We start from the raw sequence: 57,671 nt of genomic DNA on the forward strand, positions 1-57,671 counted from the left end.
GTGGCTTCGGCGTGTGGGCGAGGCGCGCGAACGAGCTGCGCGAGCGCCCGCGCCGCCCGAGGCCGCGGGCTCGCTAGAGGCGCGCGAACGCGCGACGGGCCGCCTCGGCGGTGGCGTCGACGTCGGCGCGCGTGTGGGCGGCCGACATGAACAAGGACTCGAACTGGCTCGGGGCCAGATACACCCCGTCGCGGCGCAGGTCGGCGTAGAAGCGCGCGAAACGCGCCGTGTCAGAGCGCGTCGCCGACGCGAAGTCGACGACGGGACCCTCGGTGAAGAAGAGCGAGAACATGCCGCCGACCGCGTTCACGCTCACCGGCACGCCCGCCGCGCGCGCGCCGTCCTCGAGGCTGCGCGCGAGGGCTTGCGTGAGCTCGAAGACGCGCTCGTAGACGCCCGGCTCGCGCAGGAGGCCGAGCGTGGCGAGGCCCGCCGCCGTGGCGAGCGGGTTGCCCGAGAGCGTCCCCGCCTGGTAGACCGGCCCGAGCGGCGCGAGCTGCTCCATGATCGCGCGCCTTCCGCCGAAGGCCGCCAGGGGAAGCCCGCCGCCGATGATCTTGCCGAGGCACGTGAGGTCGCCCTCGACGCCGAAGCGCTCCTGCGCCCCGCCGCGCCCCACGCGGAAGCCCGTCATGACCTCGTCGACCACGAGCAGGCTCCCGTAGGCGTCGCAAAGCCTCCGCAGGCCCGGAAGGAACTCCTCATGAGGAAGCACCACGCCCATGTTGCCTGCGACGGGCTCGACGATCACGCAGGCGATCTGCTCGCCGTAGCGCTCGAAGAGCGCGCGCGTGCCCTCGAGGTCGTTGTAGCGCGCGACGAGCGTGCCTGCCGCGACGCCCTCCGCTATGCCAGCCGAGGTGGGCACGCCGAGCGTCAGCGCGCCGCTGCCCGCCTTGACGAGGAGCGCGTCGACGTGCCCGTGGTAGCAGCCCTCGAACTTCAGCACCATGTCGCGCCCCGTCACGCCGCGCGCGAGGCGCAGCGCGCTCATGGTCGCCTCGGTGCCCGAGCTCACGAAGCGGATCATCTCGAGCGCGGGCATCGCGTCTCTGATCTCGCGTGCGAGCTGCGTCTCGGCCTCGGTCGGCGCGCCGAAGCTCGTGCCGCGGCGTGCGGCCTCGCACACCGCGCGCACGACGCGCGGATGCGCGTGGCCCATGATGAGCGGGCCCCACGATCCCACGTAGTCGATGTAGCGGCCTCCGTCGACGTCCCACAGATACGCACCTTCGCCGCGCTCGATGAACAGCGGGTCAGCGCCCACGGCGCGCGCCGCGCGCACGGGCGAGTCGACGCCACCCGGGATGACCTCGCACGCCTGCGCGAAGGCCCACGCGCTTCCGCTGGCTGGCAAGCCCGGGGCCGCGGCGCGCCCGCCGTCCGGCCGGCGCATCAGAGCGCCTCCTCGCGCAGCCAGCGCGCGGCGTCGAGCGCGTGGTAGGTGATGATCATGTCGGCGCCCGCGCGCTTCATGCCCACGAGCAGCTCGGTGACCACGCGCCGCTCGTCGAGCCAGCCCGCGAGCGCGGCCGCCTTCACCATCGCGTACTCCCCGCTCACGTTGTAGGCGACGACGGGCAACTGCGAGGCGAGGCGCGCACGCCACATGATGTCGCCGAACGCCAGCGCCGGCTTGACGATGATCATGTCGGCGCCCTCGTCCACGTCGGCGCGGATCTCGCGCAGGGCCTCGTCGCCGTTGGCGGGGTCCATCTGGTAGGTCTTGCGGTCACCGTGCTGCGGCGCCGAGCCCGCCGCGTCGCGGAAGGGGCCGTAGAACCCCGAGGCGTACTTGGCGGCGTAGGACATGATGGCCACGTGCTCGAAGCCGGCGCCGTCGAGGGCCGTGCGCAGGGCGGCCACACGCCCGTCCATCATGTCGGACGGCGCGACGACGTCAGCGCCCGCGCGCGCCTGCGACACGGCGGTCCGCGCGAGGAGCTCGACGGTGGGGTCGTTCTCGACGATGCCGTCGCGCACCACGCCGCAGTGGCCGTGGTCGGTGTACTCGCACAGGCACACGTCGGCGATGACGACGAGGTGGGGGTGGCGCTCCTTGATGAGGCGGATGGCCCGCTGCACGATGCCCGCCTCGTCGTAGGCGCCGCTTCCGAGCGCGTCCTTGCGCTCGGGGATGCCGAACAGGATGACCGCGGGGATGCCGAGGTCGGTCACCTCGGCGAGGACGGGCTCGAGCCTGTCGAGCGAGTAGCGGCACACGCCGGGCATCGAGGCGACGGGCTCGCAGACGCCCTCGCCCTCGCGCACGAAGAGCGGGTAGATGAGGTCGGTCACCCGCACGTGGTTCTCGCGGACCATCGCGCGCAGGGCGGCCGAGGAGCGCAGGCGGCGGTGGCGCACGGCGAGCTTCATGAGACGCCTCCCAGCTCGCGCTCGGCGAGGCGCGCGAGCGCGGACACGGTGGGCTCGCCCGCCTCGGCGGCGCACGCCATGTCGAGCTCGCGCACCGTCTGCGTGGTGACAGGGCCGATGGAGAGGAGCTTCACTCCCTCGAGCAGGCCGAGCTCGCCCTCGAGCGCGTCGCGCAGGTTGCGCGCCGTCGAGGAGCTCGTGAGCATGATCGCGTCGACGCGGCCCGCGCGCAGGGCGCTGACGAGCGCCTCGCGGCTGCTCTCGTCGGGCACGTTGCGGTAGACCGGCGCCTCGGCGACGATGACGCCGCGAGGCGCAAGGCCGTCCTGGATGACGGAGCGCGCGTGCTCGGCGCGCACCACCAGGACGCGCTCGCCGGGGCGCGTCATGTGCTCGAGCAGCGAGAGCAGGCCCTCGGCGCTCCCCTCTTCGGGGACGATGACGCCCTCGGCGCCGCGGGCGGCGAGCGCCTCGGCCGTGGCGGGCCCGACGGCCACGGCGCGCGCGGTGAGCGCGCTCAGGTCGCGCGCGCCCGCATGGGCGGCGAGCGCCTCGGCGAAGTACCGCACGCCGTTCACGCTGCAGAACACCACGTGATCGAAGGAGGAAAGCTCGTCGAGCGCGCATCTGACGAGCTCGGTGACGCCCGTCGGCTCGAGGCGGATCAGCGGGCGCTCCTCGACCGTCGCGCCGAGCTGCTCGAGCTGCCGCGAGAGCTTCGACGCCTGGCAGCGCGCCCGCGTGACCACCACGTGCTTGCCCGCGAGCGGGCGGGTGGCGCGCCAGGCGAGCTCGGCGTGCAGGCGCGCGACCTCGCCGACCACGATGGTGGCAGGGCTTGCGAGCCCGCTTGCCGCGACGTCGGCGCCAAGCGCGCCGAGCGTCGAGGTGACCACGCGCTGCCCCGGCCACGTGCCGCGCTCGACCACCGCCGCGGGCGTGGCGGCGCCCATGCCGCAGCGCATGAGGTTTTCGCAGATCAAGTTGATGTTGCGCATGCCCATGAGGAAGATGAGCGTCCCGCCGACCCGCGCCAGGCCCTCCCAGTCAACCGCCGAGGCGAGCTTGTCGGGCGCCTCGTGCCCCGTCACCACCGTGAACGTCGACGACATGCCGCGGTGCGTCACGGGGATGCCGGCGTAGGCCGGCGAGGCGACGGCCGCCGTCACGCCCGGCACCACCGCATACGGGACACTTGCCGCACGCAGCGCGAGCGCCTCCTCGCCGCCGCGCCCGAACACGAACGGATCGCCGCCCTTGAGGCGCACGACGAGCTTGCCGGCGCGCGCGTGCTCGAGCAGAAGCGCGTTGATCTCGTCCTGGGAGAGCGTGTGGCGCTCGGGCGTCTTGCCCACGTACACGCGCTCGCAGCCCGCCGGCGCCATCGCCACGAGCTCGCGCGCCACGAGGCGGTCGTACACGAGCACCTCCGCGCGCTCCACCCACTGCCTGCCCGCAAGCGTCATGAGGCCCGGATCCCCCGGACCTGCGCCGACGAGCACCACCTTGCCGCATTCCGGCATGCAGCCCACCTCCTCACATCGCGCGCACGTCGCGCATGATCTCGTCTGCCCCGCGCCGAAGCGCCGCGCGCGCCGCCTGCGCGCCCACGTCCTCGGGGTCGGGCCCCGAGACGCTCACGCGCACGCAGCGCTCTCCGCCAAGGCCGAACACGGCCGCGTCGAGCGTGATCGCGCCGCGCGCGCAGGTCGCGTGCGCGCCGAGCGGCGTCTGGCACCCTCCCTCGAGCGCCCCGAGGAACGCGCGCTCGGCCCGCGCGGCGCGCTCGCTCGCCTCGTGGTTCACGCAGCGCAGGACCTCGAGCACCTCGGGGCGGTCCTCGGCGCACTCGACGGCGATCACGCCCTGCCCTGGCGCGGGGAGCATGGCGTCGAAGGGAAACGCCTCGGTGACGCGGTCCTGCCACCCGAGGCGCTCAACGCCTGCGGCTGCGAGCACGATGCCCGCGGCATGCCCCTCCTGCAGCTTGCGCCAGCGCGTGTTGAGGTTCCCGCGCAGCTCGACGCAGGCGAGGTCGGGACGCAGGCGCTTGATCTGCGCCGTCCGCCGCAGGCTCGACGTGCCGACGCGCGCGCCCTCGGGAAGGCGCGCGAGCGGCGTGCCGTCACGGCTGAGGAACACGTCGTGCGCGTCGGCGCGGCTGCCGTAGGCGCCGATGCGCAGGCCGGCGGGAAGCACGGTCGGCAGGTCCTTCAAGCTGTGCACGGCGACGTCGATCTCGCGCGCGAGGAGCGCCTGCTCGATCTCGACCGTGAAGAACCCCTTGTCCGCCACCGAGGGCAGAGGCGTCGCCAAATCGAGGTCGCCCTTGGTGTCGAGCGTGACAACCTCCACCTCAAGCTGCGGAAACGAGCGCTCGACCTGGGCCTTCACCCATTCGGCCTGCCAGAGCGCGAGCTGGCTTCTCCGCGTGCCCACCTTGAGCGTCCTCATCGCACGACCTCGCTCCCCTTACGCGCAGCCTCGCCCTCCTGGCGCGCGGCCGCGCCTTCCCCGCACGCGCCCGCCGTGCCGCCCGGCAGCACCTCGGGCGGGAAGCCGAACAGCTCCTGCAGCACGCCGGCGCACTCGCGCGCCCGCGGCGTGCCCGCGCAAGCGTTGAGCGCCTCGACGGGGCTGCGCACGATCTGGTCGACGATCGTCGTCGCCAGGACGTCCACGGCGTGCCGCTGCGAGGAGGAGAGCCCCTTGAGCTTGTCGGCAGCCGCCTCGAGGCGCTCGGCCTTGACGCCGTCGGCGTAGCGGCGCAGCGCCGCGATCACGGGCACGAGCTCGAGCGCGCTGATCCAGCGCGTGAAGTCGGCGAGCTCCTCGTCGATGAGCGCCCGCGCGCCCGCCGCCGCCTGCATGCGCTCGAACAGGCCCCGCTCGGCCGCGTCGCGCAGCTCGTTGATGTTGTGGAGCGACACGCCGGGCAGGTTGGCGACCGCCGGCTCGACGTCGCGGGGGATGGCCATGTCCACGAGGAGCAGGGGCCGCGCCGGGCGCGCGGCCATGACGCGGCGCACCATGTCCTCGGTCACGAGGCACGTCTTCGCCGAGGTGGCGGAGAACACCACGTCAGCCTTGGCCAGGCACGATTCCACCTCGTCGAGCGGATGGGCGGTGAAGCCGTGCGCGCAGGCGAGCTCGCGGGCGCGCACGAGCGACCGGTTCGCCACCATGACGACGGGAAACTCGTGCGCTGCCAGGTACTTCGCCGTGAGCTCGCTCATCTCGCCCGCGCCGAGGACGAGCGCGCGCTTGTCATGCACGTCACCGAACTCCCGCACGGCCAAGTCGACCGCGATGCGCCCCACCGAGACCGAGAAGCTCCCGAGCAGCGTCCGGGAGCGCGCCTTCTTGCCCAGGTGCAGCGCGCGCTGGAACCACGCGTTGCACAGCTTGTCCGCCGCCTTCGCCTCGCACGACGCCTGGTAGGCGCGCGACACCTGCCCGAGTATCTCCGCCTCGCCCACGATGAGCGAGTCGAGGCCGGACACCACCTCGAACAGGTGGCGGTAGGCCGCCTCGTCGGCGTACGAGTAGAGCGCGCCGAGCAGACGCGCGCGCGCCTCTTCGCTGCCGTCGGCGCAGCGCTCGACCAGGTAGCGCCTGATGCCCTCGGCGGCGTCGAGGCCGTCAGGGCAGGTGGCGTAGATCTCGAAGCGGTTGCAGGTGCTCAAGACGACGACGCCGCCCGCGCCGCAGGCGCGCTTGACGTCGAGCGCGGTTCGCTGCACCGCGGAATGGTGCACGCTGAGCCTCTCGAGCAGGTCGATGGGCGCGCTCTTGATGTTCGCCCCGACAACCACACCGCGCGTTGACTCCATGCCGACGCCCCTTCCTCCTCGTCATCTGACTCCCGCCTGGCCTTGCCGCCCGCGCCGCAGGCGGTGCTACGGGGGATGCTCGCGCCCACCGCGCGCCCGCGCCCTTGCGCGCCCGCGCCGCAGGCGCTACAGGAACTCCAGGTAGGGCTGCTCCATGCTCACCAGGGCGTTCACCATGAGCTCGACCAGCCCGGTGTAGTGCACGTTGTACTTCGCCGTGACCTTGTACGCCTTCAGGATGTCGCGGATCGTGCCCTTGCAGTTCGAGCAGGGCGCGCACACGCACTTGAGCACGCTCGGGTCGGAGAACTCGTCCCCGAAGGCGTTGATGATCTGCTCGAGCTTCTTGCGCGCGCTCACCTTGTCGCGGAAGTCGCCGAAGTTGTAGGAGTTCATGATGGCGAACCCGCTGCCGCCGCCGCAGCAGTAGTTGTCGACGCCGTGCGGCGTCATCTCGCGGAACTGCGGCGCGATCGCGCGCAGGATCTCGCGCTGGGGCTGCACGATGCCCATCTGGCGCACCATGTTGCACGGGTCGTGCAGCGTTATGGGGAAGTCGTTCTTCGACGGGTCGAACGCGAGCCTGCCCTCGCGCACGAGCTGCGCCATGAGCGGCAGGAAGCTCTCCACGGGGACCTTGTCCTCGCTCGCCGCCATGCGGTCGGCCGCCACGCCGATGGCCTTGTGCGCGTGCCCGCACTCGCCCACCACGATGCGCTTCACGCCGAGCTTCTTCGCCACCTCGAACTGCGCGAGCGCCACCTTCTTCGCCTGCACGTCGTCGTACCAGATGCCGTAGTTCACGCCGTCGTACCCCATGAGCTCGGAGCTGAGCGTCCAGCTCACGCCCGCCTCGTCGAGCAGGATGGCGAAGGCCGCCGGGTTGTCCGGCCACGCGATGAACTCGCCGGCGTTGTGGAGGAGCAGCACGTCGGCGCCCTCCTTGTCGATGGGGAACTTCACGGCGCGGCCCGTGCGCTCCTCGATGTCCTCCTCGATGAACTCGATGGTGTCGAGCAGCGCCGGGCGCGTGAGGCCCGTCGTCGAGCCCACCTCGAGCTGCAGGACCGTGCCCTTCTTGTGCACGGGCGTCGGCGCGATGCCGAGCTCCTGCGAGAAGAGCTTGCGGATCTCCTTCGCGGCCAGGCCGTTGTCGAGCCCGAGCGGGCATGCCTGCGCGCAGCGGCGGCACAGGTTGCAGCGGTACGCCATCTCGCCGAGGCGCGCGATGGACTCCCAGCTCACGTCCACGTCGGCGCCCACGAAACCGCCGAGCAGCTTGCCCGAGGGGGTGAAGTGCCTCTTGTACATGCGTCGCAGCACGTCCACGCGGTAGCTCGGGCGGTAGATCTCGTCGCCGTTGCTCGCCTGGAAGATGTGGCACGCCTCCGAGCAGGTGTTGCACTTCGCGCAGAACTCGGTGACGAGCTGCAGGGGCTGCAGGGCCCCCTTGTTGGCGTCCTGGAAGAGCTTCTCCAGGCCGACGAGGAACTTCTCGACGAACTCGTCTTCCTCCTCCTGCGTCTCGGGGCGCTTGAGCGTGTCGAGCGCGATGAATCCGTCGAGCGACGCGCAATGCTCCTCCGCCCACCCGGGCTTGAGCTCCTTGAACTTCGGCTCAAGCCCGTTTGCGTCATAGGGGGAAGGAAGGGTCATGAGATCGTCGACGGGAGAGAGGACGTCGACGTCTCGGGAGATGTCGCTTGCTTTGAGGTGCTTGGTGTTCACGGACATGGGCTACTCCTCCGATGCGCTGGGGTCGGTCTGCGTGGGGCGGGTGTGCGGGGCCGACCACGCGGTCTGCGCGGGCGCGGCGGCCGCGGCGCGCATGTTGCGCTCGACCTTGCTCCCGGGAAGGTTGGGGTCGTTGTCCCAGAGGACCCGGTGGAACGAGAAGAACTTCCCCGCGTAGTGCCCCATCTTGCTCACGGGGATGTAGACCATCATGACGCCGAGGAGCACGAAGTGGACCATCACCAGGGCGGGAAGCTCGACGACGCTCAACGTGAGCACCTGCGCGGCGACGTCGTAGACGTTCGCGCCGGTCGTCCACGAGGCGATGCCCGTGACGAGCACGGCGAGGATCAGCACGAGGTTGAAGTAGTCCGCCGGCGCCATGTACACGCGGGATGCCTCGTCCGTCAGGCGGCGCACGAGCAAAAGCACGGTGCCGACGGCGGCGAACGCGAACCCGAGCTCGCCGACGACGTTGATGACGGCGATCACGAAGTCAGCGCGCACGAACGCGCCGAGGATGAGCAGCACCGACCAGCCGAACAGGACGTAGACGCCCGCGTGGAACAGAAACGAGGCCCACCACAGGGAGCGCTGGCGCTCGAAGAGCGTCTTGATGAAGAACATCTCTTTCATGATCTCGACGACCTCGGTGGAAAGGCTCGTGGTGCGCTCCTTCGCCCACCACTCGCTCTCCTCGAAGTACGAGCCGCCGTAGCGCACCTTGTCCGCCCCTTCCTTGGGGACGGGGTACAAGTCGAAGCGGCCGTGGGTGGAGAGCCTTGAGTACTTCCAGAACTTGAGCGCGCTGAGCACGAGGAAGCCTGCGAGCGCTGCGAGGAGAAGAACCGAAACGAGCGTAGCACCATCCATGTGAACCCCCTTCTCGAACTTTGGCGCAGTCGGACCGACCAGCTCGTACCAAAGTTTTGCAATCCCAACGCTAAAGCACGTTAAAGGGGTTGTAAAATGGGAATATGCAATCGAGCAATAGCTTATTTCAATCGCTCGATAAGTTATTCCCAGCTATACACTTCGCCCGCTATGAACTATTTTAATGGCGGCACGTAAACGAGATGTAAGCGAAACGTAAGCGCAAGACGACTGAGATTCGAGCCCGGCGCGCGACACCGATGAGATCGTTTGGGCCGTTCGCGCGTTCGACCCGTCTTCCTCCCCCGCCAAGTAGCGAAGGGAAAGGGGTTATCGTGAGTTCTCTGGAGCAGTTCATCGTGTTCAAAGAGGTCGCCGAGACAGGAAACATCACGCAGGCCGCGCGGCACCTGCACATCAGCCAGCCGAGCGTCAGCATCCAGCTCCAGAACCTGGAGAAGGAGTACGGCGCGTGCTTCTTCGAGCGAACCAACCGCGGCGTCACGCTCACCGAGTTCGGACGGGTCTTCTACAAGAGCATCGTCCACGTCATCCAGACGATGAACGAGACGAAGGAGACCATCCTGTCTCTGACGGAGAACCAGAGCAGCTGCATCCACGTCGGCGCCACGCTCACGATCGGCGAGTACCTGCTGTCGCACATCATGTCGATCAACACGCCGCAGGGCAAGCCGCCCCTGCGCTTCAACGTGCTGGTGGCGAACACGCTCATGATCTCGCGTTCCATCCTTGACAAGAAGTTCAACATCGGGCTGGTGGAGGGGCCGGTCCCCTATGACGAGAACCTCGTCATCGAGCAGTTCTGGAGCGACGAGCTCGTCATCGCGGTGCCGATCGACCATCCGTGGAGCAAGCGGATCGAGGTGTCGTTCGAGGAGCTCAAGAGCGAGAACCTCATCCTGCGGGAAGTGGGCTCGGGCACGCGCAAGGTGATGGAGATGGCCATGGCGAAAAACGGCCTCGACGCCGACGAGCTCACCGTCGTCGCCGAGCTCAGCAGCATCCAGGCCATCAAGGACACCGTCATGGCGGGACTCGGCGTCACCGTCATCTCGGCGCTCGCCGTGCAGGAGGAGTGCCGCCACAAGCGCCTCTCGATGCTGAAGCTGCGCGACTGCCCGCTCGAGCGGCCGCTGAACATCCTCACGAACTGCAAGAGCATCCTCACGAGCGACGAGGAGTGGTTCCTCTCGCGCCTCCGCTCGAAGGACACGCTGCGCGCCCTCATCCCCGCCCCGTTCCTGCCGTGAGATGAGGGGGGGGTGGCGCGAAGTTTATCATGCGCTTGAATTAGGGTAAACGCTCACATATCATTGTTTTATGTGAGCGTTTACCCTAATATGCCCTCTATGAAGACAGCGGTGATGACATACCGGCAGGCACTTGCGAAGGCGGGATCCGACTACCGCTTAGAGAGAATGCTCGACGCTGGAGAGCTCCACAAGATCGAGCGTGGCGCGTACTCGACGATCGCTCACCCTGATCCGCTCGTCATAGCGCACGTGCTTTACCCTGATGCGGTCATCACGATGGACAGCGCCCTCTACGCGTACGGACTCACCGACGTCATTCCCGACAAAGTTCACCTCGCGACAAGCAGGAGGTCCACGCGCATCAGCAGGTCAGACTACCAGCAGTACTTCACCGAAGATGCCCTTCTGGACCCAGGCGCCATCGAGGTCGAGCGCGACGAGGGCCCCGTGCGCGTATACAACCGCGAGCGAATGCTCGTGGAGGTCATGCGACGGCAGGCAAAGCTCCCCCTCGACTACTACAAGGAAATCATCAACTCTTACCGCCGCGTTGCCCATGATCTCGACATGCGTCTAGTGGAAGACTATATTGATTTGTTCAAGAAGCGGGACTTCATGTTTGACATACTCCAAAGGGAGGTGCTCTAGATGAATGACCTTGCGAAGATGAGGGACTCCTACATCGGGGATGGGCTCAAGCACGCACAAGCAGAAGCGAGAACGGCACAGGACGCCATGCTCGACCTGATAGCCAAGTCAACGCTGTCCAAAAGCATCACCATCAAAGGCGGCGTGCTCATGCAGCATGTTTCGAAAGATGCCCGTCGCGCAACCACCGACTTTGATCTTGATTTCGTGCGCTATCCCATAACCGACAGCTCGATAAGAAAGTTCGTGAGAATCCTCTCAGATGGCGCATCCGACTTCTCGATAAGGGTATCCGGCGAAATCGAGGAGCTCAAGCACCAGGATTATAGCGGCAAGCGCGTCCATGTCGTCATATCGGATGCCTGCGGCAACGCCATCAAAGCCAAAATAGATATCGGAGTCCACCACCTCGTCTCACCCGAGCTCGAGGAGATCTGCTTCGATCTCGGCAAGCTCGAAGAATCTGTGACGCTGCTCGCTGACAGCGGAGAGCAGGTTGTTGCCGAGAAGCTTCGATCCCTGCTCCGCATTGGTGCTGCGTCTACGCGCTACAAGGACATCTTCGACATCTACTACCTGCTGTGCATCAAAGGCGTTCGCGCAAGCGAACTCGATCAGGCAATACGGGCGCTGATCTTCGACGATGAGAAAATGCGCGAGAACGACTACCCGAGCATCGCGAGAAGGCTCACCCGCATCCTCAATGACCGTCGGTTCAGGAACCAGCTTTCGAAGGCGAAGAACGACTGGCTTGAGATTTCACCCAGCAAGGTAACCGACGCGATCATCGAATACTTCTCATAGCCAATCAACTTGGCTGCACAACGAAAGCAGGTCAGAAGGCGAACCTTCTGACCTGCTGATTTAGCTGGTCGGGTTGACAGGATTTGAACCTGCGACCCCTTGACCCCCAGTCAAGTGCGCTACCAAACTGCGCCACAACCCGTTGATTGCCCGAGCTTCAAAAACCGCTCTCGCTCAAGCAGCTTGTCTATAATAGCGCTACTCGCCCACGCGTTCAAGGAAAATTTTTCCAAAGAGGAAAAATTCACGCGATCGCAGCGAGCGCATGCTTAGGCGGCGTAGAGGTCACCGGGGTGCAGGACCTTGAAGCCCGCCTCGTCGAGCGCGCCCATGACGGACTCGGGAGCCTTGAGCGCCAGCGTCGCCACGCCGTTCGCGCCGATGAAGCAGTAGCTGTACTCGATGTTCACGCCCAGCTTGTCGAGCGCGGCGAACACGCCGGCCAGACCGCCTGGAACGTGCGGCACCTCGACGGCAACCACCTTCGCGAGGCTCGCCGTGAAGCGCGCCTGGGAGAGCGCCTCGATGGCGCCCTTGGGGTTGTCGCAGATGATGCGCACGATGCCGTAGTCGGTGGTGTCGGCGAGCACGAGCGAGTGCATCTGGATGCCGGCGTCGCCCAGCGTGCGGCACAGCGCCGTCAGGCGGCCCTCTTCGTTACCGAGAAAGACGGTGAGCTGATCGATCATTATTTCTCCTCCTCGCTGCGCAGGTCGACGATGCGCACGGCCTTGCCCTCCGAGCGCGTGATGGTGTAGGGCTCGACGACCTTGACCTTGATCTTGGTGGCGAGCTCGTCCTTGAGCGCCTGCTCGAGGCGGCGCTGCAGGTCCTCGATCTTGCGGATCTCGTCCATCGGGAAGTCGGGGTTGATCTCGATCTTGAGCGTGGCCACGTCGAGGCTGTTCTCGCGCGTGAGCTCGATCTGGTACCAGTCGGCGATCTCCTCGAAGCCCGTGCACACGTTCTCGATCTGTCTCGGGAACACGTTCACGCCGCGGATGATCATCATGTCGTCCGTGCGGCCGTGCAGGCGGTCGATGCGGCGATGGGTGCGTCCGCAGGCGCACTCGCCCGGGATGATGCGCGTGATGTCCTTGGTGCGGTAGCGGATGACCGGCGTGGCCTCCTTGGTGAGCGTCGTGATGACGAGCTCGCCCCACTCGCCGTCGGGCACCGGCTCGTGCGTCTCGGGGTCGAGGATCTCGATCCAGAAGTGGTCCTCGGCCACGTGCAGGCCCGTCTGCTCCATGCACTCGATGGCCACGCCCGGGCCCATGACCTCGGTCAGGCCGTACACGTCGAGCGCCTTGTAGTCGAGCTTCTCCTCGAGGTTCGCGCGGAACTGGTTCGACCACGCCTCGGCGCCGTGGATGCCGGCCTTCAGGTGGAAGTCCTTCTTGGGGTCGAGGCCCATCTCGATGGCGGTGTCGGCGATGTACATGGCGTAGCTCGGCGTGCAGCAGATGATGGAGGAGCCCATGGACTGCAAGACCTTGATCTGGCGCTTCGTGTTGCCAGCCGACATGGGGATGGTCATGGCGCCGGCGTTCAGGCCGCCGTAGTGCGCGCCGAGGCCGCCCGTGAACAGGCCGTAGCCGTAGCACACGTGAACGATGTCGTTCTCGTCGCCGCCCGCGTAGCCGATGCCGCGCGCGAAGCAGTCACCCCAGACCTTGAGGTCGTTCTCGGTGTAGCCGCTCACCGTCGCCACGCCGGTGGTGCCCGAGGACATGTGGATCTCCTTCACCTCGCTCTTCGGCAGCGCGAAGAGGTCGTAGGGATAGGCGTCGCGCATGTCCTGCTTGGTGGTGAAGGGCGCGCGGCGCAGGTCCTCGAAGGTCTCGAGCGCGTAGGGGTCGAAGCCGACGGCGTCGAAGTTCTCCTTGTAGAATGGGATCTTCTCGTAGCAGTAGACCACGGCTTTCTTGAGCCGCTCAAGCTGGAGCGCCTCAAGCTCCGCTCGGTCCATGTGGGTGATTTCGTCTTGGTAGGCCACTGTAGTCGTTCTCCTTGTCCATGATCTATCTTGGATGTATGCCCCGCCTCCTTGGCAAGGGATTGAGCCTATTATAGGCGCACGAAAGCGCGATGAGGCGCATAAGATGGCGCAGATGCGCAAATGGGCGCCGTAAGCGCGCCTGCGCTACGAGCCCCGTGGCGCGAGCGCTCTGTCGCGCGCTTGCGCCACGGGCGCTGCGCCTCAAGTGCTACACCACGAGTTGTACCGCGTGCGCTCTGCCACGCGGCCGAGCCACGAGCCCTCCATCACGCGTTATACCACGAGCTTGGGGAAGGTCATCTCGAAGCGGGCGCCCCCGTGCGGCGCGTTCGACGCGCGCAGGGTGCCTCCCTGGGCGCTCACGAGGGCGAGTGCGAGCGAGAGGCCCACGCCAAAGCCCTCGGAGGTGCATGCGACTTCGGATGCGGCGCCATGCGCGGGTGCAGGCGCGGTTTCCGGCGCGGTTCCACAGACGGCTTTGGACGTGGTCCCACGCGCGGTTTCTTGCACGGCCCCGCAGACGGCTTCGGACGTGGTCCCGCACGCCCCGCCGTGCGCAGCCCCGTGCGTCCCGCGGTAGAAGCGCTCGAACACGTGCGGCAGGTCCTCGGGCGCGATGCCGGCGCCCGTGTCCTCCACCACGATGCGCGTGGCGAGGGCGTCTTCGGCGGCACGCACGAGCACCCGCCCGCCCGCGGGCGTATGCTCCATGCAGTTCTTCACGATGTTCTCAAGCGCCTCGGCGCTCCAGCGCGCATCGCCCTTGAAGCTCGCCTCATAAGGGCAGTCGACCTCGAGGCGCACGCCGCGCAGGTCGAGCGCCGCCGCGAGCGGGGACGTCGCGCGCGCCACCACGTCACCCACGCGCACGGGCGCATGCTCGACCGTGAGCGCCCCCGCGTCGACCTTCGCCATCTTGAGCAGCGAGGTCACGAGCCACGCCACGCGGTCGGAGAGCGTCTCCACCTCGCGCACGAGGCGCTTGCGCTCGCGGGCGTCGTCTGCGTGCTCGAAGGCGGGAAGCGTGAGCGCCATGGCCGTGAGCGGCGTTCTGATCTGGTGCGATATGTCGGCCATAGCGTCGGCGAGCGCACGCTTCTCGCGTGTGAGCTGCTCGGTCGTGCGCGCGAGACGCGCCACCACCTTGCCGAGCTCGCAGCGCAGCGCCTCCACGTCGCCTTCGCGGCAGCTCGTGAAGTCCACGCTGCGGCCGAAGAGGAGGACGTCGTCGATCTCGGCGGTCAGACGCGCGATCTCGGCATGGCGGCGCGCCGTGAAGGCGGCGAAGAGGAGCGCGCACGCAGCGCCGGCGGCGACGCACCACAGCGCGGCGCTTGCGCTCTCGACGCAGGAGGCTGCGGCGGCGAGGACGGCCGTGGCGGCCAGCATGCACGCCAGCTCGCAGACGACGCGACGGTTGCGCAGGACGGTCACGATCATGTCACTCCCCCACCTTGTAGCCCAGCCCGCGCACCGTCACCACGAGGCGCGGACGCGCCGGATCGTCCTCGATCTTCTCGCGCAGGCGCTTCACGTACACGTTGAGCGAGTTGTCGCTCACGTACTCCCCCGCGCTGTCCCAGATGGCGTCGCGCAGCCCCTCGCGCGTGACGAGGCGCCCCTTGTTCTGCGCGAAGTGCAGCAGCAGCCGGTACTCGAGCGCCGAGGGGAACACCTCGACGCCTGCCTTTGTCACCTGGGCCGATGCGGTGTCGATGTACACGTCGCCGAGGCGCAGCACGCTGTCGGCCCCGCGGGCGCGCCGCAGCGCCGCGCGGATGCGAGAGAGCAGCTCGCGGGCGCGGAAGGGCTTCGCCACGTAGTCGACCGCGCCCATGTCGAGCCCCGCGACCGTGGAGTACTCGTCGTCCGAGGCGGTGAGGAAGATCACGGGCATCTCGGGCGCGCGCTCGCGCGCGGCGGCGCAGACGGCGAACCCGTTGCCCTGCGGTAACGACACGTCGAGCAAGGCCAGGTCAAACGCCTCCTCGCTCAGCAGCGCCACCGCCAGGTCCTGCGTTGAGGCCGTATGCGCCTCGTAGCCCTCGGCCTGAAGCAGGCTTGTCAGCGCCCTCACGATGGCATGGTCGTCCTCGACCAGCAGAATCCGCGCTCCCATGGGCAGGTCCTCCCGAAACTTCGCGCCGCGCCGGCGCCCGCCATACAGAATCATCCTACCATCAGGGCCATCCCCCCGCGATTACCGTTTCGTAAGATAACTTCAAGGAAGACGAGAATTGCTCTCGGCAGCCGTCGCATAAAGCCTATCCCAGATGCCATCATCGGACGCGAAGGACGCCGCTCACTTCCAGTCCATGAGAAAACGAGGCCTCGTGCGCGCAATCGAGCTGGACTTCGCAAACCCCTCGTCCGAGCACAGGCTGTGGGTACCCGACCAAGTGCTAGGAGCCTATTCGGAGACGATAGCGAGGCTGGACCGGACCGCTCCGTGGCAAGAAGAGTGGCAAGCGCTGAGCAAAAGCGTCATCACCGTAAGAATACAGCCCTGAAGACGCGCCGAAGCCGGCTCCCGAGAACGCTCGGGTACACCGGCTCCGACTTCCAAATCCCCTCTCGGGGACGGCTTTCGCAAATAATGTAGCGCCTTTGGCGCCCGACAACACCGACCGCAGCGCGAAATCCCTTGAAACCGCATCCTTGCGCTCTAGTTGATGAATATTGATTTTTGGCTTAAAATGCTGATTTGAAATTTCGAAAAATAGCTCATTACCGCTATTTGAAATCGCGTATTTTGGCACAACGCGTAAGGGAGACAGCCTATGCTAAAGAGAAAAGCCGCTGACAGGCTCAAAGCATGGCTTGCGAACGACGAGAAGAAAGCCCTGCTCGTTTCCGGGGCAAGGCAGGTCGGCAAGACCTACCTCATCGACGCTTTCGTCGCCGAGCATTTCGATAACGTCGCGAAGTTCGATCTCGTCGAAGATGCCTCGGTCCAAGCATCATTCTCCCAAGCCACGAGCGCCGACGATCTCTTCCTTCGCATATCCCTGGCGGCGCGCGTGCCCCTCGTCCCAGGAAAGACGGTCGTGTTCATCGACGAGGTGCAAAAGGCGCCGGAAATCATGACCTTCGTGAAGTACCTCGTTAAGAACACGGAGCTGCGCTACGTGCTCTCGGGGTCGCTGCTGGGGATCACGCTCGAGAACATCAGGTCCCAACCGGTCGGCTACGTACGCGAAGTCGAGATGTTCCCTCTCGACTTCGAGGAGTTCTGCTGGGCGAACGGCGTGAACGGACAAGCTTTCGAAATGCTGTCCGAGTCAATCTCGAAGCAGGAGGAGGTCCCCGGATTTCTCCATGACCAGCTGCTCTCCCTGTACCACCGCTACCTCATCGTCGGCGGGATGCCCGCGGCAGTCTCCGCGTTCGTCGGAGGACGGGGAATCGACGCGGTGCGCAGCGAGCAGGCGGACATCCACGCCTTCTACAGGCGCGACATCACGCAGTATGCCCCCAAGGAGCAGCGCCTTGTCATCCAGGACATCTACGATCTCATCCCGAGCGAGATCTCAGCGAGATCCAGGCGCTTCAAGCTTGGCTCGATTCCCGACGTGAAGAAGTTCAAGCAGGTCGACCAGGAGTTCCTGTGGCTCACGAAGGCCGGTGTCGCCATACCCGTGTTCGACGTCTCGGCCCCGACCCAGCCGCTCCTCGCAAGCGAGCAGCGCAACCGCTTCAAGCTCTTCTACCTCGACGTCGGGATGCTGACGAACACCTACTTCAAAACCGAGACGCTCGGACTGCTCGACGGCGACACACGGGCGAACCTCGGCGGCGTCTACGAGAACGCGGTTGCTCAGCAACTCCAATGCCACGGCTTCAGACCGCGCTACTTCACGTCCAAGAAAATAAGGGAACTCGATTTCGTGCTCGAGAGGGCTGATGGCTCGATAGTTGCCATCGAGGTGAAGTCGGGGAGCAGCTACATGACCCATGCTGCGCTCGACAACGCCCTCGCCGTCCGTGATTATCACATCGACGAAGCGATCGTGCTGGCGGAAACCAACGTGAAGGTGTGCGACAGCATCACCTACCTGCCAGTTTATTCCGCATGCCTTCTTGCACCCTGATCGGTGCGATTCTTGGCGGAATCGCTGCTCTGGTTGATCCTTTTCTGCCTCTGTCCGAATATCCAAGGCAACCGGACGCCCTCATCTTGATGATTTCTGCAACGACGCGGTCGCACAATACCCAGTGGTTGAGCAATTTCCATTGGCCATTCGAGGCCGTTCGATCCCCACGCGTGCCTGACGCAGCTTAGACGCAGCGGATTCTCATCAGAATTTACGGCAGTTGCCTACAAAGTTCTTCTGCTCTGTTGTCCAATTCGACTTAATATGAAAAAATATACAGTAATAACGGACAAGTGGAGGAGATGGAAACGAAAGAGATACTTGACATCGCCGAGGCGGGCGGCGGAATGGTGACGACCGCCCAGGTCGTCGCCGCGGGGATTCCCCGCGCCAGGATCACCGACATGGTGAGATCCGGCGTGCTTGAGCGCGTGCAGCGCGGCGTCTACTGCCTGGCTGGTTCCTGGGAGGACGAGTTCCTTGCGACGCAGCTCCGCTTCCCCAAGGGGGTCTTCTCGGACGGCACCGCGCTCTACCTGCACGACTCGACCGACAGGACACCCTTCCGGCTGACGATGACGTTCCCCCGTTCCTACCGGGCAACGTCGGCACGGGAGGCGGGAATAGAGGTGAGGACCTGCGCCGACGCCGTCCTCGGCCTGGGGCTCTCCACCCTGGGGACCCCCTACGGCAACGAGGTGCGCGCCTACGACCTCGAGCGCACCCTCTGTGACCTGGTGCGCGGCCGCTCCGTCGTGGACGCCCAGGTGTTCAATCCCGCCATAAAGCAGTATGTGCGCAGCAAGGACAGAGATATTCAGAAACTGCTCGAATACGCTCGCGCCCTAGGCGTCGAGGGCAAGATCCGCGGATACCTGGAGGTGCTGCTATGAGGACGAACAACGCGATAAAGCTCCTCGACATGCTCTGCGCCTCCGGAGTCGAGAGCCCCAAATGGTGGTGGGATGTGTTGGTGGGCGACGGCGACCCGCTCTACCGCGAGCTTGAGCCGTTGAGCTAGTCCAACCCGATCAAGATGATAGAAGGCCGCCTGTCGCTCATGACGTGCGGCCTTCGTCAAGTCCAGCCCCCGCCAGGCGCCTCATGGTCTCGGCAACGCCGCGCCCGAGCGGGCGGGAGAAGAACCCGGAAAGGACGCTCGCGTCGCCGTCCGGCCCGCACTCCGCGAGCATCGCCAGCTCCCTCACGATCTCCACGTGGTGGGCGAACGCCAGTGCAGCGTAGGTGTTGCAGACGAGCTCGGCAAGGTAGGACCTCCCTTCGGTGGGATCGAGCGCGCCCCGCGCCTCGAGCCTGTTGGCGACGGACACGGGGTCTGTCGGCTTTCCCTCCGCGATGAGCAGCAGCATGGTCTCGAAGAGCGCTTGGTGTGCCTTTCGGAAGAAGCTGTCGGGCTCAAGCCGCGAGGCTGCCTTTATGGCACCCTCTTCGCTGAGGAGACAGATGGCTAGCACCGCTTGCTCTGCCTCGATGTCTCTCGGTGCGCTTGTCTGCGTAGTCATCTTGTCTCCTCTTCTGGTCGTATGCTGGGCCGACGCGGCTTCGGCCGGCTTCCGCTATGTCAAGGTTCATCGCGTCTTGTCCGCTCGCGCAGCTGCAGCTACAGTGTGCGGTTTGTCGCGCGCGTTCGGGCAAGGCCGCTGTCTGGTGATTCCTTGCGCCGGGGCTTGTGGGCACGCCGAGGCGGCGCGATGACTTATCATGGTGGGGAGAATCTGGCTCTGCCGAGGAGGGGAGGTGCCTGTGGACAGCAGCACTTGCTGGCGAGAGTCGCGCCAGGGGGGATCGGAGGACTTTCCGGAGGACCGCGACCTCGTCTTGCGGATCAAGATCCACTGGTCGCTGACGCTGGGCCTCGTCCTGTTCAACGTGGCCTTCGCGTGGCTTGCCGCGCGCGCCGCCTGGCGGGTCGCCGAGCTGGGCGCGGAGGGGGAGCGGGTGCTGAGCGCCGTCTTCCCGCTGCTGATGCTCGCGGTCGTCGACGGCCTGGCCGTCCCCGTCTGCCGAAAACATCGGGTCACGTTCAAAAGCGGTGCGCTCGCGATGGAGCTCGGGACCCTGTCGGACTCCCTGCGGTACTCCGACATCCAGTCGGTGTCGGAGAAGGGGGTCTGGCTGGCGGCGTACCAGTGGAGGCCCACGGCGCCCGGCGCCGTCCGGATACGCACGAGGGCGTTCGACGGCGCGGTGGCGCTCGAGGACAAGGAGCTCTTCTACGAGGAGCTTTTGAGGAGGAACCCGGATATAGACATCATCCGCGCCTCTTAGCGGGCGCTCTCTCGGCAGAACGCCGTCCTTGTGTTCTTTGCCGGCAAGCGAGGGTGAAGCTAGAGGGCTGCTCGGTCGGCCTCGCGCTCGACTCCTTCCATGCCATGCAGAAGACAGCGCGTCTTCCCCGGGGAGGGGTCCGCGAAGAGGGAGTGGGCCGCCAGCCTCGCGGTCCGCGGCAAGGGCGCGCAGCTGGCCCGCATGTGCCGGCGCGTCGCGGCCAAGATGGAGGTGGGGAGCGCCCGCGACAAGGTGGCTACCCAATCGGCTGCACATGAAGAGAGGCTTGCCTTTATAGAGCCTTCCAACACGCATCCCGCAAAACACTCCTCCGCATTGCTTGCACTCGAGATCTTTTACGTTAAAGCCAAATAGATTCTCTTCGGCAAGCTCAATGAATCTGCGGGGTTCCGTAGCCATCAGGTCATTCTTTCCTGAACTTCCCGGAAACAAGCTCGATCATGTTGATGGCATCCTTGCCGCCAGCCTCTAGACCCATATCGCACGCGAAGCAGTAGCAGCAGACCTCGTCAGTTGGAATGGCGGCTGCATGCTTATCGAGCCTTGCCTGCATGGCGTCGGGATCGAGTGGGGTGAAGATACCTCGCTCTGCAGCATCCTCCACGTATCGCTTGGGAGCGAAGCTGGCATCTTGCTCGGGAGCGGCCCTCAGAAAAGACTGCCCGCAGAAACGTGACTCTTCGCGCGAATCGGGAAGCTCAACGACCTCTATGCCCATCTTGCGCATGAGGCTGCGAACGGCATCCTGCACTTCGATGCGGTCGTAAGCGCGTCCACAATCCTGGACGCCCATCGTCTTTCCCTCATAGGATGGAAGCGGAAAGCCGGGATCGTTGTCGACGAGCACCCAAATGTTCTCCAAGTCACCATTTTCGGCATCTTCGTCTATCATTGCCATGCAGTTGTTGCAGATGCAAACAGCGGTATCGTCGGCGGTAAGCGATTGATGATCCGTTCGGCAGCATCCTACGATCTCATCAGCGTACCCGCGACCGATAACTTGCTCTGCCAGCCACTCGCTAGCTTCAGGATAACGCGCCTTCACTTTGCATCCTGGAAAGAACTTTCTGCTCATATTTGACCTCCCGCATGAAGGCTGACTGCTTAAGGCACGGAAAAATGCCCGCGGCCCCTTAATTGACACTAGAGACGGCAATCAACCTCTTCAATCTTCAACTCGGATTTACGGTACAACAATACTCGGATTTGTGTTGGTCATTTATTCGGATTTGTGGTGTCGACTTATTCGGATTTACGGAAAACCGAAAGTCCTTGGGTAACTTGATGGCACGTTATAATGCACCGTCTCTTCGTGTCGTCCTGAGCGAAGCCGTCTCCCTCTCGTGTCGTCCTGAGCGAGCGAAGCTAGTCGAAGGATCTGGGCTCGGGCACGGCACGCTTGAGTGCGCTTCCCTCTCGCGACCAGATCCTTCGACTCCGCGCCCTTCGGGCGCTCCGCTCAGGATGACATGCAGGAGGACGTCCGGGTGGGCGCTCCGCTCAGGATGAGGCAAGGAGGCGGAGCGCATTCTGCTTGAGTGGCATATGGAGAAGAACGGCACATTTCGCCTGAGATGGCGCAAGAAAAAGATCGGCACATTCTGTTTGGGACGGCCTGGGGAAAGAAGCCGAAAGGTCAGGGGCGGCGGACGGCTTCGTGGAGCTTGCGGCGGGTGGCTTCGAGATGGCTCTTCTTGAGCTCGTGCTCCCAGATGTAGACCACCTTCCAGCCGGCTTCCTCGAGGGCGCGCCGCGTGCGCGCGTCGCGCTCGACGTTGCGGTCGAACTTGGCCTGCCAGTACGCCACGTTGCTCTTAGGCTGCGGCAGGTCGCACACGGGGCAGCGATGCCAGAAGCACCCCATGACGAAGATCGCGATCTTGCGGCCGGGGTACGCGATGTCGGGGTGCCCCGGCGCCTTCTTCCAGTCGAGCCGGTAGCCGGGATAGCCCAGCTCGCGCAGCAGGGCACGCACCTTGAGCTCGGGCGTGGTGTCGCGCCGCTTGTTGCCCTGCATGCACTTGCGCACCGCCGCGCTCGTGGCGGCGGGCGCCTGGCGCAGGACGTCATCGGCTGTGGACGCCAGTGCGGGCGGGCGCGGGTCATCAGCCGCACCCGATGACGCGGGCGGGCGCGCATCGTCAGTTCCGCCCGCCAGCGCGGGCGCGCCCTCTTCGACCTCGGGTTTTTCCACGCCGCGCTCCTACCGCAGGCCCACAATCGCGTCCAGGACGGCGTCCGCCAGCGCGGCCTTGCTCATGAGCGGCAGCTCGCGCGTGCCCGCCGCGTCGACGAGCCACACCTTGTTGTCGTCGGTGCCGAAGGCGCGGCCCTCCCCCACCTCGTTGGCGACGACGAGGTCGGCGTGCTTGGACGCAAGCTTGCGGCGGGCGTTGCCGAGCACGTCGTCCGTCTCGGCGGCAAAGCCCACCACGCGCTGGTCGGCGCGCTTTTCCCGCGCGAGCGTCGCGAGGACGTCAGGGTTCTCCACGAGCTCGACGGCGCGAAGCGCCGCGTCGTCGGCGCCCTTCTTGAGCTTGCGGTCGGCGGGGCGAGCGGGCCGGAAGTCAGCTACCGCCGCCGTGAACACCGCGATGTCAGCGCCTGCGAAGGGCGCGCGCGCCGCGTCGAGCATCTCGCGCGCCGTCTTGACGCGGATCACGTCCACGCCCGCTGGCGCCTCGAGCGCCACCGGCCCCGAGACGAGCGTCACCTGCGCCCCGCGCGCCGCCGCGGCAGCTGCCAGCGCGTATCCCATCTTGCCGCTCGAGTAGTTGGAGAGGTAGCGCACCGCGTCGAGGGGCTCCACGGTCGGGCCGGCCGTCACCATCACCCGCAGGCCCGCCAGGTCGCGCGCGGGCGCGCCGGAGGCCGCTGGGCCGGCAGATGCCGACGCGCCAGGAGCCGCTGATTCGCCAACGGCTGCGCACGCTGGCGGCTCCGCGCCTTCGCAGCCGCCCGTTGCGCCCGTCGCGCGCGCCTCGCGCAGCGCGTCGAGCGTGGCGCCCACGATGACGTCCACGTCAGCCAGGCGCCCGCGGCCCACGTCCCCGCAGGCCAGGTACCCCTCGCCCGCCTCGATGACGCGCACGCCGCGCCCACGCAGGCGCGCGAGGTTCTCCTGCGTGGCGGCCGCCTCGTACATGTGCACGTTCATGGCGGGCGCGATCAGAAGCGGCGAGGTGGTGGCGAGGGCCGTGGTGGTGAGCAGGTCGTCGGCGATGCCGCAGGCTATCTTGGCCGCCACGTTGGCCGTGCACGGCGCGATGAGGAACGCGTCGCACTCCTGTGCGAGCGAGACGTGGTGGATGGGGTCGCTCGCGTCGTCGAACAGGCCCACGGCGACTGGCTCGTGCGTGAGGGCGCGGAACGTGGTGGGGCCCACGAACTCGCATGCGTGCTCGGTCATGACCACCTTGCACCGCACGCCCGCCTTCTGCAGGCCGCGCACGACCTCGCAGCTCTTGTAGGCGGCGATGCACCCGGTCACGCCCACCAAAACACACGGTTCGCTCATCGTTCGTCCTTTCGCGCGCTCCTCGCCGCCCCTGCCGCGGGCCTAGTCGAGCGCATCTCCCACGTACGGCGCGAGCACGTGCGCGAGAACGCGCACGTGCGCCTTGCTCTTGTTGAGGCACGGCACGTACGTGAACGCCTCATGCGCCGCGGGCGTCGCAGGCGCCGCAGGCGCTCCGGACGCCGCATGCGCGCCAGCCCCCTTCGCCATGCGCGCCGTGCCGGCCTTCCCTTCCGCGCTCGCGCCGGCCGCGCGCAGCGCCGCCAGATAGCCCGGCTTGAGCTCGCGCTCCACGTCGTAGAGCGTCTCGAGGCAGTCCACCGCGAAGTTCGGGCACACCATGAACACGCGCGAGCGCGCGCCCGACTTCGCCCAGCTCGCAAGCGTCTGGGACGCGAAAGGCGCCAGCCACTCACGCCCCTTGTCGAAGCGGCACTGGTAGGCCACCGTCCAGCGCCTGCGCTCGAGCCCGAGCTCGTTGGCCACGCCCAGGCTCGTCGCGCCCGCCTGGAGCTCGTAGGTGTCGCCGCGCTCGATGTCCGAGAGCGGGATGGAGTGGAACGAGAACAGCAGGCGGTCGTCCGAGTCCACGTCAAAGCCCGCGCGCCTCACCGAGGCCGCGATGGCGCGCAGGTAGACCGGGTCGTCGTGGTAGCTGTCGATGACGGTGACCTCGCCCTTGAAGCGCGCCTTGCGCACCGCGCGCGCCACGCCGTCGGACACCGCGCCCGTGGTGGAGTACGCGCCCTGGGGGTACAGCGGCAGCACCACGAGGGAGTCGCACCCCGAAGAGCGCAGGTCGCGCACCGCATGGGGCAGGGTGGGCTCGCTGTAGCTCATGGCGAAGCGCACCTCCACGTCAAGCCCGCGCTCGCGGTAGTACGCCGCGAGCCCCTGGGAGAGGCGCTCGTGCGCGACGATGAGCGGCGAGCCCTCAGGCGTCCAGATGGCCTGGTACTTCTCGGCCGAGGCCACGGCGCGCTTCGGCAGGATGAACAGGTGCAGGATGCACCACCACAGCACGCGGTTCATCGGCGCGATGCGCGGGTCCATGAGGAAGCGCCCCAGATACGCGCGCACCGCCGCCGGCGTGGGCTCCTCGGGCGTCCCCGTGTTCACGAGGAGCACGCCCGTCTTCGCGCGCCCGCCCACAGCAGCGCCCGCATCCGCCGTGCCGCGCGCCCGCCCGGCACGACGCCCGCCTGAGCCGGTGCTCGTTCCCGCATGCGCCCTGCTCGCGGCCTCAGTCATAGATGACCCCCTCGATCGAGGGCTTCGGCGAGCGCGCCATGAGCGCGGCCACCTCCTCGCCCGCCGCTGTCTTGCCCATGCTGCGCTCCTTCAGGCCGTCGAGCACCGCGGCCAGGTCACGCGGCAGGTTGTCCGCGAAGGAGAGCTCCTCGCCCGTCAGGGGGTGCGCAAAGCCCACGCGGAAGGAGTGGAGGAACTGCCGCCTGAGGCCCAGCTGGGCCTCAGGGTCGCGCGGGCCGTTCGCAACGTACACCGGGTCGCCCACGATGGGGTGGCGCGTGTACTGCATGTGCACGCGGATCTGGTGCGTGCGCCCCGTGAACAGCTTGCACTCGATGAGCGTGTAGCCCTCGTCGCGCCGGGCGTGCTCGAAGCGCTCGAGCACCCGGAACGTCGTGATGGCCTCGCGCGCGGAGGGCACGTCGCGCACCGCCATGCGCGTGCGCTCGCTGGCCGCGCGCGCGATGGGCGCGTCGACCATGCCCGTGTCGTGCGCCATGACGCCGTGGACGAGCGCGATGTAGCGCCGGTCGATGGCGCGGGCGCGGATGTCGTCCATGAGCGCGCGCCCCGCCTCGTCGGTCTTGGCTGCGAGCATGAGCCCGCTCGTGTCGCGGTCGAGCCGGTGCACGATGCCGAGCCGGTCGTCCTCGCCCTGCACGTTGCACAGGTTCTCGGCCCCGCAGTGGAAGATGAGCGCGTTCACCAACGTGCCGTCGGCATGGTCGACGCTCGGGTGGCACACGAGCCCCACCTGCTTCGAGAGCACGATGAGGTCCTCATCCTCGTAGCGTATGTCCAGGTCGATGGGCTGTCCGTACACGGGGAGCTGCTCGGGCTCCTCGTCGAGCTCGCAGACGACGGCCTCGCCCGCGCTCACCTTGTGCTTCTTCGCGGCAACGCGCCCGCCCACGAGCACGCGCCCCTCCTCGACGGCGCGCGCGGCCGCCGAGCGGCTCGCGTACAGGGCGTGCTCGGCCAGAAGCGCGTCGAGGCGCTTGCCCGCGTCAGCGGCGGTGGCCACGTGGCAGACCGAGCGGCTCATGAGCGCTTCTCCTGCCGCCACTCGAGCGCGAGCGCCGCGAACACCAGGACGACGCCGCAGGTCACGCCGATGTCAGCCACGTTGAACACCGGGAAGTCGATGAACACAGGCTCGATGAAGTCCACCACGTACCCCAAGGCGAAGCGGTCGAGCGCGTTGCCGATGCCGCCTGCGAACACGAGCGCGAGCCCGACGCTCATCACCAGCGAGGAGGTGCGCGCCGCGGCCGCGGCGTAGGCCAGAAGCGCGCCGCACACCACGACGGCGAGCACGCCGAGCGCGAAGGTCATGTCGCCGAACATGCCCCACGCGGCGCCCGTGTTGTGCACGAGGCGCAGCTGGAAGATGCCCGCGAAGGGCCCGGCGATGAGCTCGCCGGGCTCGTAGGCGTTGAACGCCCGCTTGGAGACGATGTCGAGCACCAGCCACGCGCACGCCACCGCGCAGAACGCAGCCAGGTTGCGGGCGCGCCGGTTCGCCGGGGCTGGGGCTGCCGCGCCCGCGTCCCCCACAGGCGCGCCCTCTTCGCAAAGTCGCTCGTCAACCATGCCGTTGAGCTGGTCTTATTCCGCTGACGCGGAGTAGCCGATGGCATCGAGCGCATCGCCGCAGCGCGCGCACACATCCGGGTGCGCCGCGTTGCCGCCGAGCTCGCGGAAGTTCCAGCAGCGCGGGCACTTCTCGCCCGACGCCGGCTCCACGCGCGCGCTCGCCTCCTCGGCGTCCTCGCTTGCCTCGAACGCCACGCCCGCCACGATGAAGAGCTCCTCGTACACGGCGGCGTCAAACTGCTCCAGCTGCGCAAGCGTCGAGGGCGGCACGCTCACGCGCACCACGGCCTCCTGGCTCTTGTTGATGGCCTTCGCCGTGCGCGCGTCCTCGAGCGCCTTGGTGACCACCTCGCGCACGGAGAGCACCTGCTCCCACGTGCCGAGGATCTCCGCGCACGCCGCCTCGCCGGGCAGCGCCGGCGCGAAGTCGGCGCGCTTGGGCCAGCCGGCGAGCTGCACGCTGCAGGCGCGGTCGGCGCGCGTGCGCACGGCCGGCGGGAAGTGCTCCCACACCTCGTCGCAGGTGAACGACAGGATGGGCGAGAGCACGCGCACGAGCACCTCGAGGATGTTCATGAGCACGGTCTGCACGGCGCGGCGGCGCACGGACGCGGGCGCCTCGGAGTACAGACGGTCCTTCGTCACGTCCATGTAGACGGCCGACAGGTCGTTCACGAAGTCGTACGTGAGGCGGTAGACGTTGTTGAACTTGTACGTCTCGTAGCTGGCCTCGACCTCGGCGAGCAGCGCGGCGGTCTTCGCCATCATGTACTGGTCGATGGGCTCGAGGTCGTCCCACGCCACCGCCGTCATGGCCGCGTCATCGTAGTCGTTCAAGTTCCCGAGCAGGAAGCGGAAGGTGTTGCGGAAGCGGCGGTACGCGTCCGAGACCTGCTTCAAGATGCCGTCGGAGATGGACACGTCCTGGGAGTAGTCGACGCTGGCCACCCACAGGCGCAGCACGTCGGCGCCGTACTTGTCGCAGACCGCGGCGGGGTCGATGCCGTTGCCGAGCGACTTGGACATCTTGCGGCCCTGCTCGTCGACGGTGAACCCGCAGTGCATGACGCTCTTGTAGGGCGGCACCCCGTAGGCGCCCATGCTGGTGAGCAGCGAGGACTGGAACCAGCCGCGATGCTGGTCAGAGCCTTCCAGGTACATGTCCGCCGGGAAGGTGAGCCCCTCGGCGGCGCGGTGCTTGCACACGCTCGTGTGCGTCACGCCCGACTCCCACCACACGTCGAGGATGTCCTTCTCGGGCACGAGCTCGGTGCCGCCGCAGCGGGCGCACTTCGTGTTCTTCGGCAGGTACTCGCGCGGCTCGCGCGTGAACCACGCGTCGGCGCCCTCCGTGCGGAACAGCTCGATCACCGCGTCGAACGTCTCGGCCGTGGCCACCGTCTCGCCGCACTTCGCGCACTTGAACACGGGGATGGGCACGCCCCAGGAGCGCTGGCGCGAGATGCACCAGTCGGGGCGGTCGGCCACCATGGACCCGATGCGGTTCTTGGCCCACTCGGGAATCCAGGTCACCTCGGAGCTGATGGCGCGCAGCGCGTCCTCGCGCAGGGAGTTCTTATCCATCGACACGAACCACTGGTCGGTGGCGCGGAAGATGACGGGCTCGTGGCAGCGCCAGCAGTGCGGGTAGGAGTGGTTGATCTCCTGCTTGGCCACGAGCGTGCCCTGCTCGCGCAGCCACTCGATGATGACGGGGTTGGCCGCGTCCACGTCGAGCCCGGCGAAGCGGCCCGCCTCGTCGGTGAAGCAGCCGTTGTCGTCGACCGGCATGAGCAGCGGGACGTCGAACTCGATGCCCACGAGGTAGTCGTCCTGGCCGTGCCCCGGGGCGGTGTGCACGCAGCCGGTGCCGGTGTCGAGCGTGACGTGGTCGCCGTAGATGATGGTGCCCTTGAGGTCCTGGCGCACCGGGCAGGTGTAGGTGAGGCCGCACATCTGCTTGCCCTTGAGGGTGACGGGCTCGCCCTGCGCGTTGGCGACGAGGCGATAGCCCTCCCATCCGGCCACCTCGGCCACCTGCTCCACGAGCTCGCGCGCCATGATCATGTTCACGCCGTCGGCGACCACCATCACGTAGTCGGCCTCGGGCGCGAGCGACACGGCGGTGTTCGCCGGCAGCGTCCAGGGCGTGGTGGTCCAGATGAGCACGTAGGCGTCGCCTTCGGCGCCCGCGGCCTCGAACACGCCGGGCATGAGGTCCATCTTGAAGCGCACGAAGATGGACGGCGACACCTCGTCGCCGTACTCGATCTCCGCCTCGGCGAGCGCGGTGTGGCAGCGCTTGCACCAGTGGATGGGCTTGCGGCCGCGGTACACCGAGCCCTTCAGGTACATCTCCTTGAAGATCTCGACGTTGCCCGACTCGAAGTCAGGGAGGTAGGTGAGGTAGGGCTTGTCCCACTCGGCGTTCACGCCGAGGCGCTTGAAGCCGTCGCGCTGGACGTTCACGTACTTCGTGGCCCAGTCGCGGCACAGCTTGCGCAGCTCGGGCTGGCTCGTGGCCGCCATCTTCTCGGGGCCGAGGGTCTTCTCGACCATGTGCTCGATGGGCTGGCCGTGGCAGTCCCAGCCAGGGATGTAGGGGGTGAAGTAGCCGCGCTGCGCATGGCTCTTCACCACGAAGTCCTTCAGGATCTTGTTGAAGGCGTGGCCGATGTGGATGGGACCGTTGGCGTAGGGCGGGCCGTCGTGCAGCACGAAGGGCTTGCCGTCCTTGTTCTTCTCCAAAACGCGATGGTAGATGTCCTCTTCAGCCCACTTCTCCAAGCGCTTCGGCTCGTTGGCGGGCAAGTTGCCCCTCATGGCGAAGTCGGTCTGAGGGAGGTTCATGGTCTCTTTATAGCTGTTAGCCACCGGAGCTTCCCAACCTTTCGTACGTACTTCAAAAAGCCTCATAACGTAAACTTGTTCAGTATATGCCAACCCTCCAGGCGTTTCTATCGCCAACGGGAAAACGGATGCGAAAAGCGCGCAGATGATGCGCAGCCGCTCAGGGCGCTCAGAGCGTTCAGGGTGCTCAGAGCGTTCGCCCAGGGCGCTCGGGGCCTGTCGGGTTGTCCCCGGGTTGTCCCTGGCTTGCCCCCGGCTTGTCCCCGGCTTGCCCCCGCGTGCCGAATTCATGACAAACGCGCTGCGCGCTGCGCGCATGCGGTAGAATGACATGGGTTTGCCCGCTGTGCCGAATCGGATAACACCTCCCCTGCGCCTGAGCGAACGCGGGCGCGGCGCTCGCAAGACGAGGGAGCTTTTACCCGAGGCGGCAGCATGAATCAACGGCATCCATTCGCCTCAACCGTAAGGAGCCTCCATGGACTTTGAAATAGTCACCGACTCGAGCAGCAACCTCACCGAGGACATGATCGACGAGTTCGGGCTGCACATCCTGCCGCTCACGTTCATGGTCGACGGGCAGCAGCACCAGAGCTACCTCAAGGGCGCGCACACCGACCTCTCCCAGTTCTACCGCATGATGCGCGAGGGCAAGGTCATCACCACCTCGCTGCCCAACCTCGCCGAGTCCGAGAAGCTCCTGCGCTCCCTGCTCAAGGCCGGGCGCGACGTGCTCTACATCGGCTTCTCGAGCGGGCTGTCGGGCACCTATGAGGCAACCGACCTGCTTTTGCGCGAGCTGTCCGAGGAGTACCCCGCGCGCACCATCCGCACCGTCGACACGCTGGCCGCCTCGGGCGGCGAGGGCCTTCTGGTCTGGCACGCCGTGCAGCAAGCCCGCGCGGGCGCGAGCATCGAGGAGGTGCACGCGTGGCTCGAGGAGAACAAGCTGCACCTGGCGCACTGGTTCACGGTGGACGACCTCATGTTTCTGTTCCGCGGCGGGCGCGTGTCGAAGACGAGCGCCTGGGCGGGCACGCTTCTGAACATCAAGCCCGTCATGCACGTGGACGACGAGGGGCACCTCATCCCGCTCGAGAAGGTGCGCGGGCGCAAGAAGTCCCTGAACGCGCTCGTGGACCACATGGCGAAGACGGCACTGGCGCCCGTCGAGGACCAGATGGTGTTCATCACGCACGGCGACTGCCTCGAGGACGCCGAGTACGTGGCCGCGCAGGTGAGGGAGCAGCTCGGCGTGCGCGACGTGGTCATCAACTGGGTGGACCCCGTGATCGGCGCGCACTCCGGCCCCGGCACGATGGCGCTGTTCTTCCTCGCCTCCGGGCGCTAGAAGTACGAGTTGTTGCCGCCGCCGACGAGCGCGTTCATCTTGGTGAAGATAGAATCGGGCCTGTTGGGGGTCCATGCGCGCGGCGGCAGGGGTATCTCTTGGACGCGTCCTCGCTCAAAGTCCTCCAAGCTCACCATGTCCCCCACCGAAAGGGCGCCCGTCATGCAGATGTCTTCGCAGAGGCGGCACTGTACGCAGCGGTAGGGGCGGTGCTCCAGCGTGATGTTCCCCTCCGCGTCATCTCGGCGCGCAAGAGCCCCGGTCGGGCAGAACACCGCGCACATCGCACAGGAGCTGCACTGATCAACGTCCACATCGACCTGGCCCCAAAGCCGCGTTGTCACCAGCGCGCGCACCGGCTCCCCCACGTGATGCAAGCTGTTCATGACGCGATTGCGCCTGAGGGGCACGAACTGCGGCAGGGTGCCGTTGGGTCCCACCTTGGCATAGCGCGGCTCGGGCGCCTCCTCGCCTGAGACCGGATCGAGCGCTTCGACTGCGGAGTCACGAGCAACTTGGGCCGTCATCTCGCGCAGCGTGACGATGGTGGCGCGTTTGGAGGGGTCGTAGCCCAGGGCGCGCGCTGCCGTCCCCTTCTCGTAGACCGAGCACGGCAAGGGCGATACGAACTCCGCCGCAAGTTCATAGCCGTGGGCGTCCAGCAGCTCGTGCGCCGAAGCCGCCACCTTGCGCGCCAGCTCACCGCCCCGGTGGTACGTGCACGTCTCGCACCCGTCGCAGGCGAGGGTCACCTGGCTCACCCCGCGTGCAGCGCACTCGGCGTAGAAGGACTCGTCGATGCGACCCAGGCATACCACCTGCAAGACGTCCGAAACGTCGAAGTCTACCGATACGCGCCGCAGCAGCCCCGATGCCTCCTCGGCCTTGCGCTCAGCGGCCCTGTGTGCGCGGCGCAGCGCGCGGGCGCAGGCCACCACCACACCTCCTCCTGCCGACGCACGCTCAGCAAGCGCGTCGGACAGCTCGGCATCGGTGGGATGCATCGCCTCGAGAGCGCAAGTGGGGCATGCAGTGGCGCAGGTGCCGCACCCAATGCACGCATCGCCGTCGATGAGCACGTCCTCGCCATCGTAGCTGATGGCGCCGGCCGCGCATACCTCGGCGCAGCGCAGGCAGCGGGCGTTCTTGTTGCGCACCTGCACGCAGCGCTCAGGCGCCACGGCGAGCGCCTCGCTGCCGAGCGACGAGATCACCTTAATGAAGTTCTCCAATGCAGCCACTGCGGACTCCTCCTTCGTCAATCACGCGCAACCCTTATGCCTCACGCAGATCGCCCGGTTCGTCAGGCTCGGAAGCGGAGACGGTCGAGATTTTCGGGGTGCCTTTCGGCAGAAGCGGGAAGCTGATGGCGCCAGCCGGGCACACGTCCGCGCAGTCGCGACACTTCGTGCAGTCGGCCAGCGTGGTGGCGCCTGCGGCCACGTCATGCAAGTTGATGCCTTCGGGGCAGACCTGGACGCACGCGTCACACGACACGCCACGCGTGGCCTTCAGGCACGATTCCCTATCCACCGTGGGCACGAACATCCGATTGCCCACCGCTACGAGCGACTGGAGCGCGCCCAGCGGGCAGATGTTCTGGCACCAGCGCGGCAAGAGCGCCAACTCGACTGCGAGAACAGCCGGTATCGCCAACACAGCCCACGTCACCTCGCCGAACGCGAACAGGCGCATAACGAGCAGCACGCCGGCGAAGGTGAGACCCACAGGGCACACCAGGCAGAACACTGGGAACCCGAAGATGAGCGTGGAGACGACCGCCGCGGCCAGGATAGCGTGGCGACTGTCGAGCTTCACGCCCCGAGCCTTCCCGCATCCCCGCGCGCAGGCGGCGCAGCCCGCCTCAGAGCAGCCCGCCGACTCGTCGCCGCGCGCCTTGAGGCCCCGCGAGGACGGCAGCACCTTGCCGAGCACAACGGTGGGGCACACCCACGAGCAGAAGAAGCGGCCTCCCACGAGCAGAACCGCCGCTGCGAGCACGAGGCTTACGACTGCCTGGGGAATGATCGCGTGCTGCGCGACCATGGCGGTCAAGGCTCCCAGCGGGCACAGCAGCACCAGATCTCCCCACCCGCCGGCGCACGCGTTGCCCATGCCCGTCGCGGTGAAGTAGCCGACCGCTGCCAAGGCGAGCACGCCTACGGCCACGGCAAAGCGCACCCGCGCCGTCTTCAGGGCGCCGTGCGGAGCCCTGCTCTCCACCGCCTCCGTCGCCTTCCCCTCTTCGCCTTTCCTAGCCATGGAGCACCTCGCCTTCTGCGGGAACGATTACAATGGCACGATCAGTGGCGCCCACCGAGATGGAGCCCGACGACAGCGACACGCAGGCATGCTCGCATGCGCCGCAGCCGTTGCAGGCGTCCTCGATCACGTAGGGCGTGCCGTCGTCGTTGACACCCATCGCCTCGAACGTGCAGGCATCGACGCACTCATGGCAGCCCATGGCCTGAAACGCCAGGCACCAGTCGGTATTGATGACGGCCATGCCCAGACGCACGTGCTCGCTCGCCGGCAAGCCCGGCAGCCGAAGGGCGTGGGTGGGACACGCCCGCACGCACAGCGGCTCGCCACCCTCGGCGCTCTCGCAGAAGTCGCACCAGCCGCGGTGATAGTCCATCTCGGGCGTGCGCAGGTTCAGAAGCCCCGACTCGAGCGTGGCGGGCTTGATGGCATGCCGGGGGCACACTTCCCGGCAACGCTCGCAGTGAATGCACGCAGCCAGAAAAGCGTTCTCGTCCTGAGCTCCCGGCGGTCGTACCACCGACTCGGCTCCCACGAGCTTCACGGCACCGAGCCCGAGCATGGCCACCGAGCCCACGGCGCCAATGGCGAACGTGCGCCGCGAAATGCCCGCGCCACCGCGCACGGGGCTCTTCTCTTCTTCCCTCATAGGTCGATCACCACTGCTTCGTCAAATGACTCGGCCGGCTCGTCGTCTTCCAGCACGTCGCACAGAAACTCGCGGTCCGTCTCCAGAAAGCCCGCCGTGAGATCGGCAAGCCCCTGGTAGAAGTCGGTTTTCGAGAACTTGCGCATGTCGGCGGCCATCATGGGGAACCACGCGCCCACGTGGTTGACGAGAAAGCCCTTCTGGCACTCGATGTGGTCGGCCGCGGCGTCCTCGTCACCCGCGCACAGGGCGTCGAGCGCACGCATGCCTAGTATCTGCATGAACTCCAACTCCAAGGCGATGTGGTCCTCGCCCTCCTTCCACGAGGGCTTCTTGTCGATGCCCGCACTCCTGTAGGCCACCAGCACCTCGTCGCGCGCGCCCTGCATGAGCAGGCGCTTGGGACTCGTGTACACGCTCTCGAAGGGGTAGGCCGCCGAGTAGCCGTTATTGCCGCCGCCGATAAAGGTGCGCGTGTAGTCCACCGCCAGCTCGGTCAGAGGCGAGGGGTGAGGGCTTGCCAAGTAGCGTCGAATCGAGGCGTAGCCCGCATCAACCTTCGCGTTGCCGGTATTGGCGGGAAAGGACATGGAGAGCAGCTCGTCGTAGCACTCCTGATCCACCTCCACGCGAAACAGCCGCGAAAGCAGCTGGTAGGTTGCCGTGCGCGACGCAAGCACCTCTCTTAAGGTCGGTTCCGTCATGGCGTCCTCCTTCTAGTTGGTTTTCGCAAGGGCGGGGCCAGCCAAGATGCCGCGGCCCACCTCGGTTATCTGCCAGGCGCCATCGAACGAGATGGCGTCGATTCCTTCGAGTCCCTTCACGAAGAAGCCCGAATAGCGCCGCGGCTCCTTGCACAGGGGATGATGGTCTACCAAGCCGTCGATGACCTTCTTGGTGGCGCCTCCCGAGCGCGCGCACTCCTCAAGTACCAGCCGATACACCGGCAGGTAGCGCTCACCTTCCTCCAAGAACCGCAGACGATCTCCCTCGGGGTCGCGCGCGTCGACCACCTCAAGCCCCTCGGCAGTGGCCGCATACGAGAACAGCGGCGGCGCTCCCACCTTTCCGAGCTCGAACGCTCCCTGAGCGCCCTCGGCCTGCGGCTCATCCGCAACCGCCGACCCGTCCGCCGCTGCGGCAGCGCCGTCGTCAGCGCATGAGAGCTCGTCAGCGTCCTCGGCCACGATGTCGAGCGCGCCCGCCCTCGCCAGGTTCGCGCACACCACCTCGGGCGCGTACGTGCACGTGCCCCCGCCCACGAAGCGGCGGATCTCCTCGTGCACGTCCTCAGACGCACGTCCCTCGCGGCAGAAGTCAATCACATGCGCAAGCAGCTTCTCGTTGCCCGGCATGCCTGCAAACGTGGCAGCGATTCGCTCGGCTGCCGGCACCTCCTCCTTCACCACCGGCGCATCGTAGTCCGCGGGCTTCTCGATGGGCGGCACGTACTCCCCGTAGCCCTCGTCGAACCCCATCTCCGCTGTCGGGTCAAACGCATCCCTCGGCATCACGTTAATCGGATCAGTCATGCTCTCCTCATTTCTCATCAGCATCAACGATATTTCTATGGACAGCGGGGCATGAGAGCCCCGCTTGACACGCGGACTGCGACGCCGAAGACAAGCCCAGATCCGCCGCGATGAGGACGGACGGCGCCGTGCGCGCGAAGTGACGGCCACCCTGCGCGTAGATGCGCTTGATGTCGGCCCCCGCACGCGAGGCGTCCGCGAGCTTCATGCGCTCGAACGCGGTAAGCAAGGCGAACTGGCTGCCAAGCCGCGCACATCGGGCCAGGCGCGCGCCGTCACGCTCGATCGCGTGGCACCGCTGGTCGAGCGGCGCCGACTCGTCGCTCGCGCAGGCCTGCGAGGCCAGCCCGTCCACTACCGCCATGACCACCACGCCCTCGCCGAGCATGTAGGCCGACGTGTCGAAGGTGGCGACCGCAACCGGCGCAGCAAGGTCGCCCGCCACGACCGGCCCGCCCATGGCCCGCTGAAGCCGCGCGAAAAGCCCGGCGGCATCCTCGTCGGCGCCTAAGGGCGCAAGGCACGCGGGAAGGCACGCGCCGTCGATGTCGCATGCCGAGCACAGCTCCTCAAGAAGCGCCGGGCCGACAAGCCCCGACAGACGTCGCATCAGCTCGTCAGCCTCACGCAGGCGGTCGGCCGCAAAGGCGAGCATACGCCCGTGGGCGTCGTCGGCAAAGGGCACCCCGCCGCCAGCCAGGCTGTCGAGCACCTCGCCAACCGCTTTTCCCTCGCATGCAGCCTGGTCGCGCACGGCCTTCCATGCCCCTGAGCCGCCGAGCCAGTCACCCAGCCCTATCCAGGCGCGCCGAGAAAGCGTGCTGCGGGGGTGGGCCGCGACGGCCAGGGCGGCGTACAGCACCACCTCGGGGCAGGCGTCGGACCGGCGGATGTCGGCCCGCGCGAGCGCTGGCTCCTCCACCGTGCAGAAGGCCACGTCCGCATCTGCAAGCGCGCGGCACGTAGCACGCACCCACCACGACGTCGGCACCACCAGCGTCACGCGTCGGCCCTCCACCGCCTTGCGGGCCAAGAAGCCCGCCACGCTCGCGCGCTCTTGGGCGTCGCTCGCAAAGACCTGGACCTTCTCAGTACGCACGGGGCTGGCCACCCGCACCTCGCGCGAGCGCGCGGCCCATGCGGTCAACCCCTCGGAAAAAGGGAAGGGCGCCTCGGGAACGCCCGGGTCCTCATTGCACCCGAAAGCGACCAGGCACCCGGTCAAGCGCTCCAGGGCCCGCTGCGAGGCGCGGTCGAGGGCCGAGAAACCCACGGCATACGTCACGTCGACGCGCAGCTCGCCCGCAAGCGCCTCGTCGTCTCCGAGCGCCACGAGGGCAGCGGCGCCCATAAGCGAGCGGGGCAGCGCGCCTCGCTCGGCGAGCAGCGCTTGGTACGCGTGCAGCACGGTCCGCTCCTCGTCCGAGACGAGCCAGCCGTCCTGCTCGAACGCCAGCTCGGAGATGCTGCGACACAAAAACTTGAGCATCTCCTGTATGCGGCGCGGCTTGCCGCCGAGCGTCTTCATGTCCTCGAAGAGCAAAGCCTCCTGCACGCTATCGAGCAGCGTCGGCGCAGCGGCTTCGCGTCGCTGCGCCGCGAACTTCAAAACCCGCTCGGTCAGTTCCTGCGTCACGAGCACCTGGATCGTGCCGGCTTCACCGAGCTCGGCTATCACGGCTCTGCGCGCATTGTCGCTGGGGACCACCACGCACGCTTCCTCGCCGCGCTCGCACGCCGCACGCGCCGCGCTTGCGGCCAGCCTCACCGCCTGCGCCTCCTCGCAGTACACAGCACACGGACGGGAGCCCTCACGCAGAAAGGCCGCAGCCTCCCCTTCAGCGACAGTATCCATCGCCGTCCTCATCGCGCTTCGCTTCCCCATCACCTTTTCGCTCCCCTTCCCAGCGCGTCGCGCGGCTTCCTGGCGCCTCGCGCGGACGCATTGTCTTGAACGGGACGCAGTGTAGTGCGACCAGGTTTTTCACGCTGGGCATATCGTGCTTATTCTTGATCTTTCAGAAGTTAAGATTTATCATTTTTTGCAATCAGAGCGCGCTGTTTGAAACAAGGGACGTGAAGCGAGGGGCCTGGGGGTAAGGGGGAATTGCATGGGAGCCGTATCCGAGGAGCTCGTCGGATGCCTGGTCGAAGAACACCTGAGCTGGGCCCGCGCTCAATCTGCGACGAGCGCGCCGTCGCTTGGGGCAGCCCAGCTCGGCGCCGTTCTCCCGCCCGCAGAAGCCGCCTCCCCCCTCACGCTCGTGACCGGTCCCTACGGCGCCGGCAAAACCCGCTTTCTCGAAGAGCGCGCCCGCAGGCTCATCGCGCTAGGAGCCCCGCCCGACTCGACCCTGCTCGTAAACGCCGCCGACGCCCGGCTTCCCACTACGCTGCCGCGCACCTTCCTCGCCGATGTGCTCGAGGCATACCTCGCCCGCGCGCCGCTTGCCCGGCATCAGCCGATCCACCTGTTCATCGACAACATAGAGTCAGTGGAAGATTGGCCGCGCTTCATCCGCTCGCTCATCGACGCCTACCCGGCGCGCATATGGGCGGCCGACGCATGCGCCAGCTGGCTCTCGTCGCCGCGAGCCAAGGAGCTGCCCGCTGACGCGCACGTGCATACGATGCTCGGCCCCACCACGTCCACAGCCCTGCGCCAGATCCTCGCACGTGTCGCCGATGACGCAAAAAGCGCTGATCCCGTCCACGAGGCGCTCAAGCGCTTCTACCGCCTCGGACGCGCCAGCGCGCTCGACGAGGCCGCCTGCACTGAGCGGACAGGCGAGCGGCACCGCCATCTGGCAAGGCTCAGCTGCGCCGCCGACGTCGCCCGCAAGCTGCCGAGCACAGCCCTCCCGCTCATCATGCGCACCGCCGCGCTTATGATCGGGGCGAGCGGCACCGACCTCGCCTTGTCGTCCGTCCAGCGCTCGCTCGCCGCCGAAGGCATGCCCACCACCCGCGCCACCGTGCGCACCATCGCTGACGCCCTGGAAGACGCCCACCTCATCTGCCGCATCGGCGGACTCGGGAAAGACGAGGACTCCAACCCGCGTGCGGCACAGCTCATCTGCGCCTGCGACCATGGCCTCGCCCAAGCGCTCGCGCCCGCACCGCTCGCGCCCGAGCCCCTGCTGACGTCAATCGTCTTCGAGCAGCTCTACGAGGCGGGGCTCTCTAGCCGCGTGCGCACCCATCGCCCGCGCGCAGGCCGCAAGCGCCTGATCGCCTGGACGGAGCCCGGGAAAGGCGCACCCACGCAGCTCATCGCCACCTGCGCCTGCAAAAAGGGGGAACGGCTGCCCGCCTCCCTCGTCAGCACCGCCGCGCTCGCGCTCTCCGATACGGGGCTTTCCCACCTCACCGTCGTCACCGCCGGCGCCGCCGAGGTGCGCGAGCTAGACGAAGGCGCGCTTTCGGCCGTGCCGCTCGGCGAATGGCTCCTCGAGCGGGCAGGCATCATCGCCTAAACGCATCGCGTAGGGTTCTACCAGGGCAGCTCCTTGGCCTCGATACGGTCGAGCAGGCTCTGGCGGTCGCGCACGCCGGCTTTCTTATACACCGAGGCCAGCAAGTCTCCGACCATGATACGGGAAAGCCCCAGGTCCTCGGCTATGCGGTCGATGGAGCGTCCTTTGGCGAACCCTCGCATGGCGACCATCTCGCTCTCGTTCAGGTCGACTTCGCGAGCCAGAAGCTCGCAACGCCGGCGGAACTTGCCACGCACAGCGCTCTGGGTCGTCCCCTCCACCCCCAGGAAAGCCGCCTCCCGGCGCAGCTCGTCGATGAACTCGGAAAGCTGCTCGCGCCGATCAGCGCGGCAGTACGCGCAGATCGTGAACAGGGCGTCGTCATCCACCAGCGGAATGCAGCGGCGCGGGCCACTCGCGAACGTCTCAACAGGAAGAATGCCCCGCTGCAACAGGAGCACCGTGTCGTCGAGCGGATACGTGAGACAGTCGACGGGGCTCTCGACGAGCAACGGCACGCCCTTCGGCTCGAACCCATGGTTGCGGCACAGCCGCTGTATGTTCGCCCACCCGAACTCGGCTGCGACCCCGCCGAGCCGAGCAAGGTTCTGATTGCGTAGATCGTCAAGGGAAAGAGCGTCGTGAGAGGAAAGCGGGTTAGCCTCCTCCACCAGGGCGACGAATCGTTCCTGATATAGATCGATGCACACCAGATCCGGGTCGAGCTCCTCGCTGAACCCCTTGTGTCCGATGGCGATGTCCGCCTCGCCGACGAGCACTGCATGGGTTCCTGACACCTTCGGCGCGGTCAAGAACACCATGGACGTGTTGCTTGTATCGCGTAGCGTGCGCCCCACCCGCGAGAGCAGCGAAATCACGTCGTTGTTATACAGGATGCCGGTCACGCGCACGATCAGGCTCTCGCTGAGGCGCGCCATCTCGCGATGGGCGCTGTCGAGCAAGTCCACGATGCTGGCCGCACGACGGTACAGCAGCGCGCCGGCCTCGGTAATGCCCAGCCCACGACGACCTCGCAGCAAAAGCGTCGTGCCGAACTCGCGCTCAAGCACCGCGATATGCTTGGAGAGCGTCGATTGGGTGGTATGCAGCTGCTCCGCAGCACGCGTCAAGTTCATCTCGTCCACGATGACGAGGTATTCCCTCAAAAGCTCACTTTCCATATCAGTCATTCCCGAACGGAATGCCAGGATCTTCTTTTTCCAGATTGGAAACCTCAATAACCTGGCATTCCGATCTTTCCCCTCACCTTCCTTCCATGCGGAATTATAAAGATTTCGTCGTTGCATGCCAACGATAGAAAACCAGATCCGTCAAAGGAAAGAAGAGAGGAAAAGGAGGAGAGGATGAGCAAGCTATCGATGAGCCGTCGCAGTTTCCTGAAGACTACCGCGGTCACAAGCGCCGCCGTGGCCCTTGCGGGAACCACGACGACCGCCGCCCTGGCCGAGAACCCGAACGCGGGCGCGGGCGCGGGCGAGATCAAGCGCATCCGCACGGGATGCCGCGGCTGCGGCAAGATGGAATGCGGCGTCATCGCCGTCGTGCAAGACGGGAAAGTCATCCGCATCGAAGGCGACCCCGAGGCGTTCCAGTCCATGGGCAACTGCTGCACCAAGTCGCAGTCTTCGCTGCAGGCGGCCTATCACCCAGACCGCCTGCGCTATCCCCTGAAGCGCACCAACCCCAAGGACAACGACGATCCCGGCTGGCAGCGCATCAGCTGGGACGAGGCCATTTCCACCGTGGTAAGCAAGTTCGACGAGCTCCAGGCCAAGTACGGTGGCGAGTCGCTGTTCGGCATGGCCGGCACCTCGCGCGTGTGGTGCATGTTCGGCTCTGCTAACGGCATGTGGCTGTGGGATTCCCCCAACATCGTCCAGGCGTGGCAGATCTGCAAGGGGCCACGCCATTTCGCAACGCTGATGGTGTCGAACTTCGCCCAGAGCTGGATGGCCACCGTCGACCACCCCGACGTGTACGTGCAGTGGGGCGGCGCGGCCGAGATGTCCAACTACGATGACGCCTGCCGTACCACCGTCGACGTGGCCTCCGACGCCGACACCTACATCGTCGTAGACCCGCGCCTCACCAACATGGGCAAGGAGGCCGACATCCGCCTGCCGCTGCGCCCCGGCACCGACGGCGCCATGGCTTTAGGCTGGAGCAAGGTCATCGTCGACGAGAAGCTCTACGACGAGCTGTTCTTGAAGAAATGGACGAACTTCCCGTTCCTCGTCTGCATGGACATGGAAGCCACGGGTTGGCAGGAGCTCACCCCCATGTTCGGCGCCCCCTTCGATCTGAAGACGAACCTCATCAAGGAATCCGACATCAAGGAAGGCGGCAGCCCCAAGCGCTTCATGATCCCCGACGGCAAGCGCATCGCAGCTGGTAAGACGGGCAACGACTGCCTCACCTACTTCGACACCGAGACAGGCATGTGGGAGGGTCAGACCTGGATCAAGCCGACCAAGGGTCGCGAGGCCCAGCAGGAAAACCTCATTCCGGGCCAGTCCCAGGGCTTCGTCATCGACCCTACGGGATTCACGGCCGAGGATGGCTTCGCCGCCGAAATCGACCCGCAGCTTGAGGGTGAGTACGAGATCACGCTGAAGGACGGCCGCACCGTCAAGGTGCGCACCGTATTCGAGCACTACAAGGACACCCTGGCCGACTACACCCCCGAGAAGGTGCAGGAGATCACCGGCGTTCCTGCCGAGCAGATTCGCACGGCAGCCATCACCTGGGCCACCCCGGTCGACCCCTCCAAGGGCTACCCTAACGGCGGCATCCAGTACATGCTGCCCACCGAGCATGCCAACACCGCCATCCAGAACGTGCGCGCCCTTGACACCCTGACGGCGCTCGTGGGAGCCATTGACACCCCCGGCGGCCAGCGAGCCTCCACCCGCGCGCCCATCGAAGGCGGCCAGATGGGCTTCGCCAACAACGGCTCCGGCATGCCGCCGCTGTCCGAAGGCCAACTCGAGAAGATCCTCGGCCGCGATCAGTTCCCGCTGCTGTACTGGTGGGGCATGTGGGCCGACGCCGCCACCACCTGGGACGCCGTGCTCACCGGCGAGCCCTACCCTGTCGTGGGCGCCTTCAACTCCTCGGGTGACTTCATGAACCAGTGCAACACCGCCGTTGCCTGGGAGGCGCTGAAGAAGCTTGAGTTCTACGTCGAGTGCAACCTGTGGCACACTCCCGGTGGCGGCGTCTGCGACATCGTGCTGCCGGCCGCCCACTGGCTCGAGCTCTCGAGCCCCCGCTCGTCCCAAGGCTCCTCCGGTGCCATGGGCGCCACGGTGAAGTGCATCGACCCACCTGGCGAGGCCAAGTTCGACGGAGAGATCATCGAGATGCTCTACAAGGAGAAGGGGCTGCCCTATAACATCATCCCCGGCTACGACGAGTATCCCGGCGTGCAGGGCATGCTCGACATGGCCGTCGCAGGCTTCGAGCCCGAGGGCTGGGACAAATTCAACGAGCGCTTCCAGGAGCACGGCTGGTGGGACTGCAAGGAAGTGGAGCCCGAGCTGTGGGGTACCTACCGTCGCTACGAGACCGGTGCTCTGCGAGGCCGCAACGCCGGCGGATTCGTCGGCACCGTGGGCGACTGGCTGCCCGGCTTCTACACACCCACCAAGAAGATGGAGATCTGGTCAACGGTCATGGAGTCGTTCCACCCCAACCAGGGATGGGAGATGCCCACCTACCGCGAGCCCACGCACTCCCCCATCTCCGACCCGGAACGCGCGAAGGAGTACCCGCTCATCATTACGACCGGTCGCCGCATTCCAGTGTACTTCCACTCCGAGCATCGTCAGCTTCCCTGGTGCCGCGAGCTGTGGCCGGTGCCCCGCGTCGAGATCAATCCCGTCACGGCGGCCGAGTACGGCATTGAGCAGGGCGACTGGGTGTGGATCGAAACGCCCGACGGCAAGATCCGCGAGGTCGCGGATCTCTACTACGGCATCGATCCCGGCGTCATCAACTGCGAGCACCAGTGGTGGTTCCCCGAGTTCAAGCAATCTGGCAGCGGCCACGAGCTGTGCTGCGTGAACCACCTGATCGACCATCACGCCCAAGATCCGCACTGCGGATCATCCAACCTCCGCGCTTACCTGTGCAAGATCTACAAGGCAACCCCTGAGAATTCCCCGTTCGGCAATCCCATCCCCTGCGATCACAGCGGCGTGGAGATCATCCACGATGCGAGCGACCCGCGCCTGAAGGAGTGGCTGCCCGTCTACGAAGGGAGGGATGAATAATGACCAAGTACAGCATCGTCACCGACCTTAACCGCTGCGTGGGATGCCTGGCCTGCTCCACGGCATGCAAGGCCATCAACGGCGTGGAGCCCGGCGCGTTCTGGAACAAGACCCTGCGCATCGGCCCCAATCCCACGGAGGGCGGCTCCGGCCAGTATCCCGACGTGGAGATGTACTTCCTCACCGTGCAGTGCCAGCACTGCGAGAACCCCGAGTGCGTTAAGGTGTGCCCCACCAACGCGTCCCACATCGCCGAGGACGGCACCATCCAGATCGACAAGGAGAAGTGCATCGGCTGCCAGTTCTGTGTCATGGCCTGCCCCTACGGCGTACGCTACCTGCACGAGGAAGAGCGCGTCGTCGAGAAGTGCACCCTATGCGAGCAGCGCATCGCCCAAGGCGAGCTGCCCGCCTGCGTCGCCCAGTGCGGCGGCATGGCGCGCTTCTTCGGTGACATCGAGCAGGGCATCGAAGGCTTCGAAGGTCCCGAGCAGGCCGACGGCAAGCGCGTCATCCTGAAGGACTTCTGCAACGAGTTTAGCGACGAAGACGTCCATACGCTGCCCAACGCCGGCAATGACCCCACGTTCCGCTACATCCTGCGCGGCAGGAAATGGCAGGGAGGCGAATAAGACATGGAAATGCAATGGCCCCTTATCCTGTTCACCGCCTTCGTGGCGTGGTCGGCAGGTCTTTTCGGCACCCAATCGGTGCTCGCGGTCATGGGCAAGGCCAAGAAGGCCCAGATGCCCATGCTCATCACCTCGGCGGCGCTCCTCGTCATCGGCGGCGTGGCGGTGTTCTTCCATCTTGAGCACTGGGAGCGCATCTTCAACGGCTTCGGGCATCTGAGCTCTGGCATCACCCAGGAGCTCATCGCCATCGTCGTGCTCGCCATCGTAATGGTCGTATTCTTCGTGATGCTGCGCAAAGGCGCTGGCGGCGAGGTTCCCCGTGCGCTGGCGATTGTCGGCATCGTCGTGGCGGTTGCGCTCGTGTGCGTAGCCGGCGCCAGCTACCTTATGCCGGCTCGCCCGACCTGGAACTCCATCACCGAAGTTCTGTCGCTGGTGGGCAACGCCTGCGCGTTCGGCCCGCTGACGGCGCTTCTCATCATGACGCTCGTTGATAGCGCGGATGGCGAGGGCATCTCCGCAACCGCGCGCATCGCCTTGGTGGGCACAGTGGCGAACGCTGTCACCACCATCATCTTCCTGATCGTCATGGTCATTGCCGACGGCTCCCTCACTGACGTGGGCTACTACTTCGACCCGACGCATCCCACCCATGCGATGCAGACGGTCGCAGCAGCCAACCCGTTCGCCGGCGGCTCAGCGGTCACGGCTGTGGTCGCCATCATCGGCGCCGCGGCGGCCGCAGCGCTCGCGCTAGTCGGCTCGAAGAAGCCGGCACCTACGGCCAAGGTGCTTGCTATCGCGGCCCTAGCGTGCGCTCTGATTGGCGCCGTGACCCTGCGCATGGCCTTCTACGCCTCCGGGCTGTCCATGTTCATGTTCTTCTAGGAACTTGAGGATCCGGCTGCGCATCACAGCCGGATCCCGATGAAGGGCCCTTGACGGAGGATCCCTAACATAGAATCCCGAGAAAGACCCTCGATGGAGAATTCCCGACAGAAAGCCTAGACAGAAATCCCTCACATAGAGTTCCCTCTCTCTTCTCGCCCCGCCGCGCTCCTCTCCCTCCCGCGCGGTGGGTCATTTTGCTGCCCCTATTCCCCAGAATGAACTCGCGCTTAGCATACGCTCCCGACGTGCACCCGCGCCTTTGTCCGCGCACTCCGGCCCCGGCACGATGGCGCTGTTCTTCCTCGCCTCCGGGCGCTAGCGGAAAAGCGAGCGTCCGGCAAGCGCGGGCGCGGCACCTCCGCGCGCCTACGCGGGCGCAATGAAATCCCGATTCGGGAAAACATGGCATGAAAAATGCCAAGGACAGTCAAATTCTACACGAGCTGAAGAAGTCGATTGCGAATCGACGCAAGATCAAATCATTGCTATTGATCGTAGAGTTATTCAAATACGTGCCATAGCGTGTTATGCAGTTCATCGAGTTACGTTCCTTATCACCGAGTCCGAATCACTTTGTAACCACTGGGGTGATTACAAATCCGCCCATTCGTCAGAAGTGAGCTTGAAGCAGACTTCACTCGGAAACCTCTCGGCGTTCCTGCCTGCCGCTTTACTTAAATTACCTGTCTCAACCTGGTAAAGCATCGCCAGGTCGCCGTCCAACATAACCTGCACTCCGCGCATCGTGTATACAAGATCGCTTATGGCCGGCTCGTTCGCAGGGACGATTGCGACCGATGCATCCTCTTCTGCTTCCATGGGTCCTTCTCTTGTCTTGCCATAGCTTCCTCCCTTTCGTTTTGCATTTGGTTGGATGGATTGTATCAAGCGAGAAAAGCGCTTATGGAAGGAGCGCCTTCCCCGTCGGCTTCTACTCGGTTACAGCCGCTTTGCGAGCCTTGGCTTGAGCAATCATGACCTCCAGCTGCTCGACCCATTGGGGGCGGACCCAATGGGGCTATTGGGTTTTCAGGTCAGCCCAATGCCCCCAATGGGTTCCCAATAGCCCCCATTGGGTTCAAGAGAAGGAGACGGGCGGGCGCTCGGCGACAGGGACGTAGCCGTTCAGCCTCTTTAATGTAACAAAAGCGCCGGACTCCGTGAAATACTCACCGGTCGGGCGCTTTAGTAGAGCATACATTAGCACGTCTACTTGATCTTGATAACCTCTCCCACACGATTTATATACAACAGTCTTCTCACGTGATGCAGGTTATGTGCCCATTTGGACACCTCATCTTGGATTCTCTTATTCGAGAGCCCCTTCATGCGACGTGAGTCAAAGATGATGTCGCGAGATTGATGAGCGGCTTCGCGGATGCGCTTCTGCACAACGCGGATATTGTCTGATGTTGGGGATTTAACTTCCCACAGAACACCGTCGGCAATAAAGTCCGCGTTTTTGACCCGCTTGCCTTTTGACTGCGGCTTGAACTCAACGTCAATCCCTGAACTGGCAATAGCGCGAGCAGCATTCATCTCATGCTCTTCGATATTGAGATCAGCGGGTGCGGTAATTGTTCCTTGGCGTTTTTCCATGCGGACAATTATGGGGCACGCGTCAAGGGGACTTTGTGACCCTGCGACCTTAGCCGATGGGATCCCTTCACGGTCTTTCGAGACGCAAGAGGGATTGCACTCACTAATTCCTTGTCCTCGATGCGTGCCACTGCGAAGCTCTTCTTACCGGCGTCCTTGAGTGAGGCGCCGACGAAGTAGGACGGCGTAGCTTTGATGGGGGCCATGCTCTCGCTCGATCTCCCACCGGCCCGTTCCGACCATTCTGGAGTCAACGGCGGCAGCATAGCGCACCTCGACCGACATGCCCGCCACACTCGTGGCCGGCGGCTCATATCCCCGCACGACGCGCGAGGGCACCGATCCGGCCCGGATACTAGCGGGCGCCGCGCGGCGTGAGCGGATGCGGCTGCGCACGCACGCCGTGTCCGAGGCACCACGGTGCAACCACGCGCAGAGGATGCTGACCATCCGCGACTTGCGGGGGTGCTGATTCTCGGACTCCATGACATACGACGACGGGCCGTCGACGGCGATCGGACCCATGTTGTTGCGCAGATACCCAAGCACACGCCTCGCCGCTCTCTCGCGAGCAACCTCCAGATCGACGCACGCCTCGAGCAGAACTCTCTGGCTCGTCAGCCAGCCTGGCGGCTGCCCTCGTCGCCAGAGTCGCTATGTTTCCCCAAAAACGTTACGCCGTGAGGCAATTGACATACCAGCAGAGCACCGACAAGTGCTTTTCCAAGATCTTTGGCTACATCGAAAATACCATTTGCTTCCTAACCAGAAGGTCTTCTTTAAGGGCAAGATGCTCGACGTCTTCACTCTGCTCGTTGACTTGATAAAGGCAGCAGATTGTCGTTGACTACGTTGACAAGAGCACCCTGAACATGCCTTCTGCCAAAGAGTCTAAATTCTGTCTATCTGCTCTCCAGAGCCACCGATTCCCTTCTCCATGGCATAGCGCACAAGCTCGGCAACGCTGTGCGTGTCGAGCTTTGTCATAAGATTCGATCGATGCCATTCAACGGTCTTCACGCTCAGTCGGAGATCGCATGCGATCTGCTGATTCGTATCGCCGCGCACAATGCAAGCCAGCACTTCGCTCTCTCTTGGCGTGAGCGTATCGATTGGATCGACGAGTCGCTTGCGGTGCGCGCTCGCGACAAGTCGCGCCATGGCGGGGTGAAGATAGAACTCCCCATTATGTACGGCCCTGAGCGCCGTGAGGAATTCGTCACCTGCAGCCTTTTTTCCTATGCAGCCGGAGATATCGACGGCGAGAATGGCCTCGATGAACTTCTGCTCCTCATGCTGCGTCATGATAAGAATGCACGCATCCGGATGACGCTCGAGAATAGCGCGCGAAGCCTCGATACCCCCCATCTTCGGCATCGTGACATCCATGACAACGACATCTGGGAGCAAGCGATCGTAGAGCGCCACTGCCTCGAGTCCGTCCGCTGCCTCCCCCACGACCTTGACATCCTCTTCGTACTCCAGCATTGCGGCCAGGCCAGACCTCAGTAGTGCATGGTCATCCACGAGTATGATGCGCATGACATCACTCACCATCGTCCTCCTCGAGGTACATCGTTGGCACACTAAACCGCACGTTCGTGCCAACGCCAGAAGTCGATCCGATCCAGAAGTAACCGCCTATGGCGCTCGCACAGTCGCTCATGGACTTGAGGCCATAGCCCGTTCCCTCGCTCAAGCCCGTGTCAAACCCTTGCCCGTCGTCACGTACGGAGACAGTAAACCAGCTTCCGTCATCGTGCATCTCCACCTCAACGTGCGACGCATGGGAATGCTGCGCACAGTTGGAAAGCGCCTCAATCACGCCAGAGAGCAGCATGCTCTCCTGCAGGGCGCTGAAATGCACGTCGGTCGCATTGCCGATAACGGAAAAGCTGATGGACTTACGGGACAGCCGAGCCTCCGCCGCTGCCTCGATTGCCTGACGCAAACCAAGATATGCAAGTTCACTCGGACGAAGGTCAGTGGCAAGACGGTTCACCCCACTAAGGATCTCATCGGAGATGCGGGAGCAGTCCTCGAGGATGCCAAGGGCGTCCTCGGTTAAGCCCTTGGCGAGCACGCGTCGGGCGGTTGCAAGCCTGACCTTGAGAGCCACGAGGTTTTGGCTTGTCTCGTTATGAAGTTCGACCGCTATTCTCGCCCGTTCATTCTCGACGCTATCCAGCGAGCGTCGAAGAATGTGGCTGCGAGATGCCTCTCTGCGGTGCATGAGATAAAGTGCAGCAAAGCACAGCTCATCGAGAACGCCATTATGCACAAGGACATCATCACGAGAAACGGGATAGACTGAGACGAGACCATAGAGATTCTTCCGCCCGAAAAGCGGCATCACCAGCATTCCGCTGTTAAATGTGCTATATGAAAAGGGAGCGTAAACGGCACGGCGATAATCCTCCATCAAGTCGAGATAGGAAAGACGGGGGAAGCCCGAGAGCCAATGGCTCGCAGACGTCCTATCGACATCATCTGGATCCTCCGCAAGGAGCAGGCCGTTTGAATCCTCAATGGTGACGCGACAACCAGGAATATCGAGAACCTCTCTCGCGCTGTCAGCAAGCTCTTGGAAGGAGCCTCCTTTGACCGCAAGCGAAAGAAGTGAATATCTCTGACTTTTATCTTTGAACGGTAGTGTCGCATATGCATCGAGTGAATCATCGCCTGCGAGGGCGGCACTGCGAATCCTTGCACTTAAGGTTGCCTGCTCAAGAGAGGATGAAAGCCTCTCCGCGCAGCAAATGAGGTTTTCACGTTCGGATGGCAGGTAATGGCAACATTTTCCCGGAGAGAGAAAGTATCGATCCTTGAGCTGATCTCCTTTAAGAGGTACGCAGGCGATGGTGGTGATGCCATAGGACTCCATACTGCAACGAACATGTCTGTCCTTGATCGCAGTCAAATCCATCTCCGAGAACTGCTCGCGCATTGTCCTAAGGAGAGATGCTAGGTCGGACGCTGAGGCGACATGGGCAGGCTCCTGCTCATGGGGAAGCCAGAAGACAGGCGCGTATCCCCCCATCGCGTTCTTGCGGTAAAGAACGCACACCTTGCTCCCTGTTGACTCAAGCACGTCAAGGAACAGCGACTCTAGACTCTCGCCATGACTCCTATTTGCGTCCACGAACCCTCCTCGTACATTCTTGGCCAGCTGCTCAATCAATATAAACATATTTTACACTTGCGGGCAGACAGCCCTCAAAGCCGTCTGCCCGCTATCATCTGCTATGTTCGAAAGCGATCGCGCTACCCGCGCTTGAGGTGATCAAACCCGTTCCACACAGGAATGCCGGTATACTCGCAGAGCTCTTCCTCGCCGCGAAGGACACGAAGGGCTGCGCTGGCGAGCGCCTCACCCTCAAGCTCACCCGGCCTTACGTCGACGGGAGCAATCCATTCGACACGCTCCTTGATGTAGCTAGAACCATACTCATCGTTCATGAGACCTCCGGTGAGAATGATTCCGTCCACATCACCTTTGAGAGCGGTTGCCATGTAGCCGATCCAGTTGGCGACATTGTAGAAAAGAGCCTCGTAAACGAGTGCGGCATATTCGTCGCCGGCTTCGATCATTCTCTTGACCTCGAGAGCATCATCGGTGCCGAGATGGCTCACAAGACCGCCTTGCGTCGCAATCTTTTTCTTGATGGATTCCGCCGTGGCTCCCTCAGCACCGACGAAGGCCTTCACGAAGCTGATGAGGCCAACGCGCCCCGGGCGGTTAGGCGTGAACGGACCGTCCTGCTCGATGCCGTCGGTGGCTTCAATGACTCGGCCCTTCTGATGTGCGGCTACCGTGATGCCGCCGCCGACATGGGCAACAACAAGATTGAGGTCCTTGTAGTCGCGTCCAAGCTCGGTTGCGTGGCGAATTGCCTGTTCCTTGGTGTTGAGCATGTGCACACAGCAGCGGCGTGGCGTCTCCTTGAAACCGCCGACATGGGCAACGTCCTGGAACTCCTCGCTTGAGCCCATGCCAGCGGCAAAGGCATGGGCGCCGCAGGCATCTGCGATCTCGCGAGCAATAATGACGGCAGAGTTGTTCGGGTGCACGCCGTACTTACCCACGCGAGCGTCTTCTACCATTGTGTCGTTTATGACATAAGTTCCATAGGGCACGGCGGCCAGACCCACGCCGCCAACACCGACGACGGCGTCGATGGAGCCGACGTCCTGCCCAGCCTCGCGAGCAGCAGCGAGAAGAGCGTCGCGACGAAACGGGCCCTGATCGCAGATGCCGCCCGCAGCTTCGAGGTCTTCCGGAGAATGAACGATGTTCGCCTTCCAGACCTCGGTATCGTTTTCGAAGATGCTCGCCTTAGTGCTTGTGGACCCCGGGTTGATCGCAAGAATGCGGAAGATTTTATCAGCCATGCTTTTCTCCTAACACTGGGCCGCGGTGACGGCGGTCGAGAAGACCATGCCGTCAACGTCGGATCGACGCGAAATCTCGCCCATAGGCTTGGCGAAGCCGCACATGACGGCGAAGGTGCCGCCGCCATTGGCGAACATCGAGACGGACTTGACGGTGATGTTGCCGGCGTCGCAATCCGGGAAGACGAGAATGTTCGCTGTGCCCTTGAGGACGTTCTCGCCCTTGATCTTTTTTTCAGAGACCCCTGGGACGATGGCGCTGTCAAGCTGCAACTCGCCGTCCATGAGCAGATCAGGACGCTTCTCGCGAGCGATTTCGACGGCTTTACGAACTTTTTCGGCATCTGCGGAGCCGCCCGAGCCCTTAGTGGAATAGGACAGGAAGGCAATGCGGGGCTCCCAGCCGAGCAACTTCTCAACAGATGCAGCCGTGTTGGTGGCAATGCACGCAAGCTCCTCGCTGTTGGGCTGAACGACCATGACCGGATCGGCAAACACGAGCATGCCGTCCTCACCACCGTCAAAGTTGTCGGGTTCTACGATGACGTAGGCGTTGGGCATCGCGGCACCCTCTGCCAAACCGATGAACTCCTGCCCAGCCGAAACCGCTTCAGCCGTGGGACACGTATAACCGCAAACAATGCCGTCGGCCTTACCGGCAGCCACATACATACACGCAAAGTTAATCTTGCTGGACATCATATCGATGGCGACTTCCAGAGGAAAATCCTCACGCTCGGCGTAGATGGCGGCGAGCTCTTCGACTAAGGCTGTATCGGCATCGATATCAATAATTGTGACGTCGACATCACCAACAAAGCCCCTGATGGTATCGGCATCGCCCATCAAGACGCTCTTGCACACGCCAAGCTCGGCGGCCTTGGCGCCAGCGAGAGCGACCGTCTCGCTATCGGCCTCGGGAAAGATAATGGTCGGGCATGTAGCCTGAGCGCGTTCGATGAAGATGGACCTTAGGTCTGCCATTGTTGCTCCTCTCAAATCTCTAGTTTAAAGAACGGACCCCGCGCTTGCATACGACGCAGGGTCCTGCTATCCGTCCTGCGAAGGATGCCCCTACTGAACCATCTCGGACAGCTTATCCACGGCATCCTGGAGCGTATCGCACTCAATGAGCATGGTAAGCGGAACCGTAATCTTGAGCTTGTAGTTGAGCAGGCCGCAGACTTTCATGCCATTGACGCTCTTGAAGTGGAGGTCGTCGTCCCATTTGAGGTCGGGGGTGAGCGTTGCGGGGTCTCGCTTGATCGCCTTGCCGACGGCGTCGAGCAGAATCTCGGTAATCTCTTCCTTGGTGTATGCCATGATTGCTCCTATCTGTTGGTTTGGTCGTAACGAAAAGCCTACACAGCCCAAGGACGGCGGCAGTCCTTGGTGATAAGAGTGCGAAGATCTTCGATAATCTCACCGAAGAAGCGCTCCTTGAGAGGGAACATAGGACCGGTGTACATAGTGACGTGATTGGTGCCAGGCCAGACCTTCAAGCCGCAAAACACTTTGGCCTCATAGAGCTTGTTGCAAAACTCTACGTCCTCATCGCGGTTAGGATCGCTCTCGAAGGTGTGCATATAAACAGGCGGAAAGCCCTTAAGATCGGCAACAGTGCAGTGGCCCGGGACGATTTCGGGCGAGAGGGCGGGCATGGCAACGTTCGCGGAGCCAAAGAAGCTGTGCCACGTGATCTCGCGCTCCTCGCAGCCGAGGTTCTCGCTGGCATAGCTGATGCGGCTGGAGGGACCGCTCGCCGTGTCATCGGTCGGAGGGGCGATTACAGAAAGGCCGCGCGGGGTTATTCCATAGCGCTGCAGACGGAACGCTAGGCCAAGCGCCATCATTCCGCCGATGCTGTAGCCCGAGAGCACGATGCAGTCGGGATCGATGTTAAGCTCGTCGGCGTGGTCAACGGCCCACTGATAGGCGGCGTGCAAATCGTTAAGCTGGCCTGGCTGCTTGGTATTGGGATGCGGTCGATACTGGGGAGCGATGACAACAGCACCAAGGTCCGCGCTGTACTGCGCCATGTCCATTCCGAAATATTCCGGCTTGCCACCAATGCCAGTGGCATAGAAATACATAATGCACGGACGCTTGCTGCCATCGCCTCCCTTGGGTAGACGCACGAGAAGACGCAGCTCGGGAGCGTCTGGCTCCTCGACGCAACCAGGTGCCCAATACTCAGCCCACTCACCAGCAGCCTCGAGCTCGGGCGGCATCTCCATGCCAGCCGTCATCGACTCGAATGCACCCTCGAACATGGCGCGACCCATCTCAACCTCTTCCTCGGTAAGACCCGGGGTCATAACATCGGCGAAGAGGGAAGGGAGAGAAGGATTGTTCCAGTTGTCGCGGACATCCCCAGGAAGGCCCCACCTCGGGTCTCGGCGATCATCAACGCGCATGTAGTCGTAAGCCATTGTCGTACTCCTTTCATCATGGTGTCCCAACGCCGAAAGCAGTATGCGAGAAAGGCTCCTTTTGCAGAACGGGTCTTATGCGGGCACCCACCCCAGGTAAAACCCTAGAGACGGAAAACCAGGAGGTACCGGATGAGTTTGAGCATCATTAAAACCTTCGCAGGCTCTCGACCTAGTTTCTAAACAGGGCTTGCAATATATAATTTGATGGTAAGCTATGCCTAACCCACCAAAGCGCCCAGGGAGTCTCAGTGATTCGCGGAATAGGCATTGACGCCGTCACCATATCCGAGTTTGAACGCCTTCTCGAAGGCCCCGATAACTTTGCGGGCTACACTTTCACCGAAAGGGAGCTCTCCCAATCCGAGGGAGGTCAGAGGTCGCAAAAGCTTGCTGGATGCTTTGCCGCCAAAGAAGCCGCATTCAAGGCAATTGCCCCGCTCTTGCCTGAACGAACTTTTGACTTCAGGCTTATTGAGCTACTGCGAAACGAGGACGGCAGTCCCACCATAGCTCGCAACGACAAGACGCTGGCTCTTCTTGAGGATGCAGCCATAACGAACCTTCATGTGTCGTTGACCAACGAGGGCGATCTTGCCATGGCGTTTGTCATAGCCGAAGCCGTCGGCGCCGAAGAGTAGGAACGCCAACGAGGCTCAGCAGCTAGGACGCTCGATTAGAACGCCGCTCCAAGATGTCTGCGAAACTACGCGCGGGAACGAGCGGCCGCACGGCACAGCAGCGCAATAGCTGCTGCCGCCGCAATGCAAGCAGCCACAACGGGCACATAGGTGCCAGCCCCGTCAAACGTCAAGCTATAAAGCGGAGCAGACAACGCCATTCCCCCGTTAATGAAGCTTGTGCCCACAGCCACCGCCTTCCCGTAGCAGGCAGGCGGAAACGCCTCCCCCATAAGCAGCGCCGGAGCCACGGTACCCAGGCACGTGGCAAATCCCGCTAGAGCCGCTCCCATAAAGAGCACGGTGGCGGCACCCTGCATCAAGCCCGCTATCATAAGGGCAAAACCGACAATCCCCAGCGCCGCCCCTGACGCAATGGCAACTACTCCATTTTTCGCATCCTTCAGCAAACCGAGCCCGATTTTTCCTGCCAGAAGCCCACCCGACATACACGACAAAACAGTAGCTGCCGTCATTGCGTCGAACCCCGATTGCTGCGCGACGGCATTTATCTGAGTGTTCATTATGCCTACAAAACCGCAAAGCACGCAGGCAATCGCTACGGGCGTGAAAGAACGGAACGTTGTAAGCTTTACGGAATCGGCAGCTCCCTTGGCACGGGAGCCAGTTGTCCTTCCGTCCTTGCAGGCCACCTCGGCGCCATTACTTTGGTTTGGCCGAACCAGCCAGCAAGCAGCCACTATACCGCACAGCGCAATGGCCACCCCCATTGCGCTTAGAGCCCATTGCCAACCGAACAGCGCAATCGCCTGCGCCAGAAGAGGGCTTACCACCATGCCCGCTACGCCCACCACGGCAAAGGCAATACCCGTAAGAAATCCTTGTCGCAACGAAAACCATTGGTTTATGAGAATGGGCGCAAGCACACTTGAGCAAAGGGGATAGCACAACCCAGCCACTAAGCCCGCCAGCCAGACCATCGGAATTGCCGGCATCATGGCAAGCAGCCCGTAAGCCGCCCCCATCAGCACCGATCCCGCAAGCACAGTGGCTCGCATAAAACGAGAGAGGATCCTCTCCCCCAAAGCACACGAAAGCACGGCGCTCCCCGTCATAAATGTGTAGTAGAGGTTCACATCGGTCACACTGCTTCCGAAATTAGCCACGAGCGGAGAGACGAAAACCCCAAAGCAGAGCAGCGGCAAACCGAAAGCTGCTGCGCAAAGCAGGCAGCAGCCCGCAAAAGCACACCACGCCCTCGGCGACGGATTGTCTGCCCTTTCCGTTCTTTTGTGACCCTCAGCCATGAGTTCCCCTTTCCTTGGAAGCTGTTTGGCACGCCCATTGTTTCAGAGGTACCTGCAGGCGGGAACGATACAACTCATGGGGCAAACCCCAGGGTTTCCCCTAGGCCGCCCCCGTCGCAACAATTCATTAAAACGGTTTGAAATTGGAAGTGCGGGCGTTTTCTTGGACACTCTATTAGCATCACCCGCAAACCGCAGGCGATTACTGCCATGCAATATTCGCAAGTAACTTACCACTCTCAAATAACTCTTATGGGGTATATCCTCATTGACGCAGAGCGCAGAGCTAACGGAATACGAGGTCACACGTAGCATCAACGATGGCAAAACATGCCTTGAACATGAAATGGAGAAGCCCTCCGAGTACGATTGACGGGCTTGGCTAGGCGATATAAATCGCCGCTGATTTGCAGATTTCCAGCAACTCCCTCAACTACGATGTCGTTTATCAACGGGAATATACTGCCCATGAACTGGGGTTGTTAACAAAATCTTACTCCCGCTCGTTGACAAGAACAGGATTGTTCACGTACTTAAGTAGTTGCTATAATGAACCCGTTAGAACCGAGGCACGGCGACAATTGGGTCCCTACCGTCTCGGTTCTTTTTTTCATCTGCTTTCGCTTCGAGGTCGACGGCGTCTATGATGTTGAGAACTGCGACCACCGCTGAATCGGGAGGATGCCATGAGCGACGAAATCTGCTTGAAGGAAAGTTCTGGATGAACATGCAGCAGAAGGTGGACCTGTGGAACTCCATGGAGCTGCACGGTGCGGACATTGAGAAGGTGGAGCCGCTCGAGGTGCCTGAGCTGGCGATGGCCGCGGGATGACGCACGGCTTTGCAGGCGCTCGCGCGGTCAGGGCTTCCGGCGCTCGCCCGATTGCGAGCCTTGGCGCGCGCCGACGCGGGCGCGCATGCGCTACACTGGCCCTATGAGCGACGCCACCGACAACCTGCTTCTTCCCTGGGAGGGACCGGCCATCCTGCTGGTCGACCTCGACGCGTTCTTCGCCTCGGTCGAGCAGCTCGACCACCCGGGCTGGCGCGGCAAGCCCGTCATCGTGGGCGGCGACGCCGACGCGCACGGCGTGGTGTCCACCTGCTCGTACGAGGCGCGCGCCTTCGGCGTCCGCAGCGCGATGGCCGCCTCGCTCGCGCGCGAGCTGTGCCCCGACGCCATCTGGACGCGCGGCCACTTCAGCCGCTACCGCGAGATGTCGAACGCCATCATGGGCATCCTGCGCGACGAGACGCCGCACGTGCAGCAGGTCTCCATCGACGAGGCGTTCATGGACGTCACCCCCACGAAGGTGAACCACGAGCACCCCGTGAGCGTCGCGCGGCGCATCCAGGCGCGCGTTGCTGCGCTCGGCGTGACGTGCTCGGTGGGCGTGGGCACCACGAAGTCGGTGGCGAAGGTGGCCTCCGACATGGACAAGCCGCGCGGCCTCACCGTGGTGTACCCCGGCAGCGAGGCGACGTTCCTCGCCCCTCTGCCCGTGCGCACCATGAGCGGCGTGGGCGCCGCGGCCGAGCACGCGCTCGTGAGCCACGGGGTGCGCACCTTGGGCGACCTGGCGCGCGCCGACGAGGGGCTTCTGCGCCGCGTGTTCGGCAAGAACGCAGACATGATGCGCGCCCGCGCCGCAGGAGGCGACGTGTCGCCCGTCGAGGCCGACGACACCGTGAAGTCGATCTCGAACGAAGTCACCTTCGCGCGCGACCTCACCGAGAGCGAGGAGGTCGCCTCGGCGCTCTCCACCATCGCCGCGAAGGTGGGCCGGCGCCTGCGCCGCAAGCAGCTCGCCGGGCGCACGCTCGGCATCCGCGTGCGCTACGCCGACCGCACCACACGCTCCGCCCAGATGCGCCTACCCCGGCAGACCGACGACGAGCTGTTCTTCACGCCCTACGCGCTGCGCCTCGTGGAGGACTTGTGGCAGCCTGGCATGAGGATCCGCCTGCTCGGCGTGAGCATGACGGGCTTCGAGGAGGAGGGCGTGGTGCAGGAGGCGCTCTTCGACGTGGACGAGGCGGCGCCCCTCGACGACGGCGTGCGCAGCCCGCTGATCGCGAGCGAGGAGAAGCGGCGCGGCCTTCTGGCGGCCACCGACGCGCTCAAGGACAAGTTCGGGGAGTCGGCCGTGCGGTTCGGCTGCGAGCTGCGCAACGAGCGGAACACCACCGGCTCGAGCTCGAAGAACCCGGCTGACTACAAGTAGGCTGCCCAGCGGGACCGCCCGCGAGAGCAGGCCCCGTCGCCTTTAAGGCAGCCGAGGCCCCTCCCCCTTCGCCTAGCGGCGGTTCGCCGCATGCAGAAGGACGAGCCCCTTGAGCGTGAGCGCGGGCTCGACCACCACGTCGTGGCGCATGAGCGCGCCGAGCGCGCAGGCGTCGCGCCCCGAGAGCACCACCGTGGTGCGCTCGCAGCCCATCTCGGCCCACACCATGTCGATCAGGCCGTCGATGCGCGCGACCTCGCCCATCACGATGCCCGCCTGCATGGCCTCGCGCGTGGAGCGCCCCACCACCCGCTCGGGCGCCTTCACCTCCACCATGGGCAGCCGCGCGGCCGCGCCGGCAAGCGCCTCGGCCGAAAGCCGCAGCCCCGGCGCGATGATGCCGCCCGCGAACGCGTTGCGGGCGTCGAGCACCTCGATGTTGGTCGTGGTCCCCAAGTCGACCACCACGGCGGGCGCGCCGTAGAGCTCCTTGGCGGCCACCATGTCGGCCACGCGGTCGGCGCCCACCTCGCCCGGGTCGCTGTAGCTCATCTTGAGGCCGGTCTTGAGCCCCGGGCCCACCACGAGCGGGGCGCGGCCGCAGAGGCGCGACGCCGCCTCGACCCACACGTCGGTGAGCGGAGGCACCACCGACGACACGATGCCGTCGCGGGGGCGCAGGGGCGCGGGAAGGGGCGCCTGCCCGGACGCAGGCGCAAACGAGGACGGGGACGCAGGCGCACACGAGGACGATGGCGCCTGCCCAGCCGCAGCCGCCAGCCCGCCGCCGCACGCCGCCGCGTCGACGCGGGCAAGCCCCTC

The 57,671-nt window shown here is 64.8% G+C and carries 50 protein-coding genes and 1 tRNA gene (1 of these 51 running past the window's edge); 14 read left to right on the top strand and 37 right to left on the bottom strand.

The window, feature by feature from the left end; genetic code table 11:
• Positions 1-73: 73 nt before the first annotated feature.
• From hemL to HRL41_RS02285, 7 genes are all read right to left on the bottom strand, one after another.
• Complete coding sequence (gene hemL / locus HRL41_RS02255; RefSeq protein ID WP_172135342.1) at positions 74-1,396, bottom strand: glutamate-1-semialdehyde 2,1-aminomutase; 1,323 nt, start codon at positions 1,394-1,396, stop codon at positions 74-76.
• A complete protein-coding gene (gene hemB / locus HRL41_RS02260) occupies positions 1,396-2,376 on the bottom strand; it encodes a porphobilinogen synthase (protein WP_172135343.1) in 981 nt (326 codons plus the stop codon). The genes hemL and hemB overlap by 1 nt, the downstream gene beginning before the upstream one ends.
• Complete coding sequence (gene cobA / locus HRL41_RS02265; protein WP_172135344.1) at positions 2,373-3,899, bottom strand: uroporphyrinogen-III C-methyltransferase; 1,527 nt, start codon at positions 3,897-3,899, stop codon at positions 2,373-2,375. Before cobA ends, hemB begins: the two co-directional genes overlap by 4 nt.
• Before the next feature lie 13 nt (positions 3,900-3,912).
• Positions 3,913-4,830 carry a hydroxymethylbilane synthase gene (gene hemC / locus HRL41_RS02270; RefSeq protein WP_172135345.1) on the bottom strand — a complete coding sequence of 306 codons (918 nt, stop codon included), beginning with the start codon at positions 4,828-4,830 and terminating at the stop codon, positions 3,913-3,915.
• Positions 4,827-6,209 carry a glutamyl-tRNA reductase gene (hemA, locus tag HRL41_RS02275; protein ID WP_172135346.1) on the bottom strand — a complete coding sequence of 461 codons (1,383 nt, stop codon included), beginning with the start codon at positions 6,207-6,209 and terminating at the stop codon, positions 4,827-4,829. Before hemA ends, hemC begins: the two co-directional genes overlap by 4 nt.
• 126 nt (positions 6,210-6,335) lie before the next feature.
• A complete protein-coding gene (locus HRL41_RS02280; protein ID WP_165171688.1) occupies positions 6,336-7,943 on the bottom strand; it encodes a (Fe-S)-binding protein in 1,608 nt (535 codons plus the stop codon).
• Between the two features lie 3 nt (positions 7,944-7,946).
• Positions 7,947-8,816: a respiratory nitrate reductase subunit gamma gene (locus HRL41_RS02285; protein WP_172135347.1), complete on the bottom strand. Its 870-nt coding sequence runs from the start codon at positions 8,814-8,816 to the stop codon at positions 7,947-7,949.
• A 335-nt stretch (positions 8,817-9,151) separates the two neighbouring features.
• Between HRL41_RS02285 and HRL41_RS02290 the strand changes: the two genes are divergently transcribed.
• The 3 genes from HRL41_RS02290 to HRL41_RS02300 all read left to right on the top strand — a co-directional run bounded on the left by HRL41_RS02290 (position 9,152) and on the right by HRL41_RS02300 (position 11,542).
• A complete protein-coding gene (locus HRL41_RS02290; RefSeq protein ID WP_172135348.1) occupies positions 9,152-10,087 on the top strand; it encodes a LysR family transcriptional regulator in 936 nt (311 codons plus the stop codon).
• Positions 10,088-10,186: 99 nt separating this feature from the next.
• Entirely contained in the window at positions 10,187-10,738 is a 552-nt protein-coding gene (locus tag HRL41_RS02295; protein WP_172135349.1) for a hypothetical protein, read from the top strand.
• On the top strand, positions 10,739-11,542 hold the full coding sequence (locus tag HRL41_RS02300; protein WP_172135350.1) for a nucleotidyl transferase AbiEii/AbiGii toxin family protein: 804 nt from the start codon (positions 10,739-10,741) through the stop codon (positions 11,540-11,542).
• Positions 11,543-11,607: 65 nt separating this feature from the next.
• Here the strand turns inward: HRL41_RS02300 and HRL41_RS02305 are convergent.
• From HRL41_RS02305 to HRL41_RS02325, 5 genes are all read right to left on the bottom strand, one after another.
• A tRNA-Pro gene (locus tag HRL41_RS02305) sits at positions 11,608-11,684 on the bottom strand.
• Between the two features lie 127 nt (positions 11,685-11,811).
• Positions 11,812-12,231, bottom strand: a complete 420-nt coding sequence (locus HRL41_RS02310) for an amino acid-binding protein (protein WP_165171682.1) — start codon at positions 12,229-12,231, stop codon at positions 11,812-11,814.
• Positions 12,231-13,541, bottom strand: coding sequence for a phenylacetate--CoA ligase family protein (locus tag HRL41_RS02315; protein ID WP_371808781.1), 1,311 nt, complete (start codon positions 13,539-13,541; stop codon positions 12,231-12,233). The genes HRL41_RS02310 and HRL41_RS02315 overlap by 1 nt, the downstream gene beginning before the upstream one ends.
• A 276-nt stretch (positions 13,542-13,817) precedes the next feature.
• On the bottom strand, positions 13,818-14,984 hold the full coding sequence (locus tag HRL41_RS02320; RefSeq protein ID WP_172135351.1) for a sensor histidine kinase KdpD: 1,167 nt from the start codon (positions 14,982-14,984) through the stop codon (positions 13,818-13,820).
• 1 nt (position 14,985) lies between these two features.
• Entirely contained in the window at positions 14,986-15,663 is a 678-nt protein-coding gene (locus HRL41_RS02325; protein ID WP_172135352.1) for a response regulator transcription factor, read from the bottom strand.
• Positions 15,664-16,324: 661 nt separating this feature from the next.
• On the opposite strand from HRL41_RS02325, the gene HRL41_RS02330 reads away from it, so the two are divergent.
• From HRL41_RS02330 to HRL41_RS12285, 3 genes are all read left to right on the top strand, one after another.
• Positions 16,325-17,635 (top strand): ATP-binding protein, encoded by a 1,311-nt coding sequence (locus HRL41_RS02330; protein ID WP_172135353.1) that lies wholly within the window; start codon positions 16,325-16,327, stop codon positions 17,633-17,635.
• A 305-nt stretch (positions 17,636-17,940) separates the two neighbouring features.
• Positions 17,941-18,531 carry a type IV toxin-antitoxin system AbiEi family antitoxin domain-containing protein gene (locus HRL41_RS02335; protein WP_172135354.1) on the top strand — a complete coding sequence of 197 codons (591 nt, stop codon included), beginning with the start codon at positions 17,941-17,943 and terminating at the stop codon, positions 18,529-18,531.
• Entirely contained in the window at positions 18,528-18,659 is a 132-nt protein-coding gene (locus HRL41_RS12285; protein WP_256368252.1) for a hypothetical protein, read from the top strand. The genes HRL41_RS02335 and HRL41_RS12285 overlap by 4 nt, the downstream gene beginning before the upstream one ends.
• A 37-nt stretch (positions 18,660-18,696) precedes the next feature.
• Here the strand turns inward: HRL41_RS12285 and HRL41_RS02340 are convergent, their stop codons facing one another.
• A complete protein-coding gene (locus HRL41_RS02340; RefSeq protein ID WP_172135355.1) occupies positions 18,697-19,161 on the bottom strand; it encodes a DnaB-like helicase N-terminal domain-containing protein in 465 nt (154 codons plus the stop codon).
• A 241-nt stretch (positions 19,162-19,402) separates the two neighbouring features.
• Between HRL41_RS02340 and HRL41_RS02345 the strand changes: the two genes are divergently transcribed.
• The gene (locus tag HRL41_RS02345; RefSeq protein WP_172135356.1) at positions 19,403-19,927 is read left to right on the top strand and encodes a hypothetical protein; all 525 of its coding nucleotides are present in this window, start codon (positions 19,403-19,405) and stop codon (positions 19,925-19,927) included.
• 424 nt (positions 19,928-20,351) lie between these two features.
• Here HRL41_RS02345 and HRL41_RS02350 read toward each other — a convergent pair whose 3' ends face one another.
• From HRL41_RS02350 to ileS, 7 genes are all read right to left on the bottom strand, one after another.
• The gene (locus HRL41_RS02350) at positions 20,352-21,023 is read right to left on the bottom strand and encodes a hypothetical protein (protein WP_172135357.1); all 672 of its coding nucleotides are present in this window, start codon (positions 21,021-21,023) and stop codon (positions 20,352-20,354) included.
• A 561-nt stretch (positions 21,024-21,584) separates the two neighbouring features.
• Positions 21,585-22,142 carry a DNA mismatch endonuclease Vsr gene (vsr, locus tag HRL41_RS02355; RefSeq protein ID WP_371808782.1) on the bottom strand — a complete coding sequence of 186 codons (558 nt, stop codon included), beginning with the start codon at positions 22,140-22,142 and terminating at the stop codon, positions 21,585-21,587.
• Between the two features lie 9 nt (positions 22,143-22,151).
• Positions 22,152-23,465 carry a bifunctional phosphopantothenoylcysteine decarboxylase/phosphopantothenate--cysteine ligase CoaBC gene (gene coaBC, locus HRL41_RS02360; protein ID WP_172135358.1) on the bottom strand — a complete coding sequence of 438 codons (1,314 nt, stop codon included), beginning with the start codon at positions 23,463-23,465 and terminating at the stop codon, positions 22,152-22,154.
• Between the two features lie 42 nt (positions 23,466-23,507).
• Entirely contained in the window at positions 23,508-24,716 is a 1,209-nt protein-coding gene (gene hemH, locus HRL41_RS02365) for a ferrochelatase (protein WP_172135359.1), read from the bottom strand.
• The gene (locus HRL41_RS02370; protein WP_172135360.1) at positions 24,709-25,761 is read right to left on the bottom strand and encodes an RluA family pseudouridine synthase; all 1,053 of its coding nucleotides are present in this window, start codon (positions 25,759-25,761) and stop codon (positions 24,709-24,711) included. The genes hemH and HRL41_RS02370 overlap by 8 nt, the downstream gene beginning before the upstream one ends.
• The gene (lspA, locus tag HRL41_RS02375) at positions 25,758-26,309 is read right to left on the bottom strand and encodes a signal peptidase II (RefSeq protein WP_172135362.1); all 552 of its coding nucleotides are present in this window, start codon (positions 26,307-26,309) and stop codon (positions 25,758-25,760) included. Before lspA ends, HRL41_RS02370 begins: the two co-directional genes overlap by 4 nt.
• 15 nt (positions 26,310-26,324) lie before the next feature.
• Positions 26,325-29,186: an isoleucine--tRNA ligase gene (gene ileS / locus HRL41_RS02380; RefSeq protein WP_172135366.1), complete on the bottom strand. Its 2,862-nt coding sequence runs from the start codon at positions 29,184-29,186 to the stop codon at positions 26,325-26,327.
• A 454-nt stretch (positions 29,187-29,640) separates the two neighbouring features.
• Between ileS and HRL41_RS02385 the strand changes: the two genes are divergently transcribed.
• A complete protein-coding gene (locus HRL41_RS02385; RefSeq protein WP_172135368.1) occupies positions 29,641-30,513 on the top strand; it encodes a DegV family protein in 873 nt (290 codons plus the stop codon).
• Here the strand turns inward: HRL41_RS02385 and HRL41_RS02390 are convergent.
• From HRL41_RS02390 to HRL41_RS02415, 6 genes are read right to left on the bottom strand one after another with little or no spacing between them, the layout of a single operon-like run.
• Positions 30,510-31,754: a 4Fe-4S dicluster domain-containing protein gene (locus tag HRL41_RS02390; protein WP_172135370.1), complete on the bottom strand. Its 1,245-nt coding sequence runs from the start codon at positions 31,752-31,754 to the stop codon at positions 30,510-30,512. The two genes, HRL41_RS02385 and HRL41_RS02390, sit on opposite strands and share 4 nt — an antisense overlap.
• A gap of 34 nt (positions 31,755-31,788) precedes the next feature.
• Positions 31,789-32,775, bottom strand: coding sequence for a 4Fe-4S binding protein (locus HRL41_RS02395; RefSeq protein WP_253904653.1), 987 nt, complete (start codon positions 32,773-32,775; stop codon positions 31,789-31,791).
• Complete coding sequence (locus HRL41_RS02400) at positions 32,768-33,424, bottom strand: 4Fe-4S dicluster domain-containing protein (protein WP_172135372.1); 657 nt, start codon at positions 33,422-33,424, stop codon at positions 32,768-32,770. The genes HRL41_RS02395 and HRL41_RS02400 overlap by 8 nt, the downstream gene beginning before the upstream one ends.
• Complete coding sequence (locus tag HRL41_RS02405; protein ID WP_172135374.1) at positions 33,421-34,128, bottom strand: molecular chaperone; 708 nt, start codon at positions 34,126-34,128, stop codon at positions 33,421-33,423. The genes HRL41_RS02400 and HRL41_RS02405 overlap by 4 nt, the downstream gene beginning before the upstream one ends.
• A gap of 12 nt (positions 34,129-34,140) precedes the next feature.
• Complete coding sequence (locus HRL41_RS02410; RefSeq protein WP_165172748.1) at positions 34,141-34,956, bottom strand: hypothetical protein; 816 nt, start codon at positions 34,954-34,956, stop codon at positions 34,141-34,143.
• Between the two features lie 7 nt (positions 34,957-34,963).
• Positions 34,964-36,811, bottom strand: coding sequence for a hypothetical protein (locus HRL41_RS02415; protein ID WP_172135376.1), 1,848 nt, complete (start codon positions 36,809-36,811; stop codon positions 34,964-34,966).
• A gap of 256 nt (positions 36,812-37,067) precedes the next feature.
• Here HRL41_RS02415 and HRL41_RS02420 point away from each other — a divergent pair, with 256 nt between their 5' ends.
• The gene (locus HRL41_RS02420) at positions 37,068-38,432 is read left to right on the top strand and encodes an AAA family ATPase (RefSeq protein WP_172135378.1); all 1,365 of its coding nucleotides are present in this window, start codon (positions 37,068-37,070) and stop codon (positions 38,430-38,432) included.
• 17 nt (positions 38,433-38,449) lie between these two features.
• On the opposite strand, the gene HRL41_RS02425 is transcribed toward HRL41_RS02420, so the two are convergent.
• Positions 38,450-39,739, bottom strand: coding sequence for a LysR family transcriptional regulator (locus HRL41_RS02425; RefSeq protein WP_371808783.1), 1,290 nt, complete (start codon positions 39,737-39,739; stop codon positions 38,450-38,452).
• Between the two features lie 57 nt (positions 39,740-39,796).
• Here HRL41_RS02425 and HRL41_RS02430 point away from each other — a divergent pair, with 57 nt between their 5' ends.
• From HRL41_RS02430 to HRL41_RS02440, 3 genes are read left to right on the top strand one after another with little or no spacing between them, the layout of a single operon-like run.
• Positions 39,797-42,727, top strand: coding sequence for a molybdopterin-dependent oxidoreductase (locus HRL41_RS02430; protein ID WP_172135381.1), 2,931 nt, complete (start codon positions 39,797-39,799; stop codon positions 42,725-42,727).
• Positions 42,727-43,359, top strand: a complete 633-nt coding sequence (locus HRL41_RS02435) for a 4Fe-4S dicluster domain-containing protein (RefSeq protein WP_165172758.1) — start codon at positions 42,727-42,729, stop codon at positions 43,357-43,359. The genes HRL41_RS02430 and HRL41_RS02435 overlap by 1 nt, the downstream gene beginning before the upstream one ends.
• A gap of 3 nt (positions 43,360-43,362) precedes the next feature.
• Entirely contained in the window at positions 43,363-44,250 is an 888-nt protein-coding gene (locus tag HRL41_RS02440) for a hypothetical protein (protein ID WP_172135382.1), read from the top strand.
• Between the two features lie 594 nt (positions 44,251-44,844).
• On the opposite strand, the gene HRL41_RS02445 is transcribed toward HRL41_RS02440, so the two are convergent.
• The 8 genes from HRL41_RS02445 to HRL41_RS02480 form a co-directional block, all read right to left on the bottom strand.
• Positions 44,845-45,072 carry an ORF6N domain-containing protein gene (locus HRL41_RS02445; protein ID WP_172135383.1) on the bottom strand — a complete coding sequence of 76 codons (228 nt, stop codon included), beginning with the start codon at positions 45,070-45,072 and terminating at the stop codon, positions 44,845-44,847.
• Between the two features lie 390 nt (positions 45,073-45,462).
• Complete coding sequence (locus HRL41_RS02450) at positions 45,463-45,852, bottom strand: hypothetical protein (protein WP_172135384.1); 390 nt, start codon at positions 45,850-45,852, stop codon at positions 45,463-45,465.
• A gap of 891 nt (positions 45,853-46,743) precedes the next feature.
• The gene (locus HRL41_RS02455; RefSeq protein WP_172135385.1) at positions 46,744-47,409 is read right to left on the bottom strand and encodes a response regulator transcription factor; all 666 of its coding nucleotides are present in this window, start codon (positions 47,407-47,409) and stop codon (positions 46,744-46,746) included.
• Positions 47,399-48,994, bottom strand: coding sequence for a sensor histidine kinase (locus HRL41_RS12400; protein WP_172135386.1), 1,596 nt, complete (start codon positions 48,992-48,994; stop codon positions 47,399-47,401). The genes HRL41_RS02455 and HRL41_RS12400 overlap by 11 nt, the downstream gene beginning before the upstream one ends.
• Before the next feature lie 122 nt (positions 48,995-49,116).
• On the bottom strand, positions 49,117-50,244 hold the full coding sequence (gene buk / locus HRL41_RS02465; protein WP_172135387.1) for a butyrate kinase: 1,128 nt from the start codon (positions 50,242-50,244) through the stop codon (positions 49,117-49,119).
• A 9-nt stretch (positions 50,245-50,253) separates the two neighbouring features.
• Positions 50,254-51,228 (bottom strand): phosphate acyltransferase, encoded by a 975-nt coding sequence (locus HRL41_RS02470; protein ID WP_172135388.1) that lies wholly within the window; start codon positions 51,226-51,228, stop codon positions 50,254-50,256.
• A 90-nt stretch (positions 51,229-51,318) separates the two neighbouring features.
• Entirely contained in the window at positions 51,319-51,567 is a 249-nt protein-coding gene (locus HRL41_RS02475) for an acyl carrier protein (protein ID WP_172135389.1), read from the bottom strand.
• 38 nt (positions 51,568-51,605) lie between these two features.
• The gene (locus tag HRL41_RS02480) at positions 51,606-52,676 is read right to left on the bottom strand and encodes an alpha/beta hydrolase (RefSeq protein ID WP_172135390.1); all 1,071 of its coding nucleotides are present in this window, start codon (positions 52,674-52,676) and stop codon (positions 51,606-51,608) included.
• Positions 52,677-52,927: 251 nt separating this feature from the next.
• On the opposite strand from HRL41_RS02480, the gene HRL41_RS02485 reads away from it, so the two are divergent.
• Complete coding sequence (locus HRL41_RS02485) at positions 52,928-53,317, top strand: 4'-phosphopantetheinyl transferase superfamily protein (protein WP_172135391.1); 390 nt, start codon at positions 52,928-52,930, stop codon at positions 53,315-53,317.
• A gap of 65 nt (positions 53,318-53,382) precedes the next feature.
• Here the strand turns inward: HRL41_RS02485 and HRL41_RS02490 are convergent, their stop codons facing one another.
• Positions 53,383-54,624, bottom strand: coding sequence for an MFS transporter (locus HRL41_RS02490; RefSeq protein WP_172135392.1), 1,242 nt, complete (start codon positions 54,622-54,624; stop codon positions 53,383-53,385).
• 917 nt (positions 54,625-55,541) lie between these two features.
• On the opposite strand from HRL41_RS02490, the gene dinB reads away from it, so the two are divergent.
• Positions 55,542-56,849, top strand: a complete 1,308-nt coding sequence (dinB, locus tag HRL41_RS02495) for a DNA polymerase IV (protein WP_253904654.1) — start codon at positions 55,542-55,544, stop codon at positions 56,847-56,849.
• Between the two features lie 72 nt (positions 56,850-56,921).
• On the opposite strand, the gene HRL41_RS02500 is transcribed toward dinB, so the two are convergent.
• Positions 56,922-57,671, bottom strand: the 3' portion of a protein-coding gene (locus HRL41_RS02500; RefSeq protein WP_371808784.1) for a type III pantothenate kinase. The gene runs 183 nt beyond the window's last position; only the last 750 of its 933 coding nucleotides appear in the window; its start codon lies beyond the right edge, outside the window; its stop codon occupies positions 56,922-56,924.

The sequence above is a fragment of the Adlercreutzia sp. ZJ473 genome (assembly GCF_013185065.1).
Taxonomy (GTDB): domain Bacteria; phylum Actinomycetota; class Coriobacteriia; order Coriobacteriales; family Eggerthellaceae; genus CAAEEV01.

Coding starts and splice junctions, on each gene's coding strand:
- hemL (WP_172135342.1), bottom strand. CDS start 1,396: ATGCGCCGGCCGGACGGCGGGCGCGCCGCGGCCCCGGGCTTGCCAGCC.
- hemB (WP_172135343.1), bottom strand. CDS start 2,376: ATGAAGCTCGCCGTGCGCCACCGCCGCCTGCGCTCCTCGGCCGCCCTG.
- cobA (WP_172135344.1), bottom strand. CDS start 3,899: ATGCCGGAATGCGGCAAGGTGGTGCTCGTCGGCGCAGGTCCGGGGGAT.
- hemC (WP_172135345.1), bottom strand. CDS start 4,830: ATGAGGACGCTCAAGGTGGGCACGCGGAGAAGCCAGCTCGCGCTCTGG.
- hemA (WP_172135346.1), bottom strand. CDS start 6,209: ATGGAGTCAACGCGCGGTGTGGTTGTCGGGGCGAACATCAAGAGCGCG.
- HRL41_RS02280 (WP_165171688.1), bottom strand. CDS start 7,943: ATGTCCGTGAACACCAAGCACCTCAAAGCAAGCGACATCTCCCGAGAC.
- HRL41_RS02285 (WP_172135347.1), bottom strand. CDS start 8,816: ATGGATGGTGCTACGCTCGTTTCGGTTCTTCTCCTCGCAGCGCTCGCA.
- HRL41_RS02295 (WP_172135349.1), top strand. CDS start 10,187: ATGAAGACAGCGGTGATGACATACCGGCAGGCACTTGCGAAGGCGGGA.
- HRL41_RS02300 (WP_172135350.1), top strand. CDS start 10,739: ATGAATGACCTTGCGAAGATGAGGGACTCCTACATCGGGGATGGGCTC.
- HRL41_RS02310 (WP_165171682.1), bottom strand. CDS start 12,231: ATGATCGATCAGCTCACCGTCTTTCTCGGTAACGAAGAGGGCCGCCTG.
- HRL41_RS02320 (WP_172135351.1), bottom strand. CDS start 14,984: ATGATCGTGACCGTCCTGCGCAACCGTCGCGTCGTCTGCGAGCTGGCG.
- HRL41_RS02325 (WP_172135352.1), bottom strand. CDS start 15,663: ATGGGAGCGCGGATTCTGCTGGTCGAGGACGACCATGCCATCGTGAGG.
- HRL41_RS02330 (WP_172135353.1), top strand. CDS start 16,325: ATGCTAAAGAGAAAAGCCGCTGACAGGCTCAAAGCATGGCTTGCGAAC.
- HRL41_RS02335 (WP_172135354.1), top strand. CDS start 17,941: ATGGAAACGAAAGAGATACTTGACATCGCCGAGGCGGGCGGCGGAATG.
- HRL41_RS12285 (WP_256368252.1), top strand. CDS start 18,528: ATGAGGACGAACAACGCGATAAAGCTCCTCGACATGCTCTGCGCCTCC.
- HRL41_RS02340 (WP_172135355.1), bottom strand. CDS start 19,161: ATGACTACGCAGACAAGCGCACCGAGAGACATCGAGGCAGAGCAAGCG.
- HRL41_RS02350 (WP_172135357.1), bottom strand. CDS start 21,023: ATGAGCAGAAAGTTCTTTCCAGGATGCAAAGTGAAGGCGCGTTATCCT.
- coaBC (WP_172135358.1), bottom strand. CDS start 23,465: ATGAGCGAACCGTGTGTTTTGGTGGGCGTGACCGGGTGCATCGCCGCC.
- hemH (WP_172135359.1), bottom strand. CDS start 24,716: ATGACTGAGGCCGCGAGCAGGGCGCATGCGGGAACGAGCACCGGCTCA.
- HRL41_RS02370 (WP_172135360.1), bottom strand. CDS start 25,761: ATGAGCCGCTCGGTCTGCCACGTGGCCACCGCCGCTGACGCGGGCAAG.
- lspA (WP_172135362.1), bottom strand. CDS start 26,309: ATGGTTGACGAGCGACTTTGCGAAGAGGGCGCGCCTGTGGGGGACGCG.
- HRL41_RS02385 (WP_172135368.1), top strand. CDS start 29,641: ATGGACTTTGAAATAGTCACCGACTCGAGCAGCAACCTCACCGAGGAC.
- HRL41_RS02395 (WP_253904653.1), bottom strand. CDS start 32,775: ATGGCTAGGAAAGGCGAAGAGGGGAAGGCGACGGAGGCGGTGGAGAGC.
- HRL41_RS02400 (WP_172135372.1), bottom strand. CDS start 33,424: ATGAGGGAAGAAGAGAAGAGCCCCGTGCGCGGTGGCGCGGGCATTTCG.
- HRL41_RS02405 (WP_172135374.1), bottom strand. CDS start 34,128: ATGACGGAACCGACCTTAAGAGAGGTGCTTGCGTCGCGCACGGCAACC.
- HRL41_RS02410 (WP_165172748.1), bottom strand. CDS start 34,956: ATGACTGATCCGATTAACGTGATGCCGAGGGATGCGTTTGACCCGACA.
- HRL41_RS02415 (WP_172135376.1), bottom strand. CDS start 36,811: ATGGATACTGTCGCTGAAGGGGAGGCTGCGGCCTTTCTGCGTGAGGGC.
- HRL41_RS02420 (WP_172135378.1), top strand. CDS start 37,068: ATGGGAGCCGTATCCGAGGAGCTCGTCGGATGCCTGGTCGAAGAACAC.
- HRL41_RS02425 (WP_371808783.1), bottom strand. CDS start 39,739: ATGCAACGACGAAATCTTTATAATTCCGCATGGAAGGAAGGTGAGGGG.
- HRL41_RS02430 (WP_172135381.1), top strand. CDS start 39,797: ATGAGCAAGCTATCGATGAGCCGTCGCAGTTTCCTGAAGACTACCGCG.
- HRL41_RS02435 (WP_165172758.1), top strand. CDS start 42,727: ATGACCAAGTACAGCATCGTCACCGACCTTAACCGCTGCGTGGGATGC.
- HRL41_RS02440 (WP_172135382.1), top strand. CDS start 43,363: ATGGAAATGCAATGGCCCCTTATCCTGTTCACCGCCTTCGTGGCGTGG.
- HRL41_RS02445 (WP_172135383.1), bottom strand. CDS start 45,072: ATGGAAGCAGAAGAGGATGCATCGGTCGCAATCGTCCCTGCGAACGAG.
- HRL41_RS02450 (WP_172135384.1), bottom strand. CDS start 45,852: ATGGAAAAACGCCAAGGAACAATTACCGCACCCGCTGATCTCAATATC.
- HRL41_RS02455 (WP_172135385.1), bottom strand. CDS start 47,409: ATGGTGAGTGATGTCATGCGCATCATACTCGTGGATGACCATGCACTA.
- buk (WP_172135387.1), bottom strand. CDS start 50,244: ATGGCTGATAAAATCTTCCGCATTCTTGCGATCAACCCGGGGTCCACA.
- HRL41_RS02470 (WP_172135388.1), bottom strand. CDS start 51,228: ATGGCAGACCTAAGGTCCATCTTCATCGAACGCGCTCAGGCTACATGC.
- HRL41_RS02475 (WP_172135389.1), bottom strand. CDS start 51,567: ATGGCATACACCAAGGAAGAGATTACCGAGATTCTGCTCGACGCCGTC.
- HRL41_RS02480 (WP_172135390.1), bottom strand. CDS start 52,676: ATGGCTTACGACTACATGCGCGTTGATGATCGCCGAGACCCGAGGTGG.
- HRL41_RS02490 (WP_172135392.1), bottom strand. CDS start 54,624: ATGGCTGAGGGTCACAAAAGAACGGAAAGGGCAGACAATCCGTCGCCG.
- dinB (WP_253904654.1), top strand. CDS start 55,542: ATGCGCTACACTGGCCCTATGAGCGACGCCACCGACAACCTGCTTCTT.